Annotated in this window: 53 protein-coding genes (2 of these 53 running past the window's edge); 28 read left to right on the top strand and 25 right to left on the bottom strand. The window is 70.2% G+C overall.

Translation table 11 applies throughout. The features are described 5' to 3' along the window. On the bottom strand, positions 1-9444 hold the 5' portion of the coding sequence (locus AC3AGO_RS35675; protein WP_487824460.1) for an amino acid adenylation domain-containing protein. Its footprint begins 2034 nt before the window's first position; only the first 9444 of its 11478 coding nucleotides appear in the window; its start codon is at positions 9442-9444; its stop codon lies off the left edge, out of view. 368 nt (positions 9445-9812) lie between these two features. Here AC3AGO_RS35675 and AC3AGO_RS35670 point away from each other — a divergent pair, with 368 nt between their 5' ends. Further along, the gene (locus AC3AGO_RS35670) at positions 9813-10037 is read left to right on the top strand and encodes an MbtH family protein (protein WP_487824459.1); all 225 of its coding nucleotides are present in this window, start codon (positions 9813-9815) and stop codon (positions 10035-10037) included. Between the two features lie 139 nt (positions 10038-10176). Here AC3AGO_RS35670 and AC3AGO_RS35665 read toward each other — a convergent pair whose 3' ends face one another. The 3 genes from AC3AGO_RS35665 to AC3AGO_RS35655 all read right to left on the bottom strand — a co-directional run bounded on the left by AC3AGO_RS35665 (position 10177) and on the right by AC3AGO_RS35655 (position 11968). Then, on the bottom strand, positions 10177-10551 hold the full coding sequence (locus tag AC3AGO_RS35665; protein ID WP_487824458.1) for a VOC family protein: 375 nt from the start codon (positions 10549-10551) through the stop codon (positions 10177-10179). Between the two features lie 64 nt (positions 10552-10615). Then, complete coding sequence (locus AC3AGO_RS35660; protein ID WP_487824921.1) at positions 10616-11389, bottom strand: GNAT family N-acetyltransferase; 774 nt, start codon at positions 11387-11389, stop codon at positions 10616-10618. 183 nt (positions 11390-11572) lie between these two features. Then, complete coding sequence (locus tag AC3AGO_RS35655) at positions 11573-11968, bottom strand: MerR family transcriptional regulator (RefSeq protein ID WP_487824457.1); 396 nt, start codon at positions 11966-11968, stop codon at positions 11573-11575. Positions 11969-12040: 72 nt separating this feature from the next. Between AC3AGO_RS35655 and AC3AGO_RS35650 the strand changes: the two genes are divergently transcribed. Both AC3AGO_RS35650 and AC3AGO_RS35645 read left to right on the top strand, forming a co-directional pair. Next, entirely contained in the window at positions 12041-13237 is a 1197-nt protein-coding gene (locus AC3AGO_RS35650) for an alkene reductase (RefSeq protein ID WP_487824456.1), read from the top strand. 161 nt (positions 13238-13398) lie between these two features. Then, the gene (locus AC3AGO_RS35645) at positions 13399-14181 is read left to right on the top strand and encodes an alpha/beta hydrolase family protein (RefSeq protein WP_487824455.1); all 783 of its coding nucleotides are present in this window, start codon (positions 13399-13401) and stop codon (positions 14179-14181) included. A gap of 226 nt (positions 14182-14407) precedes the next feature. On the opposite strand, the gene AC3AGO_RS35640 is transcribed toward AC3AGO_RS35645, so the two are convergent. Continuing rightward, complete coding sequence (locus tag AC3AGO_RS35640) at positions 14408-14821, bottom strand: nitroreductase family deazaflavin-dependent oxidoreductase (RefSeq protein WP_487824454.1); 414 nt, start codon at positions 14819-14821, stop codon at positions 14408-14410. Positions 14822-15041: 220 nt separating this feature from the next. On the opposite strand from AC3AGO_RS35640, the gene AC3AGO_RS35635 reads away from it, so the two are divergent. Next, entirely contained in the window at positions 15042-15512 is a 471-nt protein-coding gene (locus tag AC3AGO_RS35635; protein WP_487824453.1) for an N-acetyltransferase family protein, read from the top strand. Positions 15513-15588: 76 nt separating this feature from the next. Here the strand turns inward: AC3AGO_RS35635 and AC3AGO_RS35630 are convergent, their stop codons facing one another. From AC3AGO_RS35630 to AC3AGO_RS35620, 3 genes are all read right to left on the bottom strand, one after another. Beyond that, the gene (locus tag AC3AGO_RS35630; protein WP_487824452.1) at positions 15589-15960 is read right to left on the bottom strand and encodes a VOC family protein; all 372 of its coding nucleotides are present in this window, start codon (positions 15958-15960) and stop codon (positions 15589-15591) included. Between the two features lie 11 nt (positions 15961-15971). Next, the gene (locus AC3AGO_RS35625) at positions 15972-16316 is read right to left on the bottom strand and encodes a hypothetical protein (RefSeq protein WP_487824451.1); all 345 of its coding nucleotides are present in this window, start codon (positions 16314-16316) and stop codon (positions 15972-15974) included. A gap of 81 nt (positions 16317-16397) precedes the next feature. Then, positions 16398-16778 carry a MarR family winged helix-turn-helix transcriptional regulator gene (locus AC3AGO_RS35620; RefSeq protein WP_487824450.1) on the bottom strand — a complete coding sequence of 127 codons (381 nt, stop codon included), beginning with the start codon at positions 16776-16778 and terminating at the stop codon, positions 16398-16400. A 225-nt stretch (positions 16779-17003) separates the two neighbouring features. On the opposite strand from AC3AGO_RS35620, the gene AC3AGO_RS35615 reads away from it, so the two are divergent. Continuing rightward, positions 17004-17384 carry a hypothetical protein gene (locus AC3AGO_RS35615; protein ID WP_487824449.1) on the top strand — a complete coding sequence of 127 codons (381 nt, stop codon included), beginning with the start codon at positions 17004-17006 and terminating at the stop codon, positions 17382-17384. 278 nt (positions 17385-17662) lie between these two features. On the opposite strand, the gene AC3AGO_RS35610 is transcribed toward AC3AGO_RS35615, so the two are convergent. Continuing rightward, positions 17663-19114 carry a lipase family protein gene (locus AC3AGO_RS35610; protein ID WP_487824448.1) on the bottom strand — a complete coding sequence of 484 codons (1452 nt, stop codon included), beginning with the start codon at positions 19112-19114 and terminating at the stop codon, positions 17663-17665. 480 nt (positions 19115-19594) lie between these two features. Between AC3AGO_RS35610 and AC3AGO_RS35605 the strand changes: the two genes are divergently transcribed. The 4 genes from AC3AGO_RS35605 to AC3AGO_RS35590 all read left to right on the top strand — a co-directional run bounded on the left by AC3AGO_RS35605 (position 19595) and on the right by AC3AGO_RS35590 (position 25300). Further along, positions 19595-20884, top strand: a complete 1290-nt coding sequence (locus AC3AGO_RS35605; protein ID WP_487824447.1) for a cytochrome P450 — start codon at positions 19595-19597, stop codon at positions 20882-20884. Between the two features lie 13 nt (positions 20885-20897). Further along, on the top strand, positions 20898-22478 hold the full coding sequence (locus tag AC3AGO_RS35600; RefSeq protein ID WP_487824446.1) for a peroxidase family protein: 1581 nt from the start codon (positions 20898-20900) through the stop codon (positions 22476-22478). 484 nt (positions 22479-22962) lie between these two features. Next, the gene (gene asnB, locus AC3AGO_RS35595; protein WP_487824445.1) at positions 22963-24804 is read left to right on the top strand and encodes an asparagine synthase (glutamine-hydrolyzing); all 1842 of its coding nucleotides are present in this window, start codon (positions 22963-22965) and stop codon (positions 24802-24804) included. A gap of 34 nt (positions 24805-24838) precedes the next feature. Continuing rightward, positions 24839-25300 (top strand): MarR family winged helix-turn-helix transcriptional regulator, encoded by a 462-nt coding sequence (locus tag AC3AGO_RS35590; RefSeq protein ID WP_487824444.1) that lies wholly within the window; start codon positions 24839-24841, stop codon positions 25298-25300. A gap of 38 nt (positions 25301-25338) precedes the next feature. Here the strand turns inward: AC3AGO_RS35590 and AC3AGO_RS35585 are convergent, their stop codons facing one another. Further along, on the bottom strand, positions 25339-26244 hold the full coding sequence (locus AC3AGO_RS35585; protein ID WP_487824443.1) for a LysR substrate-binding domain-containing protein: 906 nt from the start codon (positions 26242-26244) through the stop codon (positions 25339-25341). Between the two features lie 126 nt (positions 26245-26370). On the opposite strand from AC3AGO_RS35585, the gene AC3AGO_RS35580 reads away from it, so the two are divergent. The 3 genes from AC3AGO_RS35580 to AC3AGO_RS35570 all read left to right on the top strand — a co-directional run bounded on the left by AC3AGO_RS35580 (position 26371) and on the right by AC3AGO_RS35570 (position 28195). Further along, on the top strand, positions 26371-26844 hold the full coding sequence (locus tag AC3AGO_RS35580; protein WP_487824442.1) for a helix-turn-helix transcriptional regulator: 474 nt from the start codon (positions 26371-26373) through the stop codon (positions 26842-26844). Between the two features lie 71 nt (positions 26845-26915). Beyond that, the gene (locus tag AC3AGO_RS35575) at positions 26916-27350 is read left to right on the top strand and encodes a VOC family protein (protein WP_487824441.1); all 435 of its coding nucleotides are present in this window, start codon (positions 26916-26918) and stop codon (positions 27348-27350) included. After that, positions 27347-28195 carry a class I SAM-dependent methyltransferase gene (locus tag AC3AGO_RS35570; RefSeq protein WP_487824440.1) on the top strand — a complete coding sequence of 283 codons (849 nt, stop codon included), beginning with the start codon at positions 27347-27349 and terminating at the stop codon, positions 28193-28195. The genes AC3AGO_RS35575 and AC3AGO_RS35570 overlap by 4 nt, the downstream gene beginning before the upstream one ends. A gap of 44 nt (positions 28196-28239) precedes the next feature. On the opposite strand, the gene AC3AGO_RS35565 is transcribed toward AC3AGO_RS35570, so the two are convergent. Continuing rightward, positions 28240-28893 carry a YceI family protein gene (locus tag AC3AGO_RS35565; protein ID WP_487824439.1) on the bottom strand — a complete coding sequence of 218 codons (654 nt, stop codon included), beginning with the start codon at positions 28891-28893 and terminating at the stop codon, positions 28240-28242. Between the two features lie 519 nt (positions 28894-29412). Here AC3AGO_RS35565 and AC3AGO_RS35560 point away from each other — a divergent pair. Next, complete coding sequence (locus AC3AGO_RS35560) at positions 29413-29817, top strand: hypothetical protein (protein ID WP_487824438.1); 405 nt, start codon at positions 29413-29415, stop codon at positions 29815-29817. A 132-nt stretch (positions 29818-29949) separates the two neighbouring features. Here AC3AGO_RS35560 and AC3AGO_RS35555 read toward each other — a convergent pair whose 3' ends face one another. Further along, positions 29950-31143, bottom strand: coding sequence for an RtcB family protein (locus AC3AGO_RS35555; protein ID WP_487824437.1), 1194 nt, complete (start codon positions 31141-31143; stop codon positions 29950-29952). Positions 31144-31458: 315 nt separating this feature from the next. Between AC3AGO_RS35555 and AC3AGO_RS35550 the strand changes: the two genes are divergently transcribed. Beyond that, complete coding sequence (locus tag AC3AGO_RS35550; protein WP_487824436.1) at positions 31459-31923, top strand: cyclic nucleotide-binding domain-containing protein; 465 nt, start codon at positions 31459-31461, stop codon at positions 31921-31923. Between the two features lie 37 nt (positions 31924-31960). Here the strand turns inward: AC3AGO_RS35550 and AC3AGO_RS35545 are convergent, their stop codons facing one another. Further along, positions 31961-33241, bottom strand: a complete 1281-nt coding sequence (locus tag AC3AGO_RS35545; RefSeq protein ID WP_487824435.1) for an MFS transporter — start codon at positions 33239-33241, stop codon at positions 31961-31963. Positions 33242-33408: 167 nt separating this feature from the next. Here AC3AGO_RS35545 and AC3AGO_RS35540 point away from each other — a divergent pair, with 167 nt between their 5' ends. Further along, complete coding sequence (locus tag AC3AGO_RS35540; protein ID WP_487824434.1) at positions 33409-34179, top strand: dienelactone hydrolase family protein; 771 nt, start codon at positions 33409-33411, stop codon at positions 34177-34179. Positions 34180-34721: 542 nt separating this feature from the next. Here the strand turns inward: AC3AGO_RS35540 and AC3AGO_RS35535 are convergent. Both AC3AGO_RS35535 and AC3AGO_RS35530 read right to left on the bottom strand, forming a co-directional pair. Next, the gene (locus tag AC3AGO_RS35535) at positions 34722-35552 is read right to left on the bottom strand and encodes an ABC transporter ATP-binding protein (protein ID WP_487824433.1); all 831 of its coding nucleotides are present in this window, start codon (positions 35550-35552) and stop codon (positions 34722-34724) included. Beyond that, entirely contained in the window at positions 35539-36435 is an 897-nt protein-coding gene (locus tag AC3AGO_RS35530) for an ABC transporter permease (RefSeq protein WP_487824920.1), read from the bottom strand. The genes AC3AGO_RS35535 and AC3AGO_RS35530 overlap by 14 nt, the downstream gene beginning before the upstream one ends. Before the next feature lie 213 nt (positions 36436-36648). Between AC3AGO_RS35530 and AC3AGO_RS35525 the strand changes: the two genes are divergently transcribed. Further along, on the top strand, positions 36649-37290 hold the full coding sequence (locus AC3AGO_RS35525) for a TetR/AcrR family transcriptional regulator (protein WP_487824432.1): 642 nt from the start codon (positions 36649-36651) through the stop codon (positions 37288-37290). 222 nt (positions 37291-37512) lie between these two features. Here the strand turns inward: AC3AGO_RS35525 and AC3AGO_RS35520 are convergent, their stop codons facing one another. After that, positions 37513-37986 carry a winged helix-turn-helix transcriptional regulator gene (locus AC3AGO_RS35520; RefSeq protein WP_487824431.1) on the bottom strand — a complete coding sequence of 158 codons (474 nt, stop codon included), beginning with the start codon at positions 37984-37986 and terminating at the stop codon, positions 37513-37515. A 119-nt stretch (positions 37987-38105) separates the two neighbouring features. Between AC3AGO_RS35520 and AC3AGO_RS35515 the strand changes: the two genes are divergently transcribed. Then, positions 38106-38597 carry a PaaI family thioesterase gene (locus AC3AGO_RS35515; RefSeq protein WP_487824430.1) on the top strand — a complete coding sequence of 164 codons (492 nt, stop codon included), beginning with the start codon at positions 38106-38108 and terminating at the stop codon, positions 38595-38597. Between the two features lie 172 nt (positions 38598-38769). On the opposite strand, the gene AC3AGO_RS35510 is transcribed toward AC3AGO_RS35515, so the two are convergent. Beyond that, positions 38770-39342 carry a TetR/AcrR family transcriptional regulator gene (locus AC3AGO_RS35510; protein WP_487824429.1) on the bottom strand — a complete coding sequence of 191 codons (573 nt, stop codon included), beginning with the start codon at positions 39340-39342 and terminating at the stop codon, positions 38770-38772. Positions 39343-39490: 148 nt separating this feature from the next. Here AC3AGO_RS35510 and AC3AGO_RS35505 point away from each other — a divergent pair, with 148 nt between their 5' ends. The 5 genes from AC3AGO_RS35505 to AC3AGO_RS35485 all read left to right on the top strand — a co-directional run bounded on the left by AC3AGO_RS35505 (position 39491) and on the right by AC3AGO_RS35485 (position 44352). Next, positions 39491-40183 carry an SDR family oxidoreductase gene (locus AC3AGO_RS35505; protein ID WP_487824428.1) on the top strand — a complete coding sequence of 231 codons (693 nt, stop codon included), beginning with the start codon at positions 39491-39493 and terminating at the stop codon, positions 40181-40183. Between the two features lie 56 nt (positions 40184-40239). Next, positions 40240-41295: an aldo/keto reductase gene (locus tag AC3AGO_RS35500; RefSeq protein ID WP_487824427.1), complete on the top strand. Its 1056-nt coding sequence runs from the start codon at positions 40240-40242 to the stop codon at positions 41293-41295. Positions 41296-41434: 139 nt separating this feature from the next. After that, positions 41435-42439: an NADP-dependent oxidoreductase gene (locus tag AC3AGO_RS35495; protein WP_487824426.1), complete on the top strand. Its 1005-nt coding sequence runs from the start codon at positions 41435-41437 to the stop codon at positions 42437-42439. 85 nt (positions 42440-42524) lie between these two features. Continuing rightward, the gene (locus tag AC3AGO_RS35490) at positions 42525-43394 is read left to right on the top strand and encodes an alpha/beta fold hydrolase (RefSeq protein ID WP_487824425.1); all 870 of its coding nucleotides are present in this window, start codon (positions 42525-42527) and stop codon (positions 43392-43394) included. A 124-nt stretch (positions 43395-43518) separates the two neighbouring features. Beyond that, on the top strand, positions 43519-44352 hold the full coding sequence (locus AC3AGO_RS35485; RefSeq protein ID WP_487824424.1) for an SAM-dependent methyltransferase: 834 nt from the start codon (positions 43519-43521) through the stop codon (positions 44350-44352). A 113-nt stretch (positions 44353-44465) separates the two neighbouring features. Here AC3AGO_RS35485 and AC3AGO_RS35480 read toward each other — a convergent pair whose 3' ends face one another. Next, on the bottom strand, positions 44466-45050 hold the full coding sequence (locus AC3AGO_RS35480) for a TetR/AcrR family transcriptional regulator (RefSeq protein ID WP_487824423.1): 585 nt from the start codon (positions 45048-45050) through the stop codon (positions 44466-44468). A 98-nt stretch (positions 45051-45148) separates the two neighbouring features. On the opposite strand from AC3AGO_RS35480, the gene AC3AGO_RS35475 reads away from it, so the two are divergent. Further along, positions 45149-45535: a nuclear transport factor 2 family protein gene (locus AC3AGO_RS35475; RefSeq protein WP_487824422.1), complete on the top strand. Its 387-nt coding sequence runs from the start codon at positions 45149-45151 to the stop codon at positions 45533-45535. A 481-nt stretch (positions 45536-46016) separates the two neighbouring features. Continuing rightward, entirely contained in the window at positions 46017-46880 is an 864-nt protein-coding gene (locus AC3AGO_RS35470; protein ID WP_487824421.1) for a glycoside hydrolase family 16 protein, read from the top strand. A gap of 102 nt (positions 46881-46982) precedes the next feature. Here the strand turns inward: AC3AGO_RS35470 and AC3AGO_RS35465 are convergent, their stop codons facing one another. Next, on the bottom strand, positions 46983-48395 hold the full coding sequence (locus tag AC3AGO_RS35465; protein WP_487824420.1) for an MFS transporter: 1413 nt from the start codon (positions 48393-48395) through the stop codon (positions 46983-46985). 340 nt (positions 48396-48735) lie between these two features. On the opposite strand from AC3AGO_RS35465, the gene AC3AGO_RS35460 reads away from it, so the two are divergent. After that, positions 48736-49167 (top strand): DUF3592 domain-containing protein, encoded by a 432-nt coding sequence (locus AC3AGO_RS35460; RefSeq protein ID WP_487824419.1) that lies wholly within the window; start codon positions 48736-48738, stop codon positions 49165-49167. A 25-nt stretch (positions 49168-49192) separates the two neighbouring features. On the opposite strand, the gene AC3AGO_RS35455 is transcribed toward AC3AGO_RS35460, so the two are convergent. From AC3AGO_RS35455 to AC3AGO_RS35435, 5 genes are all read right to left on the bottom strand, one after another. Next, positions 49193-49789 (bottom strand): TetR/AcrR family transcriptional regulator, encoded by a 597-nt coding sequence (locus AC3AGO_RS35455; RefSeq protein ID WP_487824418.1) that lies wholly within the window; start codon positions 49787-49789, stop codon positions 49193-49195. A 223-nt stretch (positions 49790-50012) separates the two neighbouring features. Continuing rightward, the gene (locus AC3AGO_RS35450) at positions 50013-50804 is read right to left on the bottom strand and encodes a bestrophin-like domain (RefSeq protein WP_487824417.1); all 792 of its coding nucleotides are present in this window, start codon (positions 50802-50804) and stop codon (positions 50013-50015) included. Between the two features lie 182 nt (positions 50805-50986). Further along, complete coding sequence (locus tag AC3AGO_RS35445) at positions 50987-51370, bottom strand: MmcQ/YjbR family DNA-binding protein (RefSeq protein ID WP_487824416.1); 384 nt, start codon at positions 51368-51370, stop codon at positions 50987-50989. A gap of 36 nt (positions 51371-51406) precedes the next feature. Continuing rightward, positions 51407-52726 carry a replication-associated recombination protein A gene (locus AC3AGO_RS35440; RefSeq protein ID WP_487824415.1) on the bottom strand — a complete coding sequence of 440 codons (1320 nt, stop codon included), beginning with the start codon at positions 52724-52726 and terminating at the stop codon, positions 51407-51409. Further along, complete coding sequence (locus tag AC3AGO_RS35435) at positions 52723-53136, bottom strand: MmcQ/YjbR family DNA-binding protein (protein WP_487824414.1); 414 nt, start codon at positions 53134-53136, stop codon at positions 52723-52725. Before AC3AGO_RS35435 ends, AC3AGO_RS35440 begins: the two co-directional genes overlap by 4 nt. Positions 53137-53327: 191 nt before the next feature. On the opposite strand from AC3AGO_RS35435, the gene AC3AGO_RS35430 reads away from it, so the two are divergent. The 3 genes from AC3AGO_RS35430 to AC3AGO_RS35420 all read left to right on the top strand — a co-directional run bounded on the left by AC3AGO_RS35430 (position 53328) and on the right by AC3AGO_RS35420 (position 55526). Beyond that, positions 53328-53882: a TetR/AcrR family transcriptional regulator gene (locus AC3AGO_RS35430; protein WP_487824413.1), complete on the top strand. Its 555-nt coding sequence runs from the start codon at positions 53328-53330 to the stop codon at positions 53880-53882. A 258-nt stretch (positions 53883-54140) separates the two neighbouring features. Continuing rightward, on the top strand, positions 54141-54836 hold the full coding sequence (locus AC3AGO_RS35425; RefSeq protein WP_487824412.1) for an alpha/beta fold hydrolase: 696 nt from the start codon (positions 54141-54143) through the stop codon (positions 54834-54836). An 84-nt stretch (positions 54837-54920) separates the two neighbouring features. Continuing rightward, positions 54921-55526, top strand: a complete 606-nt coding sequence (locus tag AC3AGO_RS35420) for a dihydrofolate reductase family protein (RefSeq protein WP_487824411.1) — start codon at positions 54921-54923, stop codon at positions 55524-55526. A 116-nt stretch (positions 55527-55642) separates the two neighbouring features. Here the strand turns inward: AC3AGO_RS35420 and AC3AGO_RS35415 are convergent, their stop codons facing one another. Continuing rightward, positions 55643-55886 carry the 3' end of a C69 family dipeptidase gene (locus AC3AGO_RS35415; RefSeq protein ID WP_487824919.1) on the bottom strand. Its footprint extends 1565 nt past the window's final position, so only the last 244 of its 1809 coding nucleotides appear in the window; its start codon lies off the right edge, out of view — the gene reads right to left on this strand; it ends in the stop codon at positions 55643-55645.

Genomic DNA, 55886 nt, shown 5'->3' with positions numbered 1-55886 from the left:
GACGACGCCCTTGGGCCGTCCGGTGGAGCCGGAAGTGTAGGTCACGTACGCCGTGTTGTGCGGCACGTGCGCCGGTTCCCGGTCGCCGGTGGTGACGGTGAGTCCGTTGTCGTCGCGTACGACCAGCAGGGGCCGGGCGTCGGCCAGGAGCGCCGCGGTTCGCTGTGGCGGGAGCGCGGGGTCGATGGGCAGGTAGGCGGCACCGATGGACTGGACTGCGAGCAGCGCTGCGGGCAGGTCGGGCTCGCGCCGCAGTTCCAGTGCGATCAGGCTGCCGGGGCCTGCGCCGCGGGCGCCGAGTTCGGCCGCGATGTGGTCTGCCCGCTCGGACAGTTCCCGGTAGGTGAGTGTGGTGGTCCCGTGGTGGAGGGCGGGTGCGTCCGGTACACGGCGTACCTGGGCGGCGAAGAGTTCGCTCACGGTGGTCTCGGGCACGTCGTGTGCGGTGGCGTTCCAGCGCCCGGTCATCCGCTCCCGCTCGCCGGGGGCGAGTACGGGCAGGTCGGCGATCGGGCGGTGCGGCTCGGCCGCCACGGCTTTCAGCAGGTGTTCCAGGCGGGTGAGCAGCAGCCTGGCCGAGGCGGGGGTGAACAGTTCGGTGTCGTACTCCAGCTCGCCTTCGACGCCGGCCTCGACTCCGTCGGGTGTGTGGTGCTGGCGCAGGCTCCACAGCAGGTCCATGCGGGAGGCGCCGCTGTGCGCGGTGACGGGCTCGGCGCGCAGTCCCGGCAGGTCGAACTGTTTGGGCGGGGTGTCCTGGAAGGCGAGCATCACCTGGAAGAGGGGGTGGGCGGCGAGCGAGCGCGGCGGGTTGACCGCCTCGACGACTTCCTCGAAGGGCACTTGCTGGTGGGCGAAAGCGTCGAGGTCGGTGGTGCGGACCCGGTCCAGCAGTTCGGTGAATGTCGGTGTGCCGCTCAGATCGGTGCGCAGGACCACCGTGTTGACGAAGCAGCCGACGGTCTCGTGGAGCGCTTCGTCGTGCCGCCCGGCCACGGGTGTGCCGATGGGGATGTCCTCGCCGGCGCCGAGCCGGTTGAGCAGCACGGCGATCGCGGCGTGCGTCACCATGAACACGCTGGTGCGGGTGGAGCGTGCGAGCTGGGTCAGCTGTGCGTGCAGGTCGGCGTCGAGGGTGAAGCCGACGGTCTCGCCGTGGTGCGCGGACACCGGTGGCCTGGCGTGGTCGAAGGGCAGCGGCAGCGCCTCCGGGACGCCGCGCAGTGTCTCCGTCCAGTAGGAGGTCTCGGCGTGCAGGTCGAGTTGTTGCTGCCAGAGCGCGTAGTCCGCGTACTGCACGGGGTGGCGGGTCCACTGCGGGGCTTCGCCGGCGAGGCGCGCCCGGTAGGCGGTGGACAGGTCTCGGGCGAGCGGGGCCAGTGACCAGCCGTCCGCGGTGATGTGGTGCAGCAGGATGAGCAGTACGTGCTGCTCGGGTGCCGTCTCGAAGAGGACCGCGCGGATGGGGAGTTCGGTGGCGAGGTCGAAGACGTGCGTTCCCGCGTCGGCGAGCCGGTCGGGCAGTTCGGCCTCCGAGGTGGTCACCACCTGGAAGGGCAACTCTTCACCGTTGCCGATGTGTTGGTGGGGTTCGCCGTCGATTTCGGTGACGGTGGTGCGGAGGCTCTCGTGCCGGGCGAGTACGTCGCCGAGGGCCGCGCGCAGGTGCCCGACTTCCAGGGGGCCGCTGAGCCGGGTGGCGAAGGACATGTTGTAGACGGAGTTGGGGCCGGCGAGGCGGCTGAAGAACCACAGCCTGCGCTGCGCGGGCGACAGCGGGATCAGCTCAGGCCGCTCGACGGTGCCGAGCCGGGAGCGCGGCGCGGCGGCCGGTTCCGGCAGTTGTCGTGCCAGGTCGGCGACGACGGGGGCGTCGAAGAGCGTGCGGATGCTCAGCTCGCAGCCCGTCTCGGTACGCACCCGGTTGATGAGGCGGGTGGCCAGCAGCGAGTGTCCGCCCAGGTCGAAGAAGCTGTCCTCCGCGCCGACTTCGGGGATTCCCAGCGTCTCCGCGAACAGTCCGCACAGGAGCCGTTCCCGCTCGTTCTCGGGCGGGCGGCTGACCGGCAGCGCGGACTCCGGCCGCGGCAGGGCCCTGCGGTCCAGTTTGCCGTTGACGGTCAGCGGTATCTCGTCGACCGGCAGGATGAAGGCGGGCACCATGTGCGCGGGCAGTGCCGTACGGGCGTACGCGCGCAGCTCGGCGGGTGACAGCTCCTCGCTGCCGACGGCGTAGCAGAGCAGCCGGCCGCCGTCGGAGTCCGTGTCGGCGAGCACCACGGCCTGTTCCACGGCCGGGTGCCGTTCCAGGACGCGCTCGATCTCGCCGGGCTCGATCCGGTAGCCGCGGATCTTCACCTGCTGGTCGATGCGGCCCAGGTACTCCAGCGTGCCGTCGGCCTGCCGTCGTGCGAGGTCCCCGGAGCGGTACATGCGGGCGCCGGGCGGGCCGGCGGGGTCGGCGACGTAACGGCTCGCGGTGAGCGCGGGCTGTCCCAGGTATCCCCGTGTCACGCCGGGGCCGGACACATAGATCTCGCCGGGGCAGCCCGGCGGGACCGGCCGCAGTGCGTGGTCCAGCAAGTGGAGCCGCAGGTCCGGCAGTTCGATGCCGACGGTACCGGTGGTCTCGTCGGGATCGGTCAGTTCCCCGTAGGTGGCGTGCACGGTGGTCTCGGTGATCCCGTACATGTTGACCAGCAGCGGGCGGCCGGGGCCGTGCCAGGAGCGGATACGGGAGGGCTCCAGTGCCTCACCGGCGAACACGACGCGCCGCAGCGCGGGCAGCGCGTCCGCACCTGACTCGGCCTCGGCGCGCATGAGTTGGTAGAACGCCGAGGGGGTCTGGCTCAGTGTGGTGACCTCCTCCCGGGCGAGCAGGTGCAGGAAGTCCTGTGGTGACCTGGCGACGTCGTCCGGCACCACCACCAGGCGGCCGCCGCGTCCGAGCGCCGCCCACAGTTCCCACACCGAGACGTCGAAGGCGTAGGAGTGGAACAGCGTGTGGACGTCGTCGCCGCCGAATCCGAAGCGGTCGTCGGTCGTGGCGAGGAGCCGTACGACGTTGTGGTGCGAGACGACGACGCCCTTGGGCGCCCCGGTCGAGCCGGACGTGTAGATCACGTACGCGGTGCTGTCGGGGTGCACGGTCACGCCGGGATCGTCCGACGGGTACGTGGCAGCCGGGTCGGTGCCGTCGAGCACGATCTGCGGCTGGGGCACGGGGAGTTGGGTGCTCGTCACGGTGAGCACGGGGCCGGCGGCGGCCAGCACCTGCCGTATCCGCTCCTCGGGATGGTTCGGGTCCAGGGGCAGGTAGCCGGCTCCCGACTTCAGGACGGCCAGCAGCGCGACCACTTGGTCCGTGGAACGTTCCAGCACCAGGCCCACCAGCCGCTCAGGGCCGGCGCCCCGGTCGATGAGGAGCCGCGCGAGGCGGTTGGCCCGCACGTTGAGCTCCTCGTACGAGAGGGTGCTGTCTCCGCAGGTGAGGGCCGGGGCCGTGGGGCGCCGGCGTACCTGGGCCTCGAACAGCTCGGGCAGCGCGACGCGTTCGGGGCCCACCGGCGTCTGCGCCGGCTTCTCCTGCTCGTCGGACAGCAGCAAGTCGAGGCGGCCCAGGCTCGCTTGCGGATCCGCGGTGATCCGGTCGAGCAGTGCGCCGAGCCGGTCGAGGAGGCGTCGCGCCGCCTCCTCGTCGTAGAGGTCGGTGCTGTGGTCGAGCCGTAGCCGGAGCCGGCTGCCGGGCATGGCGATCAGCGTCAACGGATAGTGCGTGCCGTCCCGCCCCTGGACGTCCCGCAGCTCCAGGCCGGGTACGAGGTCGTGGAGGGCGTCCTCGTCGATCGGATAGTTCTCGAACACCACGACCGTGTCGAACAGTTCGGCGTGTCCGGCGATCGACTGCAGGCGGGTCAGGTCGGCGTGCTGATGGTCCAGCATGGACAGCTGCTGGGCCCGCAGGTCCGCGAGCGTGTCGGCGACGGAGCGGTGCGGGTCGAGGCGGACCCGCACCGGAATGGTGTTGATCAGCAGGCCGACGATGGACTCCGCTCCGGGCACCTCAGCCGGCCTCCCGGAGACCGTCGCGCCGAACACCACGTCGTCGCGCCCGGTCAGAGCGCCGAGCAGCACCGACCACGCCAGTTGTACGACGACGTTCGCGGTCAGTCCGTACTGCCGTGCCACGGCCTCCACCCGCGCACTCGTGGCCTCGTCGAGCTCGGCCGTCAGCATGTTGCGGGCCGCGGCCGAACCCCGCCGGCCCGTCCCGCCGACCAGCGTCGGGCCGTCCACCGAGGACAACAGTTCGCGCCAGGCGGCCTCGTCCGCGCGGGCGTCCCTGGTGGACAGCCAGTCCAGGAAGTCGCGGTACGGCGTCGCGGGCGGAAGCGAACGCCCTGCGTAGAGCGAGAACAGCTCCTGGATGAGGACCGGCATGGACCAGCCGTCCAGCAGGAGGTGATGCGTGGTCAGCACGAAGGTGTGCCGTTCGCCGGCGCCGTGCAGCAGGGCCGCGCGGATCAGCGGAGGGTCGGCGAGGTCGAAGCGCCGCCTGCGGTCGGCGTCGAGGAAGAGTTCGAGGTCCTCGGGTGCGGGCAGCTCCTGCCACTCCACGGTGGCGTCCGGGACGACCGCCTGTACGGGGCGCCCCGAGGGGCTGTGCCGGACGGCCGCGGAGAGTTGGGGGTGGCGTTGCAGCAGTCGGTGGAGGGCGTCGCGCAGCGCGGCGACGTCCAGCGTTCCGTCGAGTTCGAAGACGAACTGGACGAGATACGGGTCGGCGCCGTCGTGGTCGTAGAGCGAGTGGAACAGCAGGCCCTGCGCCAGTGGGGGCAGGGGCAGTTCGCCCGACGCCCGGGCGCGGCCGCGCTGCGCCAGCGCCTCCAGCACCTCGAACCACCGGCCTGCGAGCCCGGCGATCTGTTCTTCGTCGAGGAGCTTCTGCGGCCAGGACCAGTTCGCCACCAGCCGGGGGCCTTCGGGGTGTTCGGCGAGCACGGCGTCGAGTTCGACGGTGTGGCTCATCGCCAGCCCGCCACCGTCGGACGCGCCGACCACGGTGGCGTCGGCCCGTACCGCCCAGTCGCCGTCGCCGCCGACGTCGAAGCGGCCCAGGTAGTTGAACGCGAACTGCGGTGCGGGCCGGGCGGCGAGCGCCGGGGCGCTCTGCGGGTTCAGGTGGCGCAGCAGACCGTAGGACAGTCCCTCCCGTGCCGCGTCCCGTACACGGGAGCGCACCCTGGCCACCGCGCCGTCGAGTGCCGTCGGGTCCGTACGCGCTTCCGCCCAGGAGCAGCCGGGGTCGAGCACCCCGGGGCACAGCGTGGTGAACCAGCCGACGGTGCGGGACAGGTCCACGTTGGCGGCGAACTCCTCACGCCCGTGCCCTTCGAGGTCCACCAGCAGCGCGTCAGGACCGTCGCGCCAGTCGGCGGCGGCCAGCGCGTACGCAGTCAGCAGCAGTTCGTGCACCGAGCAGTCGAAGGCCGCGGTCGCGTCGGTGACGAGGCGCGCGGTGAGTTCGCCGGCGAGGGTGGCGGTATGCCAGGCCCGGGTGTCCTCGGTGTCCACCGCGCCGTCCAGGGCGCGGTGGGCGACGGGCGGATCCTCGGGTGTCTCCTGCCAGCGGGGGAAGTCCTCCAGTACGGACGGGTGGTGCGCGTGGCGCGTCAGGGCCTTCGCCCACTGGGGGAAGGAGGTTCCCGTCGGCTGCAGTTGCGGGGTGTCGCCCTGCCGGACGGCTTCCCACGCGGCCCGCAGGTCGTCCTGGAGGATGCGCCAGGAGACGCCGTCGACGCTCAAGTGGTGCACCGTGAGGGTCAGTTCACCCGGCTGCCCGGGGCCGGGAGCCGACCAGTCGGCGCGCACGACCTGCCCGTGTTCGGGGTTGAGTACGGTGTCCGGCCGGTTCAGCTCGACCGTGACGCTGGGCCGCACTTCCAGAGCCCACAGGGTGCCCACTGTGGTCAGGGACAGCCGCAGCATGTCGTGGTGGTCGACCAACGCCTGTACCACCGCGCGTATCTGATCCTCCGTCATGCCCGCCGGGGTGCGTACGGTCAGGGACTGGACGAAGCCGTCGATGGGGCCGCCGCGTTCCCGCAGCCAGTGCATGATGGGCGTCAACGGGACCGTGGGATCGTCGCTGTCGCCCAACTCGATCCGCTGCCGCCCCGGTCCGGGCCCGGCTGTGATGCCGTCGGCGAGACCGGAGACGGTGGGGGTGCGGAACACGTCCGGGGTGCCGATGTCCAGACCGGCCCGCTGCGCCGCACCGGCGAGCTGGATCGCCTTGATGCTGTCGCCGCCGAGCTGGAAGAAGTCCTGATCGAGCGGCACTTCCGGCAGGCCGAGGACGTCGCCGAACAGTTCGGCCAGCCGCTGCTCGACGGGCGTACGGGCTACTCCGGTCGCCCCTGTGCCGCTGGTCGTGTCCGCGCTCCGGGCGGTGTGCGGTGCGGGCAGGGCGGCGCGGTCGAGCTTGCCGTTGCGGGTCAGCGGCAGTTGGTCCACGGCGACCACGGCCGACGGCACCATGTACGGGGGCAGCCGGTCCGCCACGCTGTCGAGCAGCCGCGTGGTGTCGCCCGAAACGGCCACGGTCGCGTCGCCCGACGCGTCCACGGGCGTGTCGCCGGACGCGGCCACATACGAGACCAACTGCCGCACTCCGGGCCGGTCCTCGCGCAGGACGGTCGCGGCCTGCCGTACGCCGGGCTCGGCCAGCAACGCGGCGTCGATCTCGCCCAGTTCGATGCGGTAGCCGCGCAGCTTGATCTGTCCGTCCGCGCGTCCGGCGAACTCCAGCTTCCCGTCGCTGTTCCAGCGGGCCAGGTCACCCGTGCGGTAGACGCGGGCACCGGGCGGCCCTGAGGGGTCGGGCACGAACCGCTCGGCGGTCGTCACCGGCCGGCCGAGGTAGCCGCGCGCGACGCCGACACCTCCGACGTACAACTCCCCCACCACGCCCGGCGGTACGGGCCGCAGCGCGTCGTCGAGTATCAGCACCCGCTTGCCGTCCAGCGGGGCACCGATCGGGACCGAGCCCGCGTCACCGCTCACTTCCCCGACGGGGTGCCGGGTGGCGAACACCGTGGTCTCGGTGGGCCCGTATCCGTTGACGACGGTGAGTCCGGGCAGCGCCGACCGTACGGCGCGCACTGCCGCGGGCGACACCACGTCACCGCCGGTCCACACCTGCCGCACACCGGCCAGGCACGCGGGATCCTCGGTGGCGATCAGGTTGAACAGCCCTGCGGTCAGCCACAGTCCGGTGATGCCGGTGGCGGCCGTGATCCGTGACAGCTCGGCCGGTTCCAGGCGTCCCGGCGCGGCGACGACCACCTCGCCACCGGTCAGCAGGGGCACCCACAGTTCCAGGTTGAACGCGTCGAAGGCGTGCGGCGAGTGCAACAGCACACGGTCCGCGCCGCCTTCGGACCACCACTGGTCGGCGGCCAGTCCGGCGAGGTTGCCCTGGGTGACCGCGACACCCTTGGGGCCTCCCGTGGAGCCGGACGTGAACATCACACACGCCAACGCGTCCGGGGCGACGGGTGTCTGCGCGGCCTCGGCCGGCGCCTCCGCGCTCCCCGCCCGTACGTCCAGCCGCCGCACACCGCGCTCGCATGCCGGCGCGACGATCTCGTCCTCTTCGGTCTGCCGCTCGGTGAGCAGCAGCCGCGCTCCCGCATCGGAGAGCACAGTCTCCTGCCGGGCGACCGCGTCGTCGCGCTGCAAGGGGACGTAGGCCGCACCCGTCTTCACCACGGCGAGGGCTGCAACCACCAGGTCCACCGACCGCTCCAGCAGCAGCGCGACGGTCTGCTCCGGGCCGGCTCCGGCCGCGGCGAGCTCCGCTGCCAACTCCGAGCTGCGCACGTCCAGTTCGCGGTAGGTCAGCCGCTCACCGGTCTCGACCGAGCGCACCGCGAACGCGTCGGGTACGCGGCGCACTTGTGCCGCGAACCGGCCGACGGCCGTGTCGCCGGCCGCGAGCGAGGTGTGGTCGCCGGTGCCCAGCGTGGAACTGCGTTGGCACTCCGTCGCTGTGGTCGCCGCGATCCGCGCCAGGGAGGTGTCCCGCACGGCCTCCGCCATCTGCCACAGCACATGCAGGAAGCGGTCGGCGACGTCCTGCAGCAACTCCTCGCTGTAATTGGAGGGGTTGGCGTCGAAGTCGAAGCGCAGCACACCGTCGCCACGGTCGTAGGCGACGATCGAGAGGTCCTCCGACGGCGGCGCCTGGAGATTGTGGGCGGTCGCCGTCGCCGGGCCGAACCGCAACGGCCGGTCGAAACGCTGGATGTTGAGCACCGGACCGAAGAACTTCCGGCCGTCCTCGGGGTATCCCAGTTCACGCCGCAGATGCTCACCCCGGTAACGCTGATGGTGGCGCACCTGCCGCAGTTCTCCGGCGACCTGGTCGAGCAGGTTCCCCACGGTGGCGGCCGGGTCGGCGCGCAGCCGCAGCGGCAGGACGTTGGCCGACATCCCCGGTACGTCCCGGGCGAGTTCGGGCGGGCGGCCCGCGGCCGGCAGGCTCAGTACGACGTCACGGCTCCCGGTCACCCCGTGCAGGTAAACCGCGGTCGCCGCGGTGAGCAGCCGGGTCCAGCGGTGCCCGAGCCGTTCCGCACCGGCCCGCAGCCCGGCGAACTCCTCCACCGGCAGCACCCGGGTCAGCCGCAGCGAACGCGCAGCGGGCGGGGCCGGGTGGGTGCCGAGGCTGAGGAAGTCGGGCCGCCCGGCCATACGGTCCAGCCACCAGTCCCGGTCCGCGGCGTGTTCGCCGCCGCCCCGGTACGCGGCCTCCGCATCCGTCAGAGCGCGAAGCCCGCTCCAGCCGCTGTCGGGAACTGCCTCTCCGTCGTGGAGACAGCTGTAGACCTCGGCGACGCGTTCGGCGAACAGGGCCATTCCCGCACCGTCGAGAGCGAGATGATGCGCCCGGTGGAACACCAGCGTGCGCTCGTCGGTGACGCGGAGCACGGCACCCAGGAACAACGACCCGGCGTCGCTGCCGCCGGCCTCGGCCATGCTGGCGCGCATCCACTCCTGTGTGGCAGCCTCCGGCTCCAACTCCCCCCGCAGATCCACCACTTCGACGGCATGGTCGCGGTCCTGTTCCGGGACGGGCCGCTGGACCGGCGCGGAATCCGCTGCCTCGGCAAGCCGTACGTTGAGGGCCTCGCAGTCGGCCGCCGCTCTGGTGACGGCGGCGGCCAGGAGGCCGGCCTCGACGGTGCCGTCCAGGACGAGGTACTCGGCCTGCTGATAGGCGCCGGGCGAGCTGAGCCCTGCCTGCTCCGCGAGCCATACACCGAGTTGAGCATCGGAAAGTTGCAGTCCAGGGCAGTTTTCGGGCACGAGAAAGAGATCCCCATCGGTCTTGCCGGTGCTGCACGGGCGATTGCCGTCGAACGTCGTGGTCTTGATCAAGAAGCGGTCCGCACCATCGAAACACGACAGGCAATGAACAAGTAAAGACACGGCAATATGATCTGGCTCACGATCAGTTGGGTCCCGTGAACATGCAGGTGACGGGGATCAACATGCCGGTTACAGAGACCGGGGACCTGCTCTAAGGTAAAATCTCCAAGCACGTTCACCGCAGACCATGCGGCGTCCCCTCGGCCATCTCGACGTCTCCGGCGGCTGGTTCGCGCCGCTCCGGCCCACGGAATGGGACACCTCGCGCCCTCCCGTACCGACGATTGGGAGAGCGAGGGCCGCTTGGGGCCTCCGGCCCGGCCTGCGCGGGTCACGTGGCACCGGAAAACAAGACTTCACCGAGAAGGAGCGACCGGATGAGCACCAACCCCTTCGAGGACCCGGACGGCACCTACGTGGTCCTGGTCAACGACGAGGGACAGCACTCCCTGTGGCCCGCGTTCGCCGACACTCCGGCCGGCTGGCACACCGCCCTCGGCGAGACCGACCGCGACTCGGCACTCGAATACATCAACACCAACTGGACCGACATGAGGCCCAAGAGCCTCGTCGAGGCCACAGAGGGATCCGACGCGGCCTGACCTCCGGCCCGGCCCGGCCCGCTGACTCGGACGGTCCGAAGGTGCTCGTCGCGTTTCTCCAACGCCCGCTGGGGCAGCGAGCGTTGGGGATTCGACGGCGGCCGCGCGCTGCTGGGCGCAGCCCCCTCCGCCGGGGCGGTCAGCCGTGGCTGCCGGTGTCGATCACGCAGAAGAGGTTGTCGTCGGGGTCCGCGAGGACGACAAAATCGGCGTCGTCCGGGTAGCTGTCCCAGTCCACCCGGCGGGCGCCGAGGGACACCAACCGCTCGACCTCGGCAGCCTGGTCGGCCGCGTTCCCGGCGTACAGGTCCAGGTGGATACGCGGGCGCTCCTGCGGCGGGGTCTCGCTCAGCCCGAGCGAGATCTGGACGCCGGGCTCGCCGCCCTGGGGGACGAGTACGACCCAGTCGTCCTCCATCTCCTCGCGCGGCACATACCCCAGGGCCCGCGTCCAGAACGCGGCCGCGCGCGGCACGTCCGAGACTCCCAGCACCACCGAACCGACGCGCAGCATGCGGAGATTGTGCCCGACGGGGTCGTTCCGGCACGGGAGTTCGTGCGGTATCGGGCGTGGCGGGTCAGGCGGGCGGGAGGGGGTGCCGTATCCAGACGTTGGGTTCGGTGTAGACGGCGTGGTCGTGGACGGTGTCGCAGTGCACGGGGACAAGGGCGCCCGGCACGTCGACATAGCCGTCGGTGTCGAAAGGCAGGCCGGTCCACTGCCGCCACTCGCGCAGCGACCCGCTGACCGTCATGGACGCCGGTGCGACCTTCTCGACGGTCCCGCCTGCCCGTACGTGCACGCGCAGCCAGGGATCCTCGGGCAGCCCGTCGTCCCGTACGCGGCGGACGTACTCCGTCATGGGGACGCGCGGTACGCGGTGTTTGGAGGTCGGACGCACCGGGGCCAGCAGTGCGTCGTGGCCCTGGCGGCCGGCCGCGTTCCGGAGCGCGGCCAGCATGCGGTGCGAGAGGCCGCGGCCCCTGTACGCGCTGTCGATGCTGATCTCCAAGGCGCTGGCCGTGGTCGAGGGGCGACCGTTGCGTCGGTCGGCGTAGGCCCACACCAGTACCCGGTCCCAGCCCTGGTCCGGCATCTCCTCACGACCCTCGGGCACCGTACTGAAGGGCACAGCCAGGCCGCATGCGACGACGCGGCCGGCGTCCGTGGCCACCACGCAATACTGCGGGAAGTCCTCGGCGACATTGCCCAGCAGGGCTGCGACGACCGGGTCCTGGCGGATGAACTCCGGCCAGGTTCCGGCGATTTCGTCCAGCCGGGCGGTCAACTCGGGGCGGGCGGCGAGCGGTGTGATCTCGATACCCTCGCCGCCCTGCGAACTGCCGGTCAGATCACGGCTGTTGCTCGTGTCGGGACTGCCGCTGGCGTCAGAACGGTCACTGGTGTCGGCCACGTCGCGAAACCCTTCCACACGCCGCTCGCCGCAGCCACAGGTTTCTTGCCGTACACGTACAGACCCCGACGTACGGGCCCGGCCCCGCGCAGTCCGGCCGCCAGACAGCGGCCACCGTAGTCAGCGTTCGCCCTCGCCCTGCCCGGCGGCGACGGGACGGCTGCCCGAGGCGGTGTCGATCACGTCGCCCAGTACGTCGCGGGAGCGGCGCAGGTCCTCGATCATCCGGTCGATGCGGTCCCGTTCGATCTCCAGCTCGGCGACCAGCTTCCCGTCGGCGCTCTCGGCCGGGCCGCCGTCCACGTCGCGCATGCACGGCAGCAGCTGCACGATCTTGGCGCTGCACAGTCCGGCGGCGAACAGTTCCTGGATGCGGACGACGCGGTCGACGGCGCCGTCGGGGTATTCGCGGTGGCCGCCCGGGGTGCGGTCGGCCGCGAGCATGCCTTGCTGCTCGTAGTAGCGCAGAGACCGTTCACTCACTCCCGACCGTCGGGCCAGTTCGCCGATCCGCATGACCCACCTCACACCCCTCTGTCGTCGGCCCGCCTTGAATCTGACACCGATGTTAATTCCTACGGTGCCCGCATGACAGAGACACCGGCCCACGACGGCCTCTTCGAACCCGCCTCTCTCGGTACGCTCCGGCTGCCGAACCGACTCGTGATCGCCCCCATGACCCGCAACCGCGCGGACGCCGACGGCACGCCGGGCGAGCTCGTGGCCCGCTACTACGCCCAGCGGGCCTCCGCCGGACTGATCATCGCCGAGGCCGCCACGCCCAACGCCGTCGGCCAGACGTACCCGAACATCACCGCTCTCCATACCGACGCCCACGAGGCCGGGTGGCGGCAGGTCACCGAGGCGGTGCACGCCGCAGGCGGCCGGATGTTCCTGCAGATCCAGCACGGCGGCCGCGTCGGCCACCCGGACAACAGCGGACGTACGCCCCTCGCCCCCTCCCCCATCGCGCTGCCGGAGACCATCCACACGCCGACGGGCCGTCAGGAGCCGGTCGTGCCACGGGAGATGACGGAGGAGGACATCCGCTCCACCGTCGCCGACTTCGCCGCGGCCGCACGACGGGCCGTCGACGCGGGCTTCGCCGGCGTCGAGGTGCACAGCGCCAACGGCTACCTGCTGCACCAGTTCCTCTCGGACAACACCAACCGCCGCACCGACGGCTACGGCGGCTCCATCGACAACCGCATCCGTTTCACGCTGGAGGTACTCGACGCCGTCATCGCGGCCGTCGGCGCCGAACGGGTGGGCCTGCGCGTCTCCCCCGGCAACACCGTCAACGGCATCGAGGAGGATGACTCCGCTGCCCTGTACCGGGCGCTCATCGAGGCGGTGGCCGAACGCGGACCGGCGTACGTACACGTCGCGTTCGCCGACCCCGACTCGCGTGTCTTCCAGGACATCCGCAAGCACTGGCCTGGCACCCTCATCGCCAACCCGGTCCTGCCCGGCGACGGCATCCCCGCCGACGGCGGCCTCCACGCCGCCGGGCAACTACTGGCCACGGGCGCGGACTTGATCGCCCTCGGCCGCCCCTTCCTGGCCAACCCGGACCTGGTCGAGCGACTCCGTACGGGCGCTCCCCTCAATCCCGTCCGGGACAAGTACCTCATGTACGTCGGCGGCGAGACCGGCTACACGGACTACCCGACCCTGGCCGGCGTCCACGGTGACAAGGACGGCTGGGACGAACACGGCGGGCACGGCGGGCACCTTGCCGATGAGGTCACGGCGCCGGCCGCTGCCGAGCCGTCCTCCGCGTAGCGGACAAGGGTCCCGGCCCGTAGCGGGATACCGTCGGACGCGTCGGGAAGTCGAGCAGTGCGTGGCGCTGCTCCGCTGCCCGACGTCTCGCGGTGGCACCGGTTGGTGCCATCCTCGTGTCCCTGTCCGATGATCAGTCCCTGCCTAGGTGAGCACAGCACATGAACGAAAAAGTGAGATTCCCGAGCGTCGTCGGCCCTGAACTGGCCGGGGTGATCGACCTGCCGGAGGGCGAGATCCGAGGCTGGGGCCTCTTCGTCCACGGCTTCACCCTCGGCAAGGACTCGCCGGCGGCCTCGCGCGTCAGCAAGCAGTTGGCACGCGAAGGGATCGGCATGCTGCGCTTCGACAATCTCGGGATCGGGGACTCCGAGGGCGACTGGGGAGACGGTTCCTTCACCGTGAAGGTGCAGGACACCGTCCGTGCCGCGGCCTTCATGGCGGAGCGGGGCACTCCGGTGGATCTGCTGGTGGGGCACTCGTGGGGAGGCGCCGCCGCCATCGCCGCCGCGCGCGAGATCGCCGATGTCCGCGCGCTGGCCACGATCGCGGCACCCGTCGACCCCAGCCACGTCGAGCGGCAGTACGACTCGGTCCTCGACCGCGTCCTCAACGAGGGCTCGCACGAGTGGTTCGTCGGCGGAAGGACCCTCGTCCTCAAGCGCGCCTTCGTCGAAGACGTCCGCAAGGCTCACCTGCGCGACCGGATCGGCGAAGTGAACCTTCCGCTCCTCGTCGCACATTCGCCCACCGACTCGACCGTCGACATCGACAACGCCGCGGAGATCTTCCAGGAGGCACGGCACCCCCGAAGCTTCATCTCGCTCGAAGGAGCGGACCACCTGCTGACCGCGCGAGGGCAGGCGCAGCGGGCCGCTCACATCATCAGCGCCTGGGCCGACCAGTACATCGGCGACTCACGCCCCCGGGAAGCGGCGTCCTGAGCGACGGAAAACACGGACAACCAGGGACTCTCTCCGGCAGACCCACCCCGGCAGGCTCCGCCCGTACGCGAGCGGAGCCTGCCGGGGGCGCTGCGGCCGAACTGCCGTGGCCGGGGCCGGTGTTCACCCACGGGCCGCTCGTTCGTCGCGGCGGGCCTGGCGGGGCTCCCCTACTGTGCGCTGCGGCCTGGGCGCCGGGCCCCCTCGCCCGGCAGCCCAGCGGCAGTCAGCGTCGTTCGAGCAGGACGACCGGGATGACGCGGGACGTCCGGTTCTCGTACTCCGCGAATCCCGGGAAGCGCTGCTTCTGGGCCTCCCAGACGGGATCGCGCTCGTCGCGGTCGAGGACGCGGGCCCGGACCGGGATCGTCTCCGTGCCGACTTCGATCTCGATGTCCGGGTGGGTGAGGAGGTTGTGGTACCAGTCCGGGTTCGTGTCCGCGCCGGCCGCGGAGGCGAAGACCGCCCAGCCGTCCGCCGTCTCCTGGTACATCACCGGGTTGAGCCGGGGAGAGCCGCTCTTCGCCCCGACGTGATGCAGCAGGAGCATCGGCGCGCCCTCGAACTGGCCGCCGACACGTCCGCTGTTGGCGCGGAACTCTTCGATGATCTTCTGATTCCAGTCGCTTGTCTCAGTCACCTCCCCATCGAATCCCCCGCGCCCGGGACACGCCAGTGCTCTCCCGCGATCGGGGCACCGCCACAGTCCCGGCGGGCGCGGGCTGCCGCGTACGGGTGCGACGGTCGCGTACGGAAGGGACGGGGTCGTGCAGGAGGAACGGGCGTGTTCGAGAGGGACAGGCGCGTTCAGGAGGGACGGGCCGTACGGCGGCGCGTCCTCGCTGGTTAGGCTTTCCGTCATGATCCGTACTGCCGTTCCGGGCGATGTGCCCGCCATCCACGCCATGATCCGTGACCTCGCCGAGTACGAGCGGGCCCTCGACGAGGTGCGGGCGAGCGAACAGGACCTGCACCAGGCGCTGTTCGGGCCGCAGCCGGCCGCGTACGCGCACATCGCGGAGGACGAGGACGGCCGGCCGGCCGGTTTCGCGCTGTGGTTCCTCAACTTCTCCACTTGGCGCGGCGTCCACGGCATCTACCTCGAGGACCTGTACGTACGGCCGGACGCGCGCGGCGGCGGCCACGGCAAGGCGCTGCTGCGCGAGCTGGCCCGCCTCTGCGTGGAGCGCGGGTACGAGCGCCTGGAGTGGTCGGTGCTCAACTGGAACGCACCGTCGATCGCCTTCTACGAGTCGCTGGGCGCGCTCCCGCAGGACGAGTGGACCGTGTACCGGCTCACGGACGGAGCGCTCAAGGAGTTGGGCGCGTAACGGGGACGCCAGGCGCGGGCACTGATCGTCCTCTACGTCCGCCGCCCGCCCCAACGGCGCCGGTAGCCGCGGCCGTTCAGTCCGGGATCTGTGTGGAGAGGCAGAAGGGGTGCCCGGCGGGGTCGCGCAACACGCGCCACCGGTCCGGCTGCGGCTGTTCGTCCGTCGTCCGTGCGCCGAGCGCCAGCGCTTCGGCCTCCGCGGCGTCCAGGTCGGTCACCGCCACGTCGAAGTGCATCTGCTTGGGCGCCGCGTCCCCTGGCCAGGTCGGCTCACGGTGGCCGGGCACCTTGACGGCGGCGAGGAACATCCCGTTGCCCAGCCGTGCCGCCACGAACTCGTCCCCGGTGAAGACGACTTCACCACCCACCAGTTGAGTCCAGAAGTGCGCGAGCTTCTCCGGCTCGGCACAGTCCACCGCGACCGATCCCAGACGACCCACTGCCATGACGGCTCCCCTCACCACTCCGCTGTGACACCGCATGCGGACTCTATCCGGCTCCACTGACAACGTTCTGCCGAACGGGGACCGGCGCCGGCCCAGTCGTCCTGCTTCCTCTCCGCGTCCAGGAACAGCCAGCGGTGCTCCCAACCCGTGGTTGAGCCCGGAGGCGGCAGGGCGGGCTGGTCGAGGACCCGGAGCCAGGTGCCGTCGGCTTGGCGACGGGCAACGGGCGGCGGGCGGCGGGCGACTTCGACGGTGACCTGGCCGTCCGTCAGGCGCAGGGAGGTCAGCGCCGGCTCGCTCCGGCACGCTGTGGGCAGTTGGTGGTCAGGGGTGAAGGCGGGCCGGGCGGTCCTCATGGCCAACGGGCCCCTCCGTGTCCTGCGGTGACCGGAACACCGGGGCGTGCCTCAGGGGATGCGACAGCTCGGCCGGCAAGGTCATCGCGGCCCGGCGAGCAATTCCCAGAGGACGGCGCGGCATTGCGCCAGGCGCTGCGGGCCTACTCGGTCGGCCCATTGCCGGTCCACCCTCTCCGCACTGCGCCACGCCGCCTCCGCTGCGGCGGTTCCGCCGGGGGTGAACGCGACGAGCTTGGCTCGCGCGTCCGCGGGGTCCCGGCGGCGGTGAAGATAGCCCTTGGCGACCAGTTCGTCGACAAGAGGGCCGACGGTCTGCTTCGTGCTCCCCAGGCGCTCGGCGATCTGGGTGACGCGGGCTCCGTCGCTGTCCTGGAGTGCGGCGAAGATGCGCAGATGAACAGGGCGCAGGTCCGCGATGCCTGCAGCGAGGAGGTCGCTCTGAACCTGTTCGGAGACCACGGCAGCCAGACGGCGTGCGAGTGCGCCGATCCTGGCGTCCGGCCCCAGCTGGACATCAGCGAGCTGGCTCGGGTCGCTGTGCGATGGGGAGTTCGGCAAAGTAGTCAGGCCCCCGTATCTTCCGGAAATAGTCAGGCCACCGTACCGTTTGGGTCGCTGGACTGCGAGCACGGCGCAGATCCAGCTCTGCGGCTGCCCCGATCACGACCGGAAGGACCCTCGGCGATGAGCGAACGCACCCGAACGGCCACTCCGCCTCCGCAACGCGTCACCGCGGTCACGGTGTTGTCCTGCCTGCTTCTGCTGTCCGGGATCACTCACGTGGCACAACTCGCCGTGTACGACGCCGAAGCGAACGTGGTGGGTGCCGCCGGGTTCGGCGCGGCGTACTTCGCGATCGGCATCGGATTTCTGCGGCGCTGGCCGGCCTCCCTCCAACTGGCGGCCGTGCTGCCGACGATCGGTGGTCTGCTCGGCCTCTACCGCTTCCTCTTCCTCCACGCGAACCCCTTCAGCATCTGGCACGTGGCGCTGGACCTGATCATCGTGCCGACGGCCGTGGTTCTTCTGAGGCGCAGGCAGGCAGAGGCTGTTGGAGGACCTTGAGCCCCATCGGACACGGTCTCCTGGAGGCCCATCGGTGAGTGCGGCGCGCAGCGGACGGCGTATGAGTCCCCCGTGTCCGACCCCGGCCCCTCCGGACGGAACGGCCGGAAGGAGCGAACACACACGCCGCCCCACGGGTCAACGCGCCACGACAGCACCCGGGTCACGGCTCGCCCCGATGCGGTACGAAGGACAGTCGACGCTCACCGTTTCCCGTGTGCATCAGGAGCCCACGTACAACCCTGCCCGCCGGGGCGCAAGGACAGCCGGCGCCCTCGTCACTCCATGGCCCGTGGCCAGCCGGAGCCGTCGCCGTTGTCCGGGTCTCCCGGATCCGCATCCCAGTGTGCGCCGTCATCCACCGCACGCTTCACGTGATTCATTTCGCCGAACTCGTCGAGGACGAGGTCCGGGGCGAGGGTGGAGAGGTAGTGGCTGCATTCGTGGTCGCCGAAGGAGTATTTGAAGGGGACTCCGCGGGTCAGGGCGAGCCTGCTCGCGACGTACGCCAGGGGTGCCACGAGGGCCAGACCGGCGAGGTTGCGCATCTGCCGCGAGCGCGCCGTGCCGGACCGCTCGCGCCATGCGTCCGTCGTCCGGAAGGGGGGCCACGCCGCGCGGCCGACGGCCTCGGCCGCTTCCGCGATGCCCCGGCCCGCCCAGCTCAGCGTCCTCGCCTGCGCCTTGAGCCTGGACAGTGCGCTCTGGGGTACGGAGAACTCCTGCGTGGCCGCCAGGACATCGCCGGGGAAGGAGAGGGCCGCGTCGAGCACCTCACCGCCCAGCTGGAAAGCCGCATCCACCACACCGATCGACTTTCCGAAGTGGTACTCGCGTCCGAAGGGCGCGTACTGCCCCACGGGGCGGGGCGGCAGGCACGGTACGACGTCGCGGTGGTAGATGTAGCGGATCAGTTTGTCGCGCAGGATATGGCCGTTTTCGGGGAATTCCTTGTTCTCGCAGGCCTGGGCGAACCGCAGGTCCCCCATCATGGGCTGCCCGAACGTGTAAACCCCTTTGATTTTCTTGGCGATACCGCTGTACCGCTCGTCGCTGAGGAGCATGATGGCCATGAGCGCGGCCATCGCGCCGCCCATGCTGTGACCTGTGATGTACAGCGCCTCCAGCTCTGCAGGTGCCTCCAACTCCGCCGGCGTTCCCGGCTCGTCGTCGGACAGGATGGAATCTCCCGCCACGGCGCGGTTCAGGGCCTCGATTATCGGATGGCGCGTCGCCCGTACGTTCCGGTAGAAGCCGGCGTGGACGCCGTGCGTCTCGTCGCCTATGTCCAGGGAGATCCTGTCCGGGCTCACATCGGCGTCGGCCAGCACGCTGATGATGTCCTCGGGCGGCGTGCCCCGATAGCACAGTATGGCGACCTTGCGGTCCCGGTCCTGGATCACATAGGCCGCGGAGGCGATGTACAAGGCGTTCACTCGCTGCTCGAATACGAGGCAACGGTTCTCTTCCATGCCCAGGCGGGTCATCATGGTGGCGAGTGTTTCCGGGTCGCCTTTCTGACCCCATCCCGCATAGGAATACGCGGCACAGGCCGCCATGACGTGCGGAATCACGTTCTCCGCGTCCGGCTGTTTGCCGGCTGTCGTCAAGCGCGTCACGAGATCTGGATACACGGGGAAATGGGATGCCGCTTGCTCGTCTCGAATGCGGTCGCTCGAGGGCTCATAGTCGCTGTAGATGTCGGTGAATTTGGGGCCGGTTACCCGCATGTGACGCATCGCAGCCTCACTGAGTGGAGGATTCGCAGAACAGCTGCCTGACCGCAGAACCAGGGCACTGAGCACATCACCGCCCTCAAGGGGCGTCAAGTATCGGACTGCAGGTGCTTTCGTATCAGGTTTCCGGCCCCGTACGACCCGTACGACCCGGCCATCCGCCGGCCGGCCGGGTGGGGCGGACGGGCAGAGCGGGACGCCAGGTGACAGGCAATGTGTCCGCGCCGGCGCACCCGCACCACGGCTCAACTGCGGAGTCCGCGCCTCCTCCGGGAACGTCTGGAACTCCGGCAAAGATCGAGGAACGAGACCCGAAATGCACACGTCCCCGGCAGGGCCCCACGGCTAATGTCGCTTTTGGGTTTTGATAACAGGAGGGGGCGGAAACCGGCCGGAAGGCCGATGGCTGTCATGCCTTCTCCCGCAGCCGGTCCCACTCGACCGTGCACTGGGGCCCAGAACTGGACGGGAGCCATGAGCTACCTCGAGCAATATGACGCCCAGACCGACGACGACGCCAGGACCAAGCTCGTCAGCCGGTGGATACGAACCGACTGGCGGCCGTTCTTTCTCGAACTCAGGGAGAAACGGCCGATCTTCGTGACTCCGGGCTTCACCCTCGTGACCCGGTTCCCGGATGTCACCGAAGTGATGTCCCGGGAGAAAACCTTCTCCGTCAAGCTGTACGCGTCCCGTATGGACCCTGTGGTGGACGGGCCCATCATGCTCTCGCGCGACCAGACCCCGATCAACTGGCGGGAAAAGGGCATCATGCAGGCGATGCTGAAGCCCGAGGACCTCGAGCGGGTACGCCGGCTCACCGGTGAGCTCGCGGACGAGGCACTCGACGAAGCCGCTTCCGAGGGCCGCATCGAGCTGGTGAACAAGCTGGGGCGCTACGTACCGATCCGCATCTGCGGAAAGTACTTCGGCTTCCCCGGGCCGGACTTGGCATCGATGTACCGCTGGTCCGTTGCCACCCAGACGGACATGTTCAAGAACCTGCAGAACGACCCGGACGTGCACAAAGCCTCCGTGCGGGCGGGCGAGGAAATGATGGAGTACCTCGTCCAACTGCTGAAGAAGAAAAAGAGCGAGGCCCACCGGAAGCGCATCAAGCCGCCGCAGGACACGTTCAGCAGGCTCGTCAGGACCCACTTCCCGGGGGAGCTGGGCTTCGACGAACACCGGCTGATCGTCAATGTCGCCGGCCTGCTGATCGGGGCGGGTGAGACCACCTCGCAGGCGATCGTGCAGGTCGTGGAGCAGATCCTGTCACGTCCGGAGATCAAGGCGGAGGCGATCGCCGCGGCCGCCGAACCCGAAACCGAGCGGTTCGACCGGTACGTCTGGGAGGCGTTGCGGTTCAACCCGATCAATCCGCTGGTGTTCCGGGTCTGCGAGTCGGACTACACGGTGGCCGCCGGCACCCCTCGCGCGACGCGCATTCCGGCCGGAACACTGGTCTTCGCCTGCACCGCGTCCGCGATGTTCGACGAAGACGTCGTGCCGGAGCCGGACGCGTTCCGGACCGGCCGTCCCGACTTCGCCTCACTGCACTTCGGCTACGGGCACCACACCTGCCTGGGGCGGTACGTCGCCTCGGCCATGATCCCCGAGGCGGTCCGCCGGGTCCTGCTGCGCAGCGACGTGCGGCTCCTGCCGCCGCCCGACGACCGCGTCGACTTCCAGGGCAAGCCCTTCCCGGAGCGGTTCACCATCGCCTACGGAAGCCGGCCGGCTCCGGATCGCGCCACGGACTGAGGGGAGCCGACCCATGGATTCCGCGAGGGATGCCGGGAGAAGCAAGGTCAACGACGGCTGGGCCAACCGCCTGGAGTTCTTCGTCACCACGCATTTCGCACCGGTCTGGGACCTGGTACAGCTGCTCGGGCCGGTGCGGCGCCAGGTCAATAGGTTGCTCGTCAACCGGGCCATCCTCAAGATGCCGACGAGGCCGGCCCCGCTGAGTACGAAAACCCCCTACTCCTCCTGGGATTCGCTGACGGACCGCACGTTCATCGGCAGGCATCTGCCGCCCAAGGAGGATCCGGACACCGGATATCCGAGTGTCGAGCGGACCGCCGACTTGTTCACCCGGCAGGGAGACACCGTCCTCTGCCCCAAGTCGACAGTTCTGTTCGCCTACTTCGCCCAGTGGTTCACCGACGGATTCCTGCGCAGTGACCATTCGGAGCCCCGGGACCCGAGAAAGACCACGTCGAACCACGAGATCGACCTGAGCCAGGTGTACGGGCCGAACGCCGCTGTGACCCGGCTGCTCAGGGACAAGGAAGGGGGTCTGCTCAAGAGCCAGTTCATCGGCACCGAGGAGTATCCGCCCTACCTGTGCGAAAAGGGGGTCATCAAGCCGGAGTTCGAGGGCCTGTCGGTGGTCAGCTTCGACGAGCTGTCCCTCGACCAGAAGAACGGGCTCTTCGCGATGGGTGGCGACCGGGCGAACTCCCAGGTCGGCTACACCATGCTCAACGTGCTCTTCATCCGGGAGCACAACCGCGTCGCCCGGCTGCTGGCCCGGGATCACCCCGAGTGGGACAACGAGCGTCTCTTCGAGACGACGCGCAACATCCTGATCGTCCTGCTCATCAAGGTCGTCGTCAGCGAGTACATCAACCACATCACGCCCTACCACTTCAAGTTCTTCCTCGACGCCTCCGCGTTTCCCAACGAGCGGTGGCACAGGCCGAACTGGATGGCGATCGAGTTCAACCTCCTCTACCGCTGGCACGGTCTGGTCCCGTCGAAAATCAATATCGGCGGGGAAGAACTCCCCATGCACGGGACGATCTTCAACAACGAGCTTCTCGTCCGCCGTGGTCTGGGACCGCTCTTCGAGGACGCCTCGAACCAGCGCGCGGGAAAGATCGGGCTGTTCAACACCGACCCCGCTCTCCGCGAAACGGAGATCCAGAGCATCGTGCAGGCCCGGCAGGTGCACTTGGCGAGCTACAACGACTACCGGGCCAACTGCCAGTATCCGCGCGTCACCGACTTCGACCAGATCTCCGGAGACCCGGCGGTGCAGTCCGCCCTGCGGGACGTGTACGGGAGCGTGGACAGCATCGAGTTCTATACGGGACTCTTCGCCGAGGATGTACGGCCCAACTCCGTTCTGCCTTCGTTGATCGGGCGGATGGTCGGCATCGACGCGTTCTCGCAGGCGCTGACCAATCCGCTGCTGGCGCCGCGCGTCTTCACCGAGGAGACGTTCTCGCGGCGCGGAATGCACCTGATCAACGAGACGAAGACACTGTCGGACCTGCTGCACCGCAATCTGGCCGACGGCTCACAGAAGCACTTTGTCAGCCTCACCCGGCGGGGATGGCACAGGGCGTAGCAAACCGCCCTGCCGACGGGGGCGTTCGAGCTCGCGACGACAACGCGACAACGCGTCAACGCGCCGACCAGCCCGAGCGCCCTCGCACGGCTCCAAGGGTCAGCCCTCCTCGGGCGGGTCCCGCGGAGGCTCCCGGCGGGGGTGCGACCGGGCGAACGCGCCGCCTGCTCCGACAGCAACACCCAGGGCCGCGCCCCGCACCCCGTCGCGGGCGCCAACCCCCTTACGGCTCCAGCCAGTTGAGCGCCACCCCATCCCTCCCCCATCGCCCGGCAACCCCCTGACCAAGAAGACGCAAAGGCGCGCGGCCGGATCACGTGCGACCCCCGGGGACGGTTGACGCAGGACCCTCACGTGCAACACGCTCGTTACATAGGTGCTCGATACACCTGACTTGAGGTGACGGCCGTGTTACGTGCTGTCCCGACGGGGCTGCGCGAAAACGTCGCCGTCACACGCGTGAGACAAGTGGCGGAGGTACAGCATGTGCGGAATCTGCGGATGGGTCTCCTACAGCAGGAACCTGTCCTCTGAACGGGACACCGTCGACGCCATGACCGAGACGATGGCCTGCCGCGGACCGGACGACCGGGGCACCTGGATATCCGGGCCCGCCGCGCTCGGCCACCGCCGACTGGCGATCATCGACCTGCCCGGCGGCCGGCAGCCGATGACGCTGGACACCCCCGAGGGCCCGCTGGCCCTCGTCTACTCGGGCGAGACCTACAACTTCGAAGAGCTCCGCAAGGAACTCGCCGGCCGCGGCCACCGCTTCACCACCGACTCCGACACCGAAGTCGTGCTGCACGGCTACCAGGAGTGGGGCCCGGCAGTGGCCGAACGCCTCAACGGCATGTACGCGTTCGCTATCTGGGACGGCCGCGAGAACAAGCTCGTCATGATCCGCGACCGGATGGGCATCAAGCCCTTCTACTACTACCCCACCGACGACGGGGTGCTCTTCGGCTCCGAGCCCAAGGCCATCCTCGCCAACTCCCTCGCCCGCCGCGAAGTCACCCTCGACGGCCTGCGGGAGCTCTTCGCCTTCGTCAAGACGCCCGGCCACGCCGTGTGGGAAGGCATGCGCGAGGTGGAACCGGGCACCGTCGTCACCGTCGACCCCAACGGCGTACGCACACACACCTATTGGACCCTGGAGACCCGCCCGCACACCGACGGGCAGGACGAGTCCGTCGGACAGGTACGTACCCTCCTTGACGACATCGTGCGCCGCCAGCTCGTCGCCGACGTACCGCGCTGCACCCTCCTCTCCGGCGGTCTCGACTCCTCGGCCATGACCGCACTCGCGGCGCAGCAGCTGGGCCAGGCCGGTGAGACCGTCCGCAGCTTCGCCGTCGACTTCGTCGGCCAGACCGAGAACTTCGTCGCCGACGAACTGCGCGGCACCCCCGACACCCCCTTCGTGCACGACGTGGCACGCGCCTCCGGCACCGAACACCAGGACATCGTCCTCGACTCCGACCAGCTCGCCGACCCCGAGGTGCGCTCGCGGATGATCCGCGCCCGGGACATCCCCATGGGCCTGGGCGACATGGACGCCTCCCTGTATCTGCTGTTCAAGGCCATCCGGCAGCACTCGACGGTCGCCCTCTCCGGCGAGTCGGCCGACGAAGTCTTCGGCGGCTACAAGCAGTTCTTCGACCCGGCGGCGCGCGAGGCCGACACCTTCCCCTGGCTGGTGAAGTTCGCCGAACAGTTCGGCGACGACGGCAACATCCTCACCACGGACGCCACCCGCGCCCTCAACCTCGACGGCTACATCCGCGACAGCTACCAGTCCGCCGTCTCCGGCATCCAACGCCTCGACGGCGAGAGCGACTTCGAGTTCCGGATGCGGAAGATCTGCTACCTGCACCTGACCCGCTTCGTCCGCGTACTGCTCGACCGCAAGGACCGCGCCAGCATGGCCGTCGGCCTGGAGGTACGCGTGCCCTTCTGCGACCACCGGCTCGTCGAGTACGCCTACAACACCCCGTGGTCGCTGAAGTCCTTCGACGGCCGCGAGAAGAGCCTGCTGCGCGAGGCCACCGCCGACGTACTCCCCCGTTCCGTGTACGACCGGGTCAAGAGCCCCTACCCCTCCACCCAGGACCCGGGCTACGCCGAGGCGCTCAAGCGGAACGTGCAGGACATCCTCGCCAAGCCCTCCCACCAGGTCTTCGACATCGTGAGCAGGGACTGGGCGGAACGTGCCGTCAAGGTCGACACGCCGCAGATCAGCCAGGCGTCCCGGCGCGGACTGGAACGCACGCTGGACCTGGCCCTCTGGATGGACATGTACCAGCCGACCCTGACACTCTCCTGATCCCACCAACGGGCAACGGGGAGGATCACCTGACATGGGCGCTCACGAGGACGCCGCTCTCGACGTCGTCATCTCGCTGCACCGGCTGCTGCGTTCACTGCGCAGGGCCGGTCCGGGCGGGCAGCTCTCGCCCACTCAGCTGATCCTCCTCGCCCAGCTCTCCGAGCTCGGCCCCGAGCGGATCGGTGCGCTCGCGCTGCGGACACAGTGTTCGCAGCCGACCGCCACCGCCGCCGTCGCCGAACTCGCCTCCGCCGGACTGGTCGAGCGCATGCCCGACCCCGACGACGGACGCGCCCGCCGGGTCTCCCTCACGGAGGCCGGCCGCGCCATGCTGCGCGACGAGGCACGCGGCGAGACCGAGGCGCTGCTCCAGCGCCTCGGCTCGCTGCCGCCCGAGGACGTCGATCGCCTCCTCGGCATCGGCCCCCTCCTCCGCCACCTCGCGGAAACCGACCCGGCCCCGGCCAACTCCCCCACCGCAGACGCTTCCTGACACCCCGTCGGACGGTTCGGCACGTACGGCGCGCGGCCTCACCCCTCGATGTCCGCCAGCGTGGGCAGGGCGCGTTCAGCGACGCGCAGGACTGCCCGGAGCGGAGCCGAGGGGTTGCCCGCGTCCCACGCCAGGGCGATGGGCAGCGCCGGTACGCCGGGGCCCGCCAGAGGCCGGAACACCACATGGTCGAGGTGGATGTGCCGGGCCGACTCCACCACCACGGCCACCCCGACACCCGCGCCCACCAGCGCCAGCATGGTGTACGAGTCGGGTGCCTCCTGCGCGATCCGCGGCACGAACCCGGCCTCGTGGCAGGCCTGTACGACCGCCTCGCGCACCGCGGAACCGCGGGAGGCGGGGAAGGTGAGGAAGGGTTCCCGCGCCACCTCGGCCAGTGCCACCTCGTCCCGCGCTGCGAGGGGATGGCTCTCGGGCAGCGCGAGAACGAGGCGCTCTTTCCGTACGACGCGGGTGCGCACTCCGCGGCGTACGGGCAGGGCGACGAACCCCAGATCCAGTGTGCGGTCCACGAGCCGGCCCTGCGCCTCGCCGGCGTAGACCTGGCTCTCCAGGACGAGTTCGATGCCGGGGAGTTCACTGGCCACCGCGCCGGTGAGCAGCGGCAGCGCCGCGTAGCTGCTCGCTCCCGCGATGCCGACCCGTACGCGGCCGACCTCGCCGGCGTCGGCCGCCCGTACGGTACGGCGCACCGCGGACGCGCGGGCCAGCAGGTCCTGGGCCGGTTCCCACAGGGCCTGCCCTGCGGGGGTGAGCCGTACGGAGCGGGTGGTGCGCTCGAAGAGCGTGACGCCCAGGTCGCGTTCGAGCTGCCGGATCTGCTGGCTGAGCGGTGACTGCGCCATGTGCAGCCGCTCGGCGGCCCGCCCGAAGTGCAACTCCTCGGCGACAGCGATGAATCCGGAAAGATGACGAAGCTCCACCCGCCGACCCTAGCCGTTGCCGTCCGGCCCCTCCACGGGCCGGCAGGGGGCCGCGCGACCGGGCGGGGTTCACGTCGCGGTCGCGGCGCGGCGCATTCGGGTGCGGCACGTGCCAGGATCGGGGCGATGGACGTGCCGCACGGGACCGCGAACGGGCCCCACCTCGCTCACCTGCGTCAACTGCGCGCCGCCAAGGACGCCATGGACCGGGAGTGGGCCGACGAGGCGCTGAATCTGGACGCGGTCGCGGCCCGCGCGGGCTACTCGCGCTCCCACTTCGTCCGGGCGTTCAAGGCGACGTACGGGCAGACGCCCGGCCAGTACCTCTCGCAGCGCCGCATCGAGCGGGCGGCGGAGATGCTGCGCACCTGCGATCTGAGCATCACCGAGATCTGCCATCTGGTCGGCTTCGCCGGTCTCGGCACGTTCACCACGCGCTTCAAGCAGTACACGGGCCAGACGCCCGGAGAGTACCGGCGGACGAAGGTCGGCCGCGGCGCCGCTCTCATCCCGGGCTGTTACGCCCTGCTGTGGGCCGGCGGCTTCCGGCCGGGCAGGGACGCACCGGCCGAGGACAGCAATTCCGAAGAAGCCGGATGACGGAGCCGCTGCCTACGGTGGACCGGTCAGCACCGCACACCGCGGAAAGCCGCCGGAGCAGGGAGCCCACCATGATCAAAGGCGTCGGCATCACGACGATCTGGACGCTCGACCAGGAGCGTACGAAGACCTTCTTCGCCGAGAAGCTCGGCATGGAGGTCCGCACCGACATGTCCATGGGCGACTCGCGGTGGATCACCGTGGGCGCCAAGGACCAGCCGGAGTTCGAGCTGGCCCTGATGCGCCCCGACGGCCACGGCGTCGACCCCGAGTCCGTCCGGGCCCTCACCGAGCTGGTCACGAAGGGCGTGCTCGGCGGAGGGGCGCTGCGCACGGACGACTGCCGGGGCGACTACGAGACGTTCAAGGCGCGCGGGGTGGAGTTCCTCCAGGAACCCAAGGATCGCCCGTACGGCATCGAGGCCGTCTTCCGCGACGACAACGGCAACTGGTACTCGCTGACCGAGCGCAACGAGGAGCTCGACCTGACCAAGGAGTGGGCGTGACCGAGGCTCCCGACAACACGGCGGAGCGCTGCGCCCTGTGGCGGGCGATGCACGTCCGGGTCGACGAGGCTCCGTACGTGTTCGAGGACGAGGTGGGCCTGCGCCTCCTCTCCCCCGGCGCCGACTGGCGCGAGCGCCCCGACATGGAGCCGGCGGCGACCCGCGGGTTCCGGGCCGCGATGGTGTCGCGGGCCCGGTTCGTGGAGGACCTGGTGGAGCGGGAGTCGGTGCGCGGCGTCGACCAGTACGTCGTCCTCGGCGCGGGTCTGGACACGCTTGCCCAGCGCCGTCCGGAGCTCGCCGCCCGCCTCGACATCTACGAGGTCGACCAGCCTGGCCCGCAGGCCTGGAAGCGCACCCGCCTGGAGTCGCTCGGCTACGGGGTGCCGCCCCGTCTGCACCTGGTGCCGGTGGACTTCGAGGCGGGGGAATCGTGGTGGGACAGGCTGACGGCGTCCGGTTTCGACCCGCGTCGCCCGGCGCTCGTCGTGTCGACGGGCGTCGCCATGTATCTCACCCGTGAGGCCACGGCCGCCACCTTGGAGCAGGTCGCGAAGCTGGCCCCGGGGTCGACTCTGGCGCTCTCCTTCACGCTGCCCGCCGACCGGATCGACGAGGCGGACCGGGCGGGCCTGGAGACGAGCAGGAAGGGGGCGAGCGCCTCCGGGACGCCCTTCGTCAGCTTCTACTCCCCGGAGTCCATGCTCGGACTCGCCCGCGCCGCGGGCTTCGCGACCGCCGAGCACGTACCGGGGAAAGAGGTGGCCGACCGTTACTTCGCCGGGCGCGCGGACGGCTTGCGGCCGTCCAGCGGCGAGGACTTCCTCCTCGCCACCACCCGGTGATCCTCCGTCAGGCAACAGGCCGGCTCGGGGACGGTCTTCTGCGGTCAGAGCGTGGAAGGCATGCGGATGGCGGCGATGTCGAACTGGAGGCGGACCTTCTCGCTCACCATCGTTCCGCCCTGGGCGAGCCGCGCGTTGTAGGTCAGGCCCCAGTCGGAACGGTCGATGGTGGTGGTCCCGTCGAAACCGACCCGCTCGTCGCCGAAGGAGTCGGTGACGTGGCCGATGTAGGTGAGTTCCAGGAGTACGGGGCGGGTGACGTCCCTGATCGTGAGATCGCCGGACATCTTGTAGAGGTCCGGCGCTGCGAGTTCGACTGCGGTGCTGGTGAAGGTCATGCGCGGGTACCGCGCGGCGTCCAGGAAGTCACGGCCGGTCAGGTGGGCGTCGCGCTGCGGCTCGCCGGAGTCGACGCCGGCGGTGGACAGCGCGATGCGGGCCCGGGAGCGGGTGGGGTCGTGGCCGTCGAAGTAGAGGCTGCTCTCGTACTCCGTGAAGGCGCCGCGCACGGTGGTGACCATGGCGTGCCGTACGGAGAAGCCGATCCGGCTGTGGGCTGAGTCGATCATCCACTCGCCGGTCAGTCCCGCGAGGCCGGGTTCGGCTCTGCCGGCGCGGGACTGTTCGGGGACGCGGGCTGTCGCAGTGGCGCCCGCCGTCGCGCGCCGGGGGGACGAGCTGCGTTTGAAGAGGTTCATGATCACCTACTTACGCGTCAGTACGGTCTCGCCGCAAGCCCGGCTCAGCGGCCGGACACCTTCTGACCAGCGAAATCCTCGACAGTCGCGTCAGTTCGGCACAATCTCCGCCCTTCGTTCAGCGAGGCTTCACAGCCCTTCACCGCGGGCGGATACCCCGAGCGGCGCCCGTCCTGTGCGACCGGACGGCGTGACGGCAGGGATTTCTCGAATCGGGCTCCTTCGAAGTGGATGCCTTCCCACAGACACGCTGACCCGTAAGGGAAGTTGAGTGTGCCTGCCACACTTCGCTTCTCCCCGATGGTTTCCGGTCGTGCGGAGACAGGTGAGGTGGCTGACGGCCGGTCCATGGCGAATTGGCTGCCTCCGTTTGGAAGGGGGCATTCCTGGTGTGGATTCCGGCCAGAGATCCGTCTTTCCGTGCCCCGCTGTCCGGAAAGCAGCTGGTGGTTCATCGCGGGAAATCTATGGTTAACGCCGTAAGTCGAATGGATAAATCCTCACTACAGGAGAATTTTCTTGAAGACCCGAAGAATGTTCGGCGTTGTCGCAGGGGCTGCCGCTCTCACGCTGGCGATGTCGACGCAGGCCTACGCGGCCGACTACTCGATGAAGACCGACGACGGGGACCCGGGCGGGAAGGTGGAGTTCACCACCAACGGGGACGTCCTGAAGGTCTCGGACATCGAGGCCGACGGCTGGGGCGTCAAGGCGTGGGTGATCAAGAAGTCCACGGGCAACGTCGTCTACACCATCCAGGCCGGCGGTACCGGAAGCAGCAAGACCGCCCGCGCCAGTGACGGTGGGTCGCACAACCTCGCCGAGGACTCCGGTTCGACGGCCCAGTACAAGTTCCGTGTCTGTCTCCACAAGGAGAACTCGGACGCATACTGCGACGACGCCAACGACTGGGTGAACCAGTAGGCACGTTGTAGGCCCCGGCGGCGCGGCACACCCCCTGTCCCTCTGGACACACCTCTGTTCCTCAGGACACGCCGCGCCGCCGGGCACGGCCGGCGCCCCGCACGGCCGTGCGGGGCGCCGGCCGGACAGGGGTCAGCCCTTGACGCAGACCACCTGCTTGAGCTGCGCGACGACCTCGACCAGGTCCTGCTGCTGCTCCATGACCTGCTCGATCGGCTTGTACGCGCCGGGGATCTCGTCCACGACGCCGGCGTCCTTGCGGCACTCGACGCCCTGGGTCTGCGCCGCGAGGTCCTGCTCCGAGAAGCGCTTCTTGGCGGCGTTACGGCTCATCCTCCGGCCGGCGCCGTGCGACGCGGAGTTGAACGAACCGGCGTTGCCGAGACCCTTCACGATGTACGAACCGGTGCCCATGGAGCCGGGGATGATGCCGTACTCGCCGCTCCCGGCCCGGATCGCGCCCTTACGGGTCACGAGCAGCTCCTGACCCTCGTACGTTTCTTCCGCCACGTAGTTGTGGTGGCACGAGATGACAGGGTCGAAGAGCGGCTTGGCCTTCTTGAACTCCCGGCGTACGACGTCCTGGAGGAGCCCCATCATGACGGCGCGGTTGTGCTTGGCGTACTCCTGCGCCCAGAACAGGTCGTGCCGGTACGCCGCCATCTGCGGGGTGTCCGCGACGAAGACGGCGAGGTCACGGTCGATCAGGCCCTGGTTGTGCGGGAGTTTCTGCGCCTCGCCGATGTGGAATTCCGCGAGCTCCTTGCCGATGTTGCGGGAGCCGGAGTGCAGCATCAGCCATACGGATCCGTCGGTGTCGACGCAGACTTCGACGAAGTGGTTGCCCGAACCGAGCGTTCCCATCTGCTTCGTGGCCCGTTCCCGGCGGAACCTGACCGACTCGGCGACCCCGTCGAACCGGTCCCAGAAACCCTTCCAGCCCGCCGTCGGGAAGCCGTGCAGCCGCCCCGGATCCACGGCGTCGTCGTGCATGCCGCGTCCCACCGGGATGGCCCGCTCGATGCCGGAGCGCAGCCGGGACAGATCGCCGGGGAGGTCGTTCGCGGTGAGCGACGTCTTGACCGCGGACATGCCGCAGCCGATGTCCACACCGACGGCCGCCGGGCACACGGCGCCGCGCATCGCGATCACCGAGCCGACGGTGGCGCCCTTGCCGTAGTGCACGTCGGGCATCACGGCGAGGCCCTCGATCCACGGCAGTGTGGTGACGTTCCGCAGCTGCTGCATCGCGCCGTCCTCGACCGTGGCCGGGTCGGCCCACATCCGGATCGGCACCCGGGCGCCGGACACCTCGGTGTACGACATCGTTCTCAACTCCCCCAGTGGAAACGGGTGTACGGCGCGGTCTGTTCACTCCGCGTGCTTTTCCGTACACCCGCGTACGTGTTCGTCATGCGCGCCGGCCGTAAGGCCGGTATCGCGCGGGTGTGCACCGCCCGGCACAAGGCGGGCGCTGTGCGTGATGACCATTGTGGTCTGCCGCCCCCTGCCGGCAGCAACACGTTTTCGCCCGCGCTTCCCTCGTTTGACCAGGCACTCGGAGGGTGACTCGCAGGACAATGGCGAGAGGACGCGCTCCCGCCCCCCATCGCGTCCCGTGGTCGCGCACCGGAGGATGCCATGAATACGTTCTCCCCCACCCGGATCACCACCTCGCTGCCCGCGGAGCACCGCGTGCGTCTGGTGGAGACAGCCAAGGACGTCAATTTCCCCAGTGGTGCGCGGCTGTTCGACGAGGGCACCCGTGCCGAGCAGTTCTGGCTCGTACGCTCCGGCACCGTCACGCTCGACGTCCGCGCTCCGGACGGCGGCAGGATCGCGATCGAGAACCTCGGTCAGGGTGAACTGGTCGGCTGGTCATGGCTGTTCCCGCCGTACGTGTGGCAGCTCGGCGCTGAGGCGATGACGCCGGTGCGGACCCTCGAATTCGATGCGGCGACCGTACGGATGATGATGGCGGCCGACTCCGCGCTGGGCGCGTCGGTGAACCACTGGGTCGGCTGGGTCATCTCGTACCGGCTCAACGCGGCGCGCGCCAAGCTGCTGGAGGCGTCCCAGCACCGCGGGCACAAGCACCTGATCTGACACCGTCGGCGGGCCGCCGCTCCCTACGGGCCGTTCCCTACGGGCCGGCGGCGGGCCGTTCCGTGGGGTCGTCCTGGTCCGGTTCCACGCCGTGCCCCGACGTTCCGCGACGGTCCGGCTCCGCATGGTCACCGGGCTCTCCGCGGTCGGTGGGAGAAGGGGGCGCGGGGGCGAAGTACCGGGCGTACCGGAGGGTGACGAGGATGAGGGCCATCGGGATGAGCATCGCGGCCCGGTAGCTCCAGGCGTCGCCGACCGCGCCAACGAGGGGTGAACCGATGAGGAAGCCCACGTAGTTGAAGACGTTCAGCCGGGCGATCGCGGCGTCCGAATCGCCGGGGAAGAGGCGGCCGGCGGCGGCGAAGGTCTGCGGGACGAGTACGCACAGGCCGAAGCCGAGCAGGGTGAAGCCGCCCAGTCCCGCCCACGCTCCGGGCGCGACGGCGACGGTGGCGAAGCCGAGGGCGGCGAGGACGGTGCCCGTACGCACCACGGCTACGGCGCCGAAGCGGCGCACTCCCGCGTCGCCCACCGCGCGGCCGATCAGCGTGGTGATCATGTAGAGGTTGTAGGGGACGGTGGCCAGTTGCTCGGAGCTGCCGAGCACGTCCTTGAGGTATTTGGCGGACCAGTTGGAGACCGTGGAGTCCCCGATGTACGTGAACGTCATCACCAGGCACAGGGGCAGCAGCAGCCGGAAGAGGACAGGCGAGGTACTCCCCCGTGTTTCCCGGTCGCCCTCCGGTGCGGGTGTCTTCTCGGCGTCCACGTACCAGCGGCTGGCGATCAGCGCTGCGGGCAGCAGCACGGCCACGGCGGGCAGATAGGAGACGATCAGCGTCAGGTCGTAGTGCGCGCCCACCCAGGCGAGGCTGGCGCCGGCGATGCCGCCGAGGCTGTAAGCGGCGTGGAAGCCGAGCATGATGCTGCGCCCGTACGCCCGTTGGAGGCTGACGCCGAGCATGTTCATCGACGCGTCCAGCGCGCCGACGGCTATCCCGAACACGCCCAGCGCGAGCGCCACGCCGAGCATGCCGTGGCCGGCTCCGGCGCCCAGCAGCGCGAGCAGCACCACGGGCTGGGACCAGCGCAGTACGCGGCTGGGGCGGACGCGTTTGACGAGGTGTTCGGTGGCGACGCTGCCGGCTCCGGCGAGTACGGGAACGGCCGCGAGGAAGACGGGCAGCATCGCGTCGGAGATGCCGTGCTGGTCCTGGAGGGCGGGGATGCGCGTCACGAGCAGCGCGAAGGCGGCGCCCTGGGCCAGGAAGCTGACGGCGAGGGCGGCTCTGCCGCGGCGTTGCCGCAGGTCGGTCATGAACGCCGAGGGTATGGCCTCTCCTTACCGGTAGGTAGGGGTGTGCAGCGGCGATCCCGCGGGCCGGTCCGGTGGCGGGCCACGGCGGCGGGCCGCCCACGTGACGGTCCGACAGCTCGCGGTGATAGGACGGGATCACGCATCACGCCGAGGAAGGATCACTTCGCATGGCATCCAGGCAGGTCACGTCGTGGCAGGTCGACATCCCCACCCCGGACGGTACGGCGGACGCGTTCGTCGCCGCGCCCGAGGGCGACGGCCCGCATCCGGCCGTCCTCTTCTACATGGACATCTTCGGACTGCGGCCCGTCCTGAACGGCATGGCCGAGCAGCTCGCCTCGTACGGCTACTACGTGCTGGTCCCCAACGTCTTCTACCGCCACGGCCGCGCGCCGGTCGTCCCGGTGCCGGACATGAGCGAGCCGGAGCAGCGCGAGGCGTTCTTCCAGCAGGTGCGGCCGATGCTGATGGGGCACACGCCGGACCGTTCGGTGCCGGACGCGGGAGCCTTCCTCGAGTTCCTCGAGCAGCAGGACGAGGTGGCGCCGGGCCCGGTGGGGGCGACGGGGTACTGCCTGGGCGGGCTGCTGTCCGTACGTACGGCCGCCGCGTATCCGGAGCAGGTGGCCGCGGCCGCCAGTTTCCACGGCGGGCACCTGGCCACCGACGCGGAGGACAGCCCGCACCTGCTGGCCGAACACATCAAGGCCGAGCTGCACTTCGGGCACGCCGAGGACGACGACGCGATGACGCCCGACGACGTGGACCGGCTGGAGAAGTCCCTGGACGCGGCCGGCGTCCGCTACACCTCCGAGGTGTACCCCGGCACGGTGCACGGCTTCACCATGGCGGACACCTCGGCGTTCAACGAGTCCGCGCTGGAGCGCCACTGGGAGCGCCTCCCGGCCCTCCTGGCCCGCAACCTCCCCGCGAGCTGACACCCCTGCGGGCTTCGGCCTCGCGGCCTGAAGCCCGCCGCGGCGCCCGCCTCTCCCCCGCCGAACGTGCCGCCTGGCACCGTACGGGCGGCGGGACCGGCCACTCCTCGGCGTGGGCGGCCCCGCCGCGCGGGTCGCCGCGCGGGACGGCGCGCGGGACGGCGCGCGGGACGGCGCGCGGGACGGCGCGGGTGTGGACGGCGCGGCGTGGAGGACTCTTCCGTGCTCGCGTTCGCGGCCACGCGGCGCGGCCCGGCGGCCCGCGGCGCCCGGGACGTCGCGGGCGTGGGCTGTCCCGCGGGACGTCGCGGGCGTGAACTGCCCCGGTTCTGTGCGGCGTTGCGTTCGCGGCTCGGCGGAGCCCGCCGTGCTGGCGCGGCGTCACGACGCCGACGGGCGCGGCCCGGGGCCCCGCGGCGCAGCAGGCCGCCGGTTCAGCGCGGCCTCGCAGCACAGCCTCGCGTTGCACGAGGGCGCCGCACCAGAGAGGCGGACCTCGGCCCCACCACGCGGGACCGCCGTGTCAGCGGCGAGTGTCCTTCTCAGGCGCTGCCCTTCTCGTACGCGGCGACGACCTCCTCCGTGGGGCCGTCCATGCGGAGTTCGCCGTGTTCGAGCCACAGGACGCGGTCGCAGGTCTCGCGGATGGACTTGTTGTTGTGGCTGACGAGGAAGACCGTGCCGGCCTTTTCGCGCAGTTCGTGGATGCGGTCCTGGGAGCGCTTCTGGAAGGACTTGTCGCCGGTCGCCAGCGCCTCGTCGATCATGAGGACGTCGTGTTCGCGGGCGGCGGCGATGGAGAACCGCAGCCGGGCGCCCATACCGGAGGAGTACGTGCGCATCGGCAGGGAGCTGAAGTCGCCCTTCTCGTCGATGCCGGAGAACTCGATGATGTCGTCCCGCCGTTCGAGGATCTCCTGGCGTGACATTCCCATCGCCAGCCCGCCGAGGAGCACGTTCTTCTCACCCGTCAGGTCGTTCATCAGCGCGGCGTTGACGCCCAGCAGGGAGGGCTGGCCGCAGCTGTAGACGGTGCCGGACTCGACGGGCAGCAGCCCCGCGACGGCCTTGAGCAGGGTCGACTTGCCCGAGCCGTTCGAGCCGATGATGCCGATGGCCTCGCCGCGGTACGCGGTGAAGCTCACGCCGCGTACGGCGTGCACCTTGCGGACCGCGGCGTCGGAGGGGCCGCGCCGGAAGATCCGGCGCAGCGCCGCGACCGCGCCCCCGCCGCCCTTGCTGCCGCCCTGGGGGCGGTAGACGACGTGGACGTCGTCGGCGATGACGGTCGCCTGCCGGAAGGCGGCCGGTGCGGGCGGTGTTGCGATTGCCGTGCCCGTGGCGCCGGTGCTCGTGGTGTCAGCCGCGTCCATAGCTCTCTTCCGCCTTCCAGAAGTACACGAAGCCGCCGAGGCCCAGCAGCAGCGCCCAGCCGGCTGCCAGAGCCCAGACGTGCGAGGGGAGTTGGTCCGCGCCGAAGCCGTCGATGAGGGCGAAGCGCATGAGGTTGATGTAGACGGCGGCCGGGTTCATCCCGGCCAGTTCCACCAGCCACGGGGCGGCGTGCGCCCGGGTGAGGGTGTCGGTGAGGCTGTACATGACGCCCGATGTGTACATCCACGTACGCAGCAGGAACGGCAGCAGCTGCGACAGGTCGGGGATCTTGCTGCCCACCCGCGCCAGCACCAGCGCCAGCCCGGTGTTGAACACGAACTGGCACGCCATCGCGGGCACCACCAGGAACCACGACATCCGCGGGTGGTGCCCGAAGCCGAGCAGGATCAGGAACAGCACGCCGAGGGAGAACAGCAGCTGCTGGAGCTGCTGGAGGGCGAAGGAGATCGGCAGCGCGGCGCGCGGGAAGTGCAGGGCGCGTACGAGGCCGAGGTTGCCGGAGACCGCCCGCGTACCGGCCATGGCCGAGGCCTGCGTGAACGTGTAGACGAACACGCCGGTGACCAGGAACGGGATGTACGTGCTGATGCCCATGCCGCGCTTGGCGCCGAGCAGGACGCCGAAGACGAAGAAGTAGACCGCCGCGTTGAGCAGCGGGGTGGCGACCTGCCAGAGCTGGCCGAGCTTCGCCTGGCTGTACTGCGCGGTCAGCCGGGCCCCGGCGAAGGCGGTGATGAAGTGCCGCCGCGCCCACAACTGCCGTACGTACTGCGGGAGTCCGGGGCGCGCGCCGCTCGGACTGAGACCGTGCGCGGCGGCCAGCTGCGCCGGGGTTCCCGCAGGCGGCGGGGCCGGCGGCAGGACCTGTGCCGGCGGCCCCGGTGGAGAGGCCGGCGGCTCTTCGGGAGCGGCGGTCGGCACATGCACTGGCTCTCACCTCGTGGTCTCGGTCCGCCGGCCGGTCAGCAAGGCGGCCCGGCCGAAGCGATGGAACGGGTGCGTTCCGTCGCGACGTGAACGGTAGAGCACGGCACGACGGAACACAAGCGTTCCGTCCCGGGATAGGGTCGGGGCATGGGTGACCACACAGGCGAGGAGACCCCCGCGGCGGCGCGCGAGCGGCGCGCGCCCGCGGGAGCGGCCGTACTGCGCGACGACGTGACCGACGCGATCCGTACGGCGGTGATCGAGGAACTGGCCACCGTCGGCTACGGGCGGATGTCGATCGAGCGCATCGCCCGCCGCGCCGGCGTCGGCAAGGCCGCCGTGTACCGGCGCTGGCGCTCCAAGCTGCCCATCGTCCTCGACGTGATGTCCACCCTCGCCGCGCAGGGCCTGCCCACCCCGGACACGGGCAGCCTCACCGGCGACGTGCGTACCCTGCTCGGCGCGATCGCCGCGGTGCTGGAGCACCCCACGGCCTCGCAGATCCTCCCCGACCTGCTCGCCGAGGCGGCCCGCAACCCCGACATCGCGCACGCCGTACAGGCCGCGGTGCGCGACTCGCAGCGCGGCGTCGCCGGCACCGTCATCGGCAACGCCGTAGCGCGCGGCGAGCTCTCGGCCGACACCGACGTCGACCTCGCCCTCGACCTGGCCAGCGGCCCCCTCTACTGGCGCCTCGTCATGGCCCGCACCCCCCTGCCCCCCGGCTACCTGGACGCCCTCGCCCGCGCCACGATCGCAGCCCTGGGAGCAGCGCGGCTGCCGGGCTGACGGGCCACCGGGGCGTGCGCTGGACCGGCGAGCGCGCCGGGCGTCCGTCGGACTGATGGGTGCTGTTCCGGCGGGAGTTGCTCCATGGAGGCAGGCCCCCGCCGAGGCTGAGCGCCCGAACGCCGGCCCCCATCGCACTGCTGTCCCGCCGCAGAAGAGCCGCATGGGATCGGCCGTCCCGGCCTCGGAGTGCCGCGACGGCTCCGCCTCAGGCCGGCCTGTTCACGCCCGGCGGCGGGCGCCCGGCCCCGGTTGGGCGGTGACGTCCCGGGGGGTCAGCGCGGTGTGTTCGGCGTCGCACTGGACGGTGACACGGACCGGCGCGCCACAGTCGGTGTGGCGGACGTCCAGGACGGGTCCGGGGCTCTCGGGGCCGAGGGCGTGGCGCTCTCCCCACTGGCCCAGCGCCATCAGGACGGGCCACAGTTCCCAGCCCTTGCGGGTCAGCCGGTACTCGTTGCGGGAGCGGCGGCCCGGTTCCTGGTAGCGGACGGCCTCCAGGACTCCGGCCGCGGTCAGTTTGCGCAGCCGGTCGCTGAGGACGGCCTCCGAGAGCCCGATGTGGCGGTGGAAGTCGTCGAAGCGGCGCACCCCGTTGACGGCGTCGCGCAGGATCAGCAGCGTCCACTTCTCCCCCACCACGTCCAGGGCGCGCTGGACCGGGCAGTTCTCCGTGCTCGCCTCAAGCCACTCCATCCCGTCATCGTAGGGCCCCTGGCTTCACCATTGACAGTCAGATGCGGCCGGAGCTAGCTTCACTCAACGAAGTCAGAGAGCGGGGCGCCAGAGGGCGGCCGGACGGAAGGCGCTGGACTGTGGGACGCACGCGTACGTACAGCTGGGACGATCCCTCGATCCCCGCAGAGTCCGCCCGCGAGATGACCGGCCTCGACTTCCTGCGCGCGATGCAGGCGGGACGTATCTCGCGGCCGCCCATCGGCCAGACCCTCGACTTCGGCCTCGACGAGGTGGAGCACGGCCGGGCGGTCTTCTCCGTACTGCCGGGCGAAGAGCACTACAACCCGATCGGCAGCGTGCACGGGGGCGTGTTCGCCACCCTGCTCGACTCGGCGGCGGGCTGCGCCGTCCAGTCCACGCTCCCGCAGGGGATGGCGTACACGTCGCTCGACCTGACCGTGAAGTTCCTGCGGCCGATCACAGTGGAGACGGGCCGGGTGCGCGCCATCGGCACCGTGGTCAACGGCGGGCGCCGCACCGCCCTCGCCCAGGCCCAGTTGGTCGACGCGGACGACCGCCTGCTCGCCCACGCCACCAGCAGCTGCCTGCTCTTCCCCGTGCCCGCGTAGCACCGCGGACGTTCGGTACGAGTACGCCGCCCGACGACGTTCTCGTACCTGTGCTCAGCACCGATGAGATCGCGCGCGACATCCGGCAGCAGGTCGCGGTCCTGCTGCCGCGCTGACGGCGGCACTTAGCCGCTGGGGCGGTCACGGTGCGCCTGGTGGTGGTACCCGCTGTTCAGTCGATTTCCGTCACGGCCGCGTGCGCGGCCGCGAGGATCTCCTCGGAGAGCGGGGAGCCCTTGGTCGCGCGGGCCAGGACGAGCGCGCCGAACAGGGTGCACAGACGGGCGAGGCCGTCCTGGCCGTCACCGGATTCCCCGTCGGCCAGGAAGCCGGCGAAGTCGCCCACTCCCTCCGCGTAGACGCGCCGGGCCTCGTCTCCCCCGCCGCCGCGCGCGATGTCGGTGGCGAGCGCCGCGACCGGGCAGCCGTGCGCCACGTCGTCACGGTGCTCGACGGAGAGGTAGGCGTCGATCAGCTCGCGCTGCGCGGCTTCACGCCGCCCGTCGTACTGCTCGAGCCCGGCGGTGTACCGCCGGCCGAGCTCGTCGATCGCGTGAGTGGTGGCCTCGTCGACGAGTGCTTCCTTGGAGGGGAACTGCTTGTAGAAGGCGCCGTGGGTCAGCCCGGCCGCCTTCATCAGGTCGGCGACGCTGACCTGCGTGCCCTGCTCCCGGAACAGCCGGGAGGCGGTGTCCACGACCCGTCTGCGGTTCTCCTCCGCCTGCGCCTGCGATACGCGGCCCATGGCCACCTCCTGCGTGCTTCTCCGTGAAACCATTTTGGATGTCGACTGGCATCTATCGTAATCCGATGTTTAGATTGTAGTCGCAATCTAAACCAACTGGGTGCGGGCGGCCGGACGGCGCCCGCCACTACCGGGAGCAGGATCAGACATGGAGCTCAAGAACGCGGTCGCGGTCGTCACCGGCGCCAACCGGGGGCTGGGCCGGCACCTGGCCGCCCAGCTCGTGGAGCGCGGAGCGAAGGTGTACGGGGCGGCCCGCCGCCCCGAGACGGTCGACCTGCCGGGTGTCACCCCGCTGCGCCTGGACGTCACGGACGAGGGGTCGATCCGCGAGGCCGCCCGTACCGCCTCCGACGCGACGCTGCTGATCAACAACGCGGGCATCTCCACCGGCGCCACGCTGATCGGCGGCGAACTGGACGAGGTGCGGCGGGAGATGGACACCAACTTCTTCGGTCCGCTCGCCGCGACCCGCGCCTTCGCCCCCGTGATCGAGGGCAACGGCGGCGGCGCCGTCCTCAACGTGCTGTCCGTCCTGTCCTGGTACCACCCGGCAGGCCTCGGCTCCTACGCCACCTCCAAGGCCGCCGCCTGGGCGCTGAGCGGCGCGAGCCGCGAGGAGCTGGCACCGCGCGGCATCACCGTCTCCGCCCTGCACGTCGGGTACATGGACACCGACATGGCCGCCGAGGTCCCCGCCGACCAGAAGGTCTCCGCCGCCGACGTCGCGGCCCAGGCCCTCGACGGCGTCGAGACCGGCCTGCCCGAGATCGTCGCCGACGAGCTGACCCGGCAGGTCAAGCAGGGCCTGTCCGCGGCACTCCAGCCGAACGCGGGCTGATCCCGCCCCTCCGCCCCGGCACGACCGCCTTCCCACCCCTCAGGCAAGGACATCTCATGCGTTACACGACCTTCGGCCACCGGACCGGACTGCGCGTGTCCGAGTACGCGCTCGGCACCGCGAACTTCGGCACCGGCTGGGGCGCGGGCGCCGAGCCCGACGAGGCCCGGCAGATCTTCGACCGGTTCGCCGAGGCCGGCGGCACCTTCCTCGACAGCGCGGACGGCTACCAGTTCGGGGAGTCGGAGGAGCTGACCGGGAAGCTGATCTCCGCCGACCGCGACCACTTCGTCCTGGCCACCAAGTTCACCCTCGGCGCCGCCCCGCAGCCGGACATCTCCAGGACGGGCAACAGCCGCAAGAACATGGTCGCCTCGGTGGAGGCCAGCCTGAAGCGCCTGGGCACCGACCACATCGACCTGCTGTGGGTGCACTTCCCCGACGAACTCACGCCGATGGAAGAGCTTCTCCGCGGACTCGACGACCTGGTGAGCGCCGGCAAGATCCACCACGCCGCGCTGTCCAACTTCCCCGCCTGGCGCGTCTCGCGCGCGGTGACCCTCGCCGACTTCAAGAACCAGGCCCCGATCGTCGGGATCCAGCACGAGTACAGCCTCGTCGAACGCACCGCGGACCGCGAACTCCTGCCCATGGCCGAGAGCCTGGGCCTGGGTGCCGCCCTGTGGTCCCCGCTCGGCGGCGGACTGCTCACCGGCAAATACCGCACCTCCACCGAGGGGCGCCTGAGCGACCTGGGCATGGTCATTCACACCGAGAGCACCGGCCAGAAGACCGCCGTCGTCGACACCGTCCTCGCCGTCGCCGAGGAGACCGGCGCGACACCCGCCCAGGTGGCGGTGGCCTGGGTGCGCGAGCGCGCCGCCCGCTCGGTGGCCACGCTCGTCCCGATCATCGGCCCGCGCAGCCTCACCCAGCTCGACAGCTACCTCGGCGCCCTCGACGTACAGCTGACCGACGCGCAGTACGCCCGGCTGACCGACGTCAGCGCGGTACCGCTCGGCGTGCCCCACGAGGGAATCGCCGGCTCGCTGGACCGCCTCCAGGGTGGCGCCGCAGGCCACGTCATCAACCCCGCAGTGCCGGTGGCCTGAGCCGCCGGGGACGCCCCCGGCCGTGCCCGCGGGGCAGCGCACAAACGCAGAACCATCACAAACTGGTGCATATAGCCAGCACCCCGCAACGAATGAACATCCCGCCCCCACGCGGCCGGGAAAGGAAACGGAGACGGCGATGAAGGCCTTCACGGTCGACAAGTACGGCGGCGCGGCCAACATGCGCGCCGCCGAGATCCCCGACCCCTCCGTAGGTCCCCACGACGTCCTGGTCAAGATCCACGCGGCGAGCGTCAACCCGCTGGACATGAGGCTCCGCAACGGGGACTTCAAGGCGTTCCTGCCGTACCGGCTCCCCCTCGTCCTGGGCAACGACCTGGCCGGAGAGGTGGTCCAAGTGGGCGCCGCCGTAACGGAGTTCGCAGTCGGCGACGAGGTCTACTCCCGCCCCGACAAGGACCGCATCGGCACGTTCGCCGACCTCATCGCCGTCCATCAGGACGACCTGGCTCCGAAGCCCACCACGCTCACCATGACCGAGGCCGCCTCCCTTCCCCTGGTGGCCCTGACCGCCTGGCAGGCACTGGTCGAGCGGGCCGATGTGCAGCCCGGCCAGAAGGTCCTCATCCACGCGGGCGCCGGCGGCCTCGGCTCCATCGCCGTCCAACTGGCGAAGGCACTCGGCGCGCACGTCGCCACCACCGTGAGCACCGCCAAGGTGGACCTGGCCGAGAAGCTCGGCGCGGACGAGGTCATCGACTACCGCACACAGGACTTCGGGACCCTCCTCGACGACTACGACGTCGTCCTGGACAGCCTGGGCGGCGACAACCTCTCCAAGTCCCTGCGCGTCCTCAGGCCCGGGGGCACGGCCATCTCCGTCGCGGGTCCGCCCGACCCGGCCTTCGCCCGCGAACTCGGCGCGAATCCGGTCCTGCGCCTGGCGATGACCGCGCTCAGCTTCACGGCCCGTCGCCGGGCCAAGCGCCTCGGAGTGACGTACTCGTTCCTGTTCATGAGGGCCGACGGCGACCAACTCCGCGCGCTCACCCCACTCATCGACGCCGGGAAGATCCACCCCGTCGTCGACCGCGTCTTCCCGTTCGACGAGACCCTCCAGGCCATGGAGTACGTCGAGAAGGGCCGCGCGAAGGCCGGCAAGGTCGTCGTCTCCATGACCTGACCCCCGGGCGGGCCCGCACGGCCGGCTGGAGAGCCGGCCGTCCCCCGAACACACCACACCTCACAGCTCCCCTCAGGACCCCACCATGAGCGCACCGCCCGGCTCCCCCACGCCCGCCCCGTCGCCGTACAAGAACGCGCCGACCCGCTTCGTACCCGTCGACGGCGTCAACTTCGCCTACCGGCAGCACGGTTCGGACGACGGCGTACCGCTGATCCTCCTCAACCACCTGTCCGCCGTCCTGGACAACTGGGACCCGCGCGTCGTGGACGGACTCGCCGCCCGCCGCCGGGTCATCACCTTCGACAACCGGGGCGTCGGCGCCTCCGACGGCTCCACGCCGGACGCCGTCGAGGCGATGGCCCGCGACACCGTCCAGTTCGTCAAGGCCCTCGGGTACGACCGCGTAGACCTGCTCGGCCTGTCGATGGGCGGCTTCATCGCCCAGGTCCTCGCGGCGCAGGAGCCGGACCTCGTACGCAAAATGATCCTCGCGGGCACGGGCCCTGCCGGAGGCCCCGGCATCGACAAGGTCACCGGCCTCACCCTCAAGGACATGCTCAGGGGCGCCCTTACCTTCAAAGACCCCAAGCACTACCTCTTCTTCACCCGGACCGCGGACGGCCGGCAGGCGGCCCACGCCTTCCTGAACCGGCTCGAGGAACGCACCGACGACCGCGACAGAGCCATCTCCCTGTCGTCCTTCCGCGCCCAGTTGAAGGCCATCCGCCGCTGGGGCACCCGGGCCCCCGCCGACCTGTCGCGCATCCACCAGCCGGTGCTGGTGGCCAACGGGGAGAGCGACCGGATGGTCCCGAGCGTCAACTCCCTCGATCTCGCGGCCCGGCTGCCCCGGGGCGAGCTCGTCCCCCTCTACCCCGACGCGGGACACGGCGGCATCTTCCAGTACCACGACGCCTTCGTCGCCCGGGCGCTGGAATTCCTCGAGGCGTAGACCCGCCGAAGCACAGGGCAGCCGCACGCCAACGAACCCGCACCGTACGGGAGTTGTCCCCGACGCCCCGTCAGGGCAGGGTGTCCGTCGGAGCGCTGAACAGGACACGGGAGCGGAGGCGTCAGTGGCGCAGGAGGACAGTGAGGGTGCGGCCCGGGGCGACGGGGCTGGGCTGATCGACAGTACGGAGGCGCACTCGGCGCGCGTCTACGACTACATCCTGGGCGGCCGCGACAACTACGAGGTGGACCGGGCCACGGCCGACATCATGTGCGCCCAGTGGCCCGCGCTGCCCGTACACATGCGCGCCAACCGGGCGTTCATGCACCGCGCCGCCGCCCATCTGGCGCGCGAGCGCGGCGTACGGCAGTTCCTCGACATCGGTACGGGGCTGCCCACGCGGCCGAACCTGCACGAGGTCGTGCAGGACGTGGCGCCCGCCTCGCGCGTGGTCTACGTCGACAACGACCCTGTCGTCCTGCTGCACGGGCAGGCGCTGCTGTCCGGAACCCCTGAGGGCCGGACCGAGTTCATCGACGCGGACATGCGCGAACCGGACGCCATCCTCGGCTCCGAAGGGTTCCGCCGGACACTGGACTTGAACGAGCCGGTGGGCCTGATGGTGATCGGCATCCTGCACTTCATCCTCGCCTCCGACGACGACCACGGCCTCGTACGGCGGCTGCTGGACCCGCTGCCACCGGGCAGCTTCCTCGCCGCCACCATCGGCACCGGGGACTTCGCGCCGGACGAAGTGGGCCGCGTGGCACGGGAGTACGGGCGGCAGGGCATGCCGATGCAGCTGCGCAGCCACGCCGAGGCCGCGGCGTTCTTCACCGGGCTGGAGCTGGAGGAGCCCGGCGTCGTCCAGGTACACCGCTGGCGCCCGCAGCCCGACGACGAGCCGGCCGACGACAAGGACATCGCCATGTACGGAGGCGTCGCCCGCAAGCCCTGACCGGCCGCCCCCTCCCCCACCGCAGCCCGACACCGGCAGGCGGGGCTCCGGGTCTTCGGGGGCGAGTCGTGTGCGGGCTCCGTTCCGCCGGCGCGCGCGGAGCCGGTCGAAGGTCAAGCCTCGGGCTGGGGATCCCCGAGGAACTCCGCGACGAGTTCGCGGACGTACGCCTCATCCGTACCGGGAATCGAGAAGACCACCCGGAAGTAGAGCGGCGCGACGATCCGGTCCAGAACCTGCTGCAAGGACGGGGGCGCGGGTGCGTCGCCGCGTTCCCGCGCCGCGTCGAGGACGGGACGGAAGCGCTCGCTGACCCTGCGCAGACACTCGCGCAGTCCGTCGTGCCGCTCGTCGACGTCGGGCGCGACCTCGGCGCGGAAGAACGCGATGCCACCGGGCCGGGAGAGCTCCGCCAGCGTCCAGACCGCCTGGTTCTCCAGGTCGGTGCGCAGATCGCCGACGAGCGGGGGCGCGTCGGCGTCGCCGCGGTGCTGGGCGACGTCGGCCAGGAGCGCGGCGAGAGTGCCCCAACGCCTGTAGAGGGTGCTGGAGTTGACCCCCGCGCGCTGGGCCACGGCGGGGAGGGTCACCTGGTCGGCTCCGAACTCGCTCACCAGCGCGACCGCGGCGCCGTGTACGGCGGCACGGACGCGGGCGCTGCGGCCTCCGGGCCGCTTCGTCGATGCGTCAGCGTTCACCCCTCCACTCTAAAGCAAAGCGTTGCGCTTTAGTGGCGGGTGCGCATACAGTCGCGCTAAAGCGGAGAGCGCCGCTTTAGCGTTGGGAAGGGAACGTCATGTCCACGAATGAAGCCAACCTCGCCCTCGGGCGCCGCTTCCACCAGGCCCTTGTCTCAGCCGACTGGGACGGCATCCGAGCCCTGCTGCACGACGACGCCACCTGGACCCTGCCCGGCGACAACGCCATCTCCGGTACGGCCGACGGCGCCGACTCGGTGGTGGAGCGCGCTCAGCTGATCGCCTCGTACGGCCTCGACTTCGAGCTGCTGCATCTCCTGGTCAGCCGCGAGAACATGGCGCTCTCCCTGCACAACACCGCGCACCGCGAGGACGCCGTACTGGACGAATACCTGGCCACGGTCTGCCGGCTCCGCGACGGAAAGATCGCGAGCATCGAGACCTACCTCTCCGACGTACCCGGGATGAACGCCTTCTTCGTCTGACGACTCTCGACGGCCGTGCCGGGGGCCACAAGGGGCTATAAGCCTTGAAGCCACGGGGCGTTGGGGCCCCGAGGGCTGAACTGCCGGCACCCGGCCAGGCGTCATGACGCGGGGCAGCGGCGCCGCCACCGGCGCCGCGCTCACCCACCCCCACCCGAACGGGATGAGCGGAAGCCGCGCCCGCCACTGAACGCCAGGCGCCACCACCGGCACCGCGGCGAGCGGCATCGCGCGCCGCAACCCCCGGAGCAACGGCCGCCGGAGACCGGTGCGTTCAGCACTCCACCAGAGAACGCCCCTCAGACCCCAGGTCGGTTCATGTCTTCGACACAACTTGGACCAGACCTGTTGACATGTGCACCGTCACGCCAGAGGTTGTCCTCCGGAAGGCGGCGGATCGACGCCCTACCTGTCGCCCTCCCCGGCCCCGGTGGCGCCCCGCGCCGCCCGGTCGGCCACCCCCACAGGAAGGCGCCCTTCCATGAGAAAACTGACCTCCGTATCGGCCGGCCTGGCGGCCGCCACCGCGCTCGCCGCTCTGCCCTGGATGGCCTCGTCGGCCGACGCGTCACTGGCGACCTCGCAGCCGAAGCCCCGCGCCATGGCGGCGAGTTTCAGCGACGAGTTCGACGGAGCGAAAGGCACCGGCGTCGACGGTTCGAAGTGGACGCAGGAGACCGGCGACAACGTGAACAATCACGAGCGCCAGTTCTACACGAGCGGCACGGACAACGCGTCGCTCGACGGTGACGGTCACCTGGTCATCACGGCCAAGAAGGAGAACCCGAAGAACTACACCTGCTGGTACGGCAGTTGCCAGTACACCTCGGCGCGTCTCAACACCGCCGGCAAGTTCACCACCACGTACGGGCACGCCGAGACCCGTATGAAGGTCCCCGCCGGCCAGGGGATGTGGCCGGCGTTCTGGATGCTCGGCGAGGACATCGGCAGCGCGGGCTGGCCCGCCTGCGGGGAGCTGGACGTCGTGGAGAACGTCGGCAAGGAGCCGGGCACCGTGCACGGTACGATCCACGGCCCCGGCTACTCGGGCTCCGGAGGTATCGGCGCCGCCCACAACCTGCCCTCGGGCCAGAAGTTCTCCGACGGCTTCCACACCTTCGCCGTCGACTGGTCGCCGAACAAGATCGAGTGGTCCGTGGACGGCAAGGTCTACCAGACGCGTACGAACGCCGACGTGGGTGGCAACAAGTGGGTCTTCGACCACCCCTTCCACATGATTCTCAACCTCGCGGTCGGCGGCGACTGGCCGGGCGACCCCGACGGCAACACCCGGTTCCCGAACCAGCTCGTGGTCGACTACGTCCGCGTCACCGGCGGCAACTGACCCACCACGCAGGCCCGTTCACGGGCAGACCGGCGGGGTGGGCGCCACACCCACCCCGCCGGCAGGGCACTTCACGGCGGCATCGCCTCCACCGGAATGCCGCTAGTCCAGCGCCATCCCCTTGGTCTCCGGCGCCCACGCCACGGTGACCACCGCGCCCGCCACCAGCAGTGCCGCCAGCGCGAGCATCGACGTCGAGAACCCGTACGCGGACAGGCTGATGGGCAGCAGGAACGTACCGATCGCGGAACCGACGCGGCTCAGCCCGTTCAGCAGTCCCACTCCGGAGCTGCGCAGGGCCGTGGGGAACAGCTCCGGCGGATACACCTGGTCCAGGTTGGAGGACGCCGACATCATGAACGTGAAGACGAGGAACAGCGGGAACAGCACCAGCGTCGGCGCCTGCGGCCACACCCCGATCGGCACCAGCGCGAGCGCCATGATGATGAACGACCAGAGCAGGAAGCCCCGTCGGGTGAAGCGGGAGACGAACCACAGGCCGACCACGCCGCCGAGCAGCAGGAAGACGTTCAGCAGCCCGTTGCCGAGGAAGTCCTCGCCGCCCAGGCCCACTCGTGCCATGACCACCGGCAGGAACGTGTAGATGGCGAAGTACGGGATGACCTGGCAGTTGTAGTAGAGGACGCCGAAGAGGGTGCTTTTGCGGTGCTGTGCGCGGAACAGTTCCCGGTAGTCGTAGGACTCGGCAGGTTCCTGGCGGCGCAGCAGTTCGGAGAAGTCCACGCGTGGCCCGATGTGCTTGGTCACCACTGCCCTGGCCTCTTCGATACGGCCCTTGCTGACCAGCCAGCGCGGCGACTCGGGCGTGCCGATGCGCATGAGCAGGACGAAGACGGCGGGCAGGGTGCTGGAGAGGAGCAGCCAGCGCCAGCTGTCGCCGCCGAAGCCGATGAGGTAGTTGCCGAGGAAGTAGGCGGCGGTGTAGCCGACGGTCCACATGGCGGTGAGGGAGGCCAGCATGCCGCCCCGGTAGCGGCGCGGTACGAACTCGGCGACCAGTGTCGGGCCGAGTGCGTAGTCCGCGCCGATGCCGAAGCCGATCAGGAGGCGCAGGACGAACAGTTCGGCAGGGCCGGTCACGAAGAACTGTGCCGCCGAGGCGACGGCGATGAGCAGGAAGTCCAGTGTGTAGAGCAGTTGCCGCCCGTAGCGGTCGGCCGCCCAGCCGAGCACGATGCTGCCGGCGAAGATGCCGAGGAGCGCCGACGCGCCCAACAGGCCTTCCCAGGCCGCGCTCAGGTGCATCTGCGGGGAGATCAGCGTCAGTGCGATGCCGATGATGCCCAGGTGGTAGCCGTCGGAGAAGTTCGCGCCGAAGGTCAACGTCGTGATTTTGAGGTGGAATCGGTTGAGCGGTGCGTCGTCGAGCGAGACGGTGGCGTCGCTGCTCTGCCCGGAGCCCGGTACGGCCGCGGCGTCCGGCTCCTCCCCCGCTTCCGTATCCGGGCCGGCCCCTGGGCCTGTGTCCGAACTCGTCTCCGGGGCTTCTTTCATCGGTTCTCCTCTCGTCACCAGGCACCGGCGACGCCGCATACGGCCCACCGCGCACGACACTTCGCCGGGAGCCTCGCGCGCCCGGTCCCTTGACCAACCCGGCCTGAATGGCGGGTTTCATGCACCCTCTGCATTGAATAAGCCCCTGTCAAGGGTGTGTTGATAACCGGCAGCAGGCATATCCGGCGCGAGGATGCGCCGCCCGCCGCGGCCCGGCACCGGACCGCGAGGGGCGGGTGCGCATCCGCGCGGGCGTCTCGGATAGCGTTTGGCCCTTTGGCCAAGTGAGAGGGACGCAGTGAAGGTTCAGGTACGCGGGCACCGCGCCGGCCGGAAGGTCATGTTCGGAGCGATAGCGTTCGGCGCGCTGTTCCTGACCATCGGACTCGTCATGGCATGGTCCTCGGTCTCGTTCGTGACGCACGCGAAACACGCCCAGGGCACCGTGGTGGGAATGGAGTGGCGGAAGAGCGACAACCACAGCACGTCCCGCAAGTCGAAGTCGGACAACGAGCCCGCGGCCTACCCGACGGTGAGGTTCACTTCGGCGGACAGCGCGACGAGGACCTTCGAGAGCTCCACGGGTTCCAACCCGCCCTCGTACGACGTGGGTGAGCACGTCGACGTGCTGTACCGCGCCGGGGCCCCGGCCGACGCACGGATCAACGGGTTCGTTTCCATGTGGCTGATGCCGCTGGTCTTCACCGGGGTCGGCCTGGCCGTCACCGTCATCGGGACGGTGGGGGCGGTGAAGCAGCTCCGACGCTCCTGATCAGACCGCCCGCAGTTGCTCCGCATCAGGTCCTCCGCGGCTGCTCCAGCCCCTGGAGCAGCAGTCCGACCAGGCGGCGGGGGTCGTAGCGCGGGTCGGCGTCGCTACCGACGCACAAGTTGCCGATGCCGCGCAGCAGTTCGTACGACTGCGTACCGGGCCTGATCTCGCCGGCGCCGGCCGCGGCGTCGAGCAGCTCCGCGCAGACGGGCATCAGCCGGTCGAGGAAGTACGTGTGGAGCGTGGCGAAGCGGCTGTTCTCCGACTGCAGGGCCTCGGCGAGTCCGTGCTTGGTGACCAGGAGATCGACGAAGCGGTCGGTCCACTGGCGCAGCGCCGCCAGCGGCGATCCGGCGTCGGCCAGCAGGCTCGGGCCGGCTTCGGCGAGCGCGTCGACCTGGTGCTGGAAGACGGCGGCGACCAGGTCGGCGCGTGTCGGGAAGTGGCGGTAGATCGTCCCCATCCCGACGCCCGCCCGTGTCGCGATCTCGCGGATGGGCGCGTCGACGCCGGAGGCGAGGAACACCTCGGCGGCGGCGTCGAGCAGCTTCTGCTGGTTGCGTACCGCGTCAGCCCGCTTGCTCCGCGTCCGCGCGTTCCCCGACTGGCTCGCAGAAGACACCCGTTCTCCCTGTGGCGACGACCTTTCCCCGAACCGGAACTCTACTCCGCTTACCGCGACGGACCACCGCTCCCGGCAGCCTCGCGGCGCGGGTCGTACGGGGCGCCGGCTCGCTCCACCGGGTGACCGGGTCGTGGGCACAGCGTCGGCCCGCCAACTCCTCGCCCGCGTGCCATGTGGACCTGACCTGCGCAGATCCCCCCCCCGTACGGCCGGACGTGCTTCAGACGGCTCGGCCGTCGGCGTCGCAGGGGAGCTTCCCCTTGCCGTACGTCGCGGCGAATTCCTCGGAGGCGTCCTCGTCGGTGACGATCATGGCGGTGGGCTTCACCGTGATCATGCCGCCGAAGGGGCGGTCGACGTCGTGGATGACGAGCAGCGAGGCCGTCAGCAGGGCGGTGACGACGAGGAGAGCGGTGATCTCGGTGCCGCCGCGCCGGTACGGGAGGCAGAAGGCGAGGGCGATCACGGTGATCACCAGGGTGATGAGCATGAACCAGTAGATGGCGTCCGGGATGGCCGGGGTCGACTGGGACAGCCGGTCCCTTCTCGCGTCCGAGCGCTCCTTGTCGGCATCGACGAGCATGCTGAACTGCGCGTCTCCGGTCATCTTGTGGAATTCGCGGCGGAAGTCGTTGCTCCACACGTCGGGAGCCTCCGAGTGGTGCCCGCCCCTCATCGACGGCCACTCACCGGACACGACAGCGCGCGCGTAGCAGATGGCGTCCGCCTGGAGCGGCTGACGCTCCGCGTGCGGCGCGTACGCGGAGACCTCGAAGAGGTGTTCCACGGCACCGGCCTCGACGCGCGCCGCCTCCTCGGCCTTTCCGTACGAGTCGGCGGCCATCACCAGCACAAAGGCCAGCACCAGGACGGCGAGCGTCTGGAGAGGTTCCACGAGGTCCCGAACGGTCAGCGGCTCGGCCTCGTCCCCCAGCAGACGGCGCCGCAGCAGGCGGTTGGCCGCCAAGCCGGCGAGGAAGGCGACAGCAACGACGACAATGGTGATGACCATGACTCTCTCTCCGGAACAAGCGGCAGGAGAACTCACTCTTCACCGCCCACCGGAGCGAGGCAGGTTTTACAGCTCTACGGGTGACCGGGCGTCATCCGGCACTGCTGTCGGTGCGTGCCGGCAACCGGGACTTACCTGCGGCATGCGGGGAAGCAACGCCCGCTCGTACTGCTCCCGTTCGGCTACGGCTTGGTGCCGAGAGTTCCGACGGCGAGGGGTCTGGTGGAGGCGGGCAGTTTGTCGGCCACGAGCCGGTAGGACTCGGTCACCAGTTCCTCGACGAGCTTCTCGTCGATCGACTCGCCCGGGGCGAGCGTGATCCAGTGCCGCTTGTTCATGTGGAAGCCGGGAGAGATGTCCGCATACGACGCGCGCAGGGCTTCGGCGTCCTGCGGATCGGACTTGAGGATCACGACCGGCCGGCCGGGCACCTCGGTCATCAGCATGAACACCTTGCCGCAGACCTTGAAGACCTCGTATTCAGGTCCGAACGGATGCTCAAGAGCCGCCGCTGGAAGTGCCTCGGCGCACTCCTGCGCCGCGTCCTGCAGGGCGTATCCCTCCATCACCGCACCTTTCCTCATCGATAGTGGCCGGACCGTTCAGTCCTCGTCCTCGCGCTGTTGCTCCCGGAGCCGGGCCCATCGCGCGAGCTGTTGTCCGATGTGCTGCTCGTGCCCGTTCCGGGTGGGCCGGTAGAAGGTCTCCCGGCTCATCTCGTCGGGGAAGTAGTCCGCTCCGGAGAAACCTTCAGGCGTGTCGGGGTCGTACTGGTAGTCCTCGCCGTACCCCAGATCCTTCATGAGCCGGGTAGGCGCGTTGAGGATGTGCCGGGGAGGCATCAGCGATCCGGTCTCGCGTGCGCGGCGCCGGGCGGCCTCGAAACCCCGGTACACGGCAATGGACTTGGGGGCGGTGGCCAGGTGGACGACGGCCTGTGCGAGGGCGAGTTCCCCCTCGGGCGAGCCGAGCCGCTCGTACACGTCCCAGGCGGTGAGCGTCTGCTGCATCGCCTGGGGGTCGGCCATCCCGACGTCCTCGGCCGCGAACCGTACGAGCCGGCGAGCGAGGTACCTGGGATCCTCCCCGCCCTCCAGCATCCGGGCGAGCCAGTACAGGGCGGCATCGGGGTCGGACCCGCGCAGCGACTTGTGCAGGGCTGAGATCAGGTTGTAGTGGCTCTCCTGCGCCTTGTCGTACAACGGCGCCCGCTTCTGGACATGTTCCGCGAGTCCGGCGACATCGAGTGGAGCGGTCCCGGCGGGGAGCGCCTGGAGCTCTTCCGCCATGTTGAGCAGATAGCGGCCGTCTCCGTCCGCCATGGTGATCAACGCCTGGCGCGCGTCGCCTGTGAGGGGCAGCTCCTGGCCGGTGAGGTGTTCGGCCCGGGAGATCAGCCGTTCCAGGGCGACGTCGTCGAGCCGTTTGAGGACGAGCAGACGGCACCGGGAGAGCAGCGCCCCGTTCAGTTCGAAGCTCGGGTTCTCGGTCGTCGCGCCGACGAGGACGACCGTGCCGTCCTCCACGTAGGGGAGGAAGCTGTCCTGCTGGGCTCGGTTGAATCGGTGGATCTCGTCGACGAACAGCAGCGTGCCCTGGCCGACTTCACGCCGGCGCCCGGCTGTCTGGAACACCTTCCGCAGGTCGGCGACGCCGGAGAAGGTCGCCGACAGAGGCTCGAAGACCAGGCCGGTCCGCTCTGCCAGGAGGCGGGCGATGGTGGTCTTGCCGCACCCGGGCGGGCCCCACAGGACGACGGAGACGAGCCGTTGCTGCTCGACCATGCGTCCGATCGGCGCTTCCGGTCCGAGGATGTGGTCCTGGCCGACCACCTCGTCGAGGGTTCGTGGCCGCAGGCGGTCGGCGAGCGGGCGCGATCCCTCGTCGTCGAAGAAGGGCAGGGCCGGTTCGGAATGCGTCATCGGCCGGCGCTCCGAGTGGACCCTGCTGCTGGGCTGCCGCCCCTGGTCTCGTCGGGCCGCTCGCGGCGGGGCAGCGACTCCAGGACGAGGTCGTAGGAGTGCAGCACCAGGTCCTCGACGAGCGGTGCGGTGATCCCCCGTCCTGCCCCCACGGAGATCCAGTGCGCCTTGTCGAGGTAACGGCCCGGGACGATGGACGCGTGTTCCTGCCGCAGGGAATCGCCGTAGTCCGGCTCGCACTTGACGGTGACGATCAGCTCGTCAGGGTCGTCGGTGACGATCAGGAAGACCTTCCCCGCCACTTTGTAGACGTCCAGCTTCTCGACGAAGGGACGCCCGCGGCTGACTCCCGGGAGGGTGTCCGCCGTCTCGCGTGCGGTGCGCTGGAGCCGCTCCCCGGTGATCGTCACAGGTCCTCCCGCCCTCGCGGTCCGGTGCCGTTCGCCACCATGAGCCGCTGGTACCCGGGGGCACCCGCCGGCACGTCACCTGCGGCTTCCTTCATCACCGGCACCTCCGGTCCCAGAGTGCGTACACACGTACATACTGGAGACTGTAAACGATGCCGCGCGGGGCTGCCGGGACAGAAGGAGGCGAGCGGGTGCGCAAGGGCCGGGCGAACGATCCGACGCGCAAGGAACGGATCCGGCGGGCGGCGCTCGACGTGATCGCGGAGGAGGGCGTGCACGCCACCACGCACCGAAAGATCGCGGCCGAGGCCGGAGTGCCCCTGGGCTCCCTCACCTACTACTTCGACAGCCTGGACAGCGTCCTGACGCAGGCGTTCGCCCTGTTCGGCGACGAGATGGGGGCGCGCTACACCGGTGCGCTGGACGCCGCCGACGGCCTGGAGGAGGCTCGGCACGCTCTCGTCGACGCGATCTGCGGTCCCACCGCGGCGACCGGCCGCGAGTTGCGGCTGGTGCGCGAGATGTACTCCTACGGCAACTTCAGCGGTGCCGTCCGCGAGCAGATCCGCCGGTTCGAACGCGAGGCGCGCGAGGCGCTCCTGCGGCACTTCAGCGAACCGTCCGCCCGCGCGCTCGACGCCCTGGTGGAAGGCTGGTGGATCCACCAGGGCTGGGACCCCGTGAGCCTCGACCGCACCATGGTGGCCGAAGTCGTCGCCGCGATCTCCGACCGCTTCGACCGCTGACAGCCCGGGCCACCGGAGCAACTCGGCCCCCGGGCAGCCGCCTTGACCACGTCCTGCTCCGTTACGCGGCCCACCTCCGGCCACGTACTCCGGCGTCAGGTCGACATGTTCTGACGCCGCTTCAGGGCTTGCGCGGGTGCGTCGGAGTGCTCTGGCTGGTGGGGCGATGGTGCCGGGGAAGTCCGGGGGCGGGCTGTGCGCGGCGATATAGCGTGAGGTCACGCTTGGGCACCTCGCCCGGGCGTTGGGGAGGCATCGATGAGGGTCGTGTTCGTGCATGGGGCGTGTGTGCGGGACGGGGCGTGGTGGTGGCACCGTACTGCCGAACTGCTGCGGGAGCGAGGGGTGTTGAGCGTGGCTCCGGCGCTTCCGAGCTGCGGCGAGGCGGGCTCGCCCGGAGGTGCCGGCGGTCCGGGGCTGTCCGAGGACGTCGCCGCGGTGCGGCAGGTGCTGCTGGACGACGACGAGCCGGCCGTCGTCGTCGCCCACAGCTACGGCGGCATCGTCACCGCGGAGGCCGCCGCGGGTATCGGGTCGGTACGCCATCTGCTGCTGGTCTCCAGCTACCTCCCCGAAGTCGGCCAGAGCCTCTCGGAGTTCGGGGACGGCACTCCCGCCCCGTTCCTCGACGTCGACCCGGACGCCGGCACGTTCGGGGTCCGCCCCGAGCTCCTCGTGGAGACGTTCCTCCAGGACTGCGACGCCGAGGTCCAGGCGCAGGCGGCGGACCACCTGGCCCGGCAGAGCGTGCAGGTGACCGGGCAGCCGGTCAAGGCGGCCGCGTGGCAGCAGGTGCCCTCGACGTACCTCGTCTGCGCCCAGGACCGGGGCACCCCGCCGCCGCTGCAGCGCGAGTTCGCCCGCCGGGCCGGCGATGTCGTCGAACTCGACGCGGGTCACCACCCGTTCCTGTCCCGGCCCGCCGCGGTCCGGGACCTGCTGCTGGGTCTGTGACCACAGCTGGCGCCGCGCTGCGGATCTTCCGCCGATGAGTTTCCGGCGGCTGTGCCGTCTACTTATCGACGAAGGGATCGCACCATGGGAAAGATCATTGTTTGTACGTTCCTGACGCTGGACGGCGTCATGCAGGCGCCGGGCGGCCCGGACGAGGACGCCGAGAGCGGCTTCGAGCACGGCGGCTGGCAGAAACCGGTGGACGACGACGAGGTCGGCGCGGCTGTCACCGGTTGGTACGAGCACGCCGACGCGATGCTGCTCGGCCGCAAGACGTACGAGATCTTCGCGTCGTACTGGCCTACCGCCGGTCCCGACAACCCGTTCACCGCTCGAATGAACAGCATGCGCAAATACGTGGCGTCCCGGACTCTGAAGTCCGTCGAGTGGCAGAACTCCACGCTGCTGGAGGGCGACGTCGCCGAGGCCGTACGCGAACTGAAGGCGTCCGACAGCGGCAACATCAACGTCGTCGGCAGCGGCGACCTCGCCCAGACCCTCATGCGACACGGCCTCGTCGACGAGTACCGGCTGACCATCCATCCCGTGATCGTCGGCACCGGCAAGCGGCTGTTCGCCGACGGAGCGATTCCCACCGCGCTGGAGCCGGTCAGCGTCTCGACGACGAAGGGCGGCACCGTCGTCGGTGTCTACCGGCCGAACGGCAAGCCCAGCTACGACAGCTACTGAGGGGTTTCGTCCGGATCACCGAGCGGACGGCCCGCACCACGTCCGGCCTGGTGCGGGGCCGTCCACGACCGTCACGCCACACCCGGACCAACAACTGGCTGATCCGGACGAATTGGCTAGGCGCGCCGCCTCGAGCGCCATACCGCGCCCGCGGCCACGAGAAGTGACACGGCAGTGATGCTCCACGGGATCCAGGTCTGCCGGCCCTCGTCCCGGGTCTGCTCGGCCGAGGCTGCCGTACGTCCGGAGACGCGGGCTGCGGAGTAGTCGGGCACCTTGGCCGGGTCGCCGTAGTGGCCGGCCCGGTCGAGGGTGGATCCGTCCGCCCAGCCGCCGCCGACATCGCAGTTCATCCGGTCA

This window comes from Streptomyces sp. BL1, assembly GCF_057628045.1.
The sequence above is the reverse complement of the archived record's forward strand: the minus strand, read 5'-3'. Positions and strand labels throughout refer to the sequence as shown.

Excerpts from the sequence above, each read along its gene's own strand:
- AC3AGO_RS35520 (WP_487824431.1), bottom strand. The coding sequence starts at position 37,986 with ATGGAGTGGCTTGAGGCGAGCACGGAGAACTGCCCGGTCCAGCGCGCC.
- asnB (WP_487824445.1), top strand. The coding sequence starts at position 22,963 with ATGTGCGGAATCTGCGGATGGGTCTCCTACAGCAGGAACCTGTCCTCT.
- AC3AGO_RS35610 (WP_487824448.1), bottom strand. The coding sequence starts at position 19,114 with ATGCGGGTAACCGGCCCCAAATTCACCGACATCTACAGCGACTATGAG.
- AC3AGO_RS35450 (WP_487824417.1), bottom strand. The coding sequence starts at position 50,804 with ATGGTCATCACCATTGTCGTCGTTGCTGTCGCCTTCCTCGCCGGCTTG.
- AC3AGO_RS35420 (WP_487824411.1), top strand. The coding sequence starts at position 54,921 with ATGGGAAAGATCATTGTTTGTACGTTCCTGACGCTGGACGGCGTCATG.
- AC3AGO_RS35500 (WP_487824427.1), top strand. The coding sequence starts at position 40,240 with ATGCGTTACACGACCTTCGGCCACCGGACCGGACTGCGCGTGTCCGAG.
- AC3AGO_RS35565 (WP_487824439.1), bottom strand. The coding sequence starts at position 28,893 with ATGAACCTCTTCAAACGCAGCTCGTCCCCCCGGCGCGCGACGGCGGGC.
- AC3AGO_RS35645 (WP_487824455.1), top strand. The coding sequence starts at position 13,399 with ATGAACGAAAAAGTGAGATTCCCGAGCGTCGTCGGCCCTGAACTGGCC.
- AC3AGO_RS35575 (WP_487824441.1), top strand. The coding sequence starts at position 26,916 with ATGATCAAAGGCGTCGGCATCACGACGATCTGGACGCTCGACCAGGAG.
- AC3AGO_RS35525 (WP_487824432.1), top strand. The coding sequence starts at position 36,649 with ATGGGTGACCACACAGGCGAGGAGACCCCCGCGGCGGCGCGCGAGCGG.
- AC3AGO_RS35605 (WP_487824447.1), top strand. The coding sequence starts at position 19,595 with ATGAGCTACCTCGAGCAATATGACGCCCAGACCGACGACGACGCCAGG.
- AC3AGO_RS35665 (WP_487824458.1), bottom strand. The coding sequence starts at position 10,551 with ATGCTGCGCGTCGGTTCGGTGGTGCTGGGAGTCTCGGACGTGCCGCGC.
- AC3AGO_RS35545 (WP_487824435.1), bottom strand. The coding sequence starts at position 33,241 with ATGACCGACCTGCGGCAACGCCGCGGCAGAGCCGCCCTCGCCGTCAGC.
- AC3AGO_RS35650 (WP_487824456.1), top strand. The coding sequence starts at position 12,041 with ATGACAGAGACACCGGCCCACGACGGCCTCTTCGAACCCGCCTCTCTC.
- AC3AGO_RS35580 (WP_487824442.1), top strand. The coding sequence starts at position 26,371 with ATGGACGTGCCGCACGGGACCGCGAACGGGCCCCACCTCGCTCACCTG.
- AC3AGO_RS35615 (WP_487824449.1), top strand. The coding sequence starts at position 17,004 with ATGAGCGAACGCACCCGAACGGCCACTCCGCCTCCGCAACGCGTCACC.
- AC3AGO_RS35630 (WP_487824452.1), bottom strand. The coding sequence starts at position 15,960 with ATGGCAGTGGGTCGTCTGGGATCGGTCGCGGTGGACTGTGCCGAGCCG.
- AC3AGO_RS35505 (WP_487824428.1), top strand. The coding sequence starts at position 39,491 with ATGGAGCTCAAGAACGCGGTCGCGGTCGTCACCGGCGCCAACCGGGGG.
- AC3AGO_RS35445 (WP_487824416.1), bottom strand. The coding sequence starts at position 51,370 with ATGGAGGGATACGCCCTGCAGGACGCGGCGCAGGAGTGCGCCGAGGCA.
- AC3AGO_RS35670 (WP_487824459.1), top strand. The coding sequence starts at position 9,813 with ATGAGCACCAACCCCTTCGAGGACCCGGACGGCACCTACGTGGTCCTG.
- AC3AGO_RS35440 (WP_487824415.1), bottom strand. The coding sequence starts at position 52,726 with ATGACGCATTCCGAACCGGCCCTGCCCTTCTTCGACGACGAGGGATCG.
- AC3AGO_RS35590 (WP_487824444.1), top strand. The coding sequence starts at position 24,839 with ATGGGCGCTCACGAGGACGCCGCTCTCGACGTCGTCATCTCGCTGCAC.
- AC3AGO_RS35460 (WP_487824419.1), top strand. The coding sequence starts at position 48,736 with ATGTTCGGAGCGATAGCGTTCGGCGCGCTGTTCCTGACCATCGGACTC.
- AC3AGO_RS35535 (WP_487824433.1), bottom strand. The coding sequence starts at position 35,552 with ATGGACGCGGCTGACACCACGAGCACCGGCGCCACGGGCACGGCAATC.
- AC3AGO_RS35555 (WP_487824437.1), bottom strand. The coding sequence starts at position 31,143 with ATGTCGTACACCGAGGTGTCCGGCGCCCGGGTGCCGATCCGGATGTGG.
- AC3AGO_RS35470 (WP_487824421.1), top strand. The coding sequence starts at position 46,017 with ATGAGAAAACTGACCTCCGTATCGGCCGGCCTGGCGGCCGCCACCGCG.
- AC3AGO_RS35475 (WP_487824422.1), top strand. The coding sequence starts at position 45,149 with ATGTCCACGAATGAAGCCAACCTCGCCCTCGGGCGCCGCTTCCACCAG.
- AC3AGO_RS35550 (WP_487824436.1), top strand. The coding sequence starts at position 31,459 with ATGAATACGTTCTCCCCCACCCGGATCACCACCTCGCTGCCCGCGGAG.
- AC3AGO_RS35600 (WP_487824446.1), top strand. The coding sequence starts at position 20,898 with ATGGATTCCGCGAGGGATGCCGGGAGAAGCAAGGTCAACGACGGCTGG.
- AC3AGO_RS35625 (WP_487824451.1), bottom strand. The coding sequence starts at position 16,316 with ATGAGGACCGCCCGGCCCGCCTTCACCCCTGACCACCAACTGCCCACA.
- AC3AGO_RS35655 (WP_487824457.1), bottom strand. The coding sequence starts at position 11,968 with ATGCGGATCGGCGAACTGGCCCGACGGTCGGGAGTGAGTGAACGGTCT.
- AC3AGO_RS35635 (WP_487824453.1), top strand. The coding sequence starts at position 15,042 with ATGATCCGTACTGCCGTTCCGGGCGATGTGCCCGCCATCCACGCCATG.
- AC3AGO_RS35490 (WP_487824425.1), top strand. The coding sequence starts at position 42,525 with ATGAGCGCACCGCCCGGCTCCCCCACGCCCGCCCCGTCGCCGTACAAG.
- AC3AGO_RS35510 (WP_487824429.1), bottom strand. The coding sequence starts at position 39,342 with ATGGGCCGCGTATCGCAGGCGCAGGCGGAGGAGAACCGCAGACGGGTC.
- AC3AGO_RS35495 (WP_487824426.1), top strand. The coding sequence starts at position 41,435 with ATGAAGGCCTTCACGGTCGACAAGTACGGCGGCGCGGCCAACATGCGC.
- AC3AGO_RS35465 (WP_487824420.1), bottom strand. The coding sequence starts at position 48,395 with ATGAAAGAAGCCCCGGAGACGAGTTCGGACACAGGCCCAGGGGCCGGC.
- AC3AGO_RS35540 (WP_487824434.1), top strand. The coding sequence starts at position 33,409 with ATGGCATCCAGGCAGGTCACGTCGTGGCAGGTCGACATCCCCACCCCG.
- AC3AGO_RS35425 (WP_487824412.1), top strand. The coding sequence starts at position 54,141 with ATGAGGGTCGTGTTCGTGCATGGGGCGTGTGTGCGGGACGGGGCGTGG.